General features: G+C 56.5%; 56 protein-coding genes and 1 riboswitch (1 of these 57 running past the window's edge). Of the genes, 25 read left to right on the top strand and 31 right to left on the bottom strand.

Annotation, left to right across the window (positions count from 1 at the left end):
* Nucleotides 1-146 precede the first annotated feature (146 nt).
* Nucleotides 147-1,688, bottom strand: a complete 1,542-nt coding sequence (locus J4G14_01710) for a YihY/virulence factor BrkB family protein (protein MCE2456518.1) — start codon at nt 1,686-1,688, stop codon at nt 147-149.
* Between the two features lie 462 nt (nt 1,689-2,150).
* On the opposite strand from J4G14_01710, the gene J4G14_01715 reads away from it, so the two are divergent.
* Nucleotides 2,151-2,564 (top strand): CoA-binding protein, encoded by a 414-nt coding sequence (locus J4G14_01715; protein ID MCE2456519.1) that lies wholly within the window; start codon nt 2,151-2,153, stop codon nt 2,562-2,564.
* On the opposite strand, the gene J4G14_01720 is transcribed toward J4G14_01715, so the two are convergent.
* Nucleotides 2,561-2,935 carry a hypothetical protein gene (locus tag J4G14_01720; GenBank protein ID MCE2456520.1) on the bottom strand — a complete coding sequence of 125 codons (375 nt, stop codon included), beginning with the start codon at nt 2,933-2,935 and terminating at the stop codon, nt 2,561-2,563. The genes J4G14_01715 and J4G14_01720 overlap by 4 nt on opposite strands.
* Before the next feature lie 7 nt (nt 2,936-2,942).
* Complete coding sequence (locus J4G14_01725; GenBank protein MCE2456521.1) at nt 2,943-3,752, bottom strand: enoyl-CoA hydratase/isomerase family protein; 810 nt, start codon at nt 3,750-3,752, stop codon at nt 2,943-2,945.
* 106 nt (nt 3,753-3,858) lie between these two features.
* Between J4G14_01725 and thiL the strand changes: the two genes are divergently transcribed.
* The 3 genes from thiL to J4G14_01740 are packed head-to-tail and all read left to right on the top strand — an operon-like array spanning nt 3,859 to nt 6,809.
* Nucleotides 3,859-4,893, top strand: coding sequence for a thiamine-phosphate kinase (gene thiL / locus J4G14_01730; protein MCE2456522.1), 1,035 nt, complete (start codon nt 3,859-3,861; stop codon nt 4,891-4,893).
* On the top strand, nt 4,886-5,182 hold the full coding sequence (locus tag J4G14_01735) for a hypothetical protein (GenBank protein ID MCE2456523.1): 297 nt from the start codon (nt 4,886-4,888) through the stop codon (nt 5,180-5,182). Before thiL ends, J4G14_01735 begins: the two co-directional genes overlap by 8 nt.
* Before the next feature lie 34 nt (nt 5,183-5,216).
* Nucleotides 5,217-6,809, top strand: a complete 1,593-nt coding sequence (locus tag J4G14_01740) for an AMP-binding protein (GenBank protein MCE2456524.1) — start codon at nt 5,217-5,219, stop codon at nt 6,807-6,809.
* Here J4G14_01740 and J4G14_01745 read toward each other — a convergent pair.
* Nucleotides 6,804-7,946 (bottom strand): beta-lactamase family protein, encoded by a 1,143-nt coding sequence (locus J4G14_01745; GenBank protein MCE2456525.1) that lies wholly within the window; start codon nt 7,944-7,946, stop codon nt 6,804-6,806. The genes J4G14_01740 and J4G14_01745 overlap by 6 nt on opposite strands.
* 84 nt (nt 7,947-8,030) lie before the next feature.
* On the opposite strand from J4G14_01745, the gene J4G14_01750 reads away from it, so the two are divergent.
* Both J4G14_01750 and J4G14_01755 read left to right on the top strand, forming a co-directional pair.
* A complete protein-coding gene (locus J4G14_01750; GenBank protein ID MCE2456526.1) occupies nt 8,031-9,383 on the top strand; it encodes a nicotinate phosphoribosyltransferase in 1,353 nt (450 codons plus the stop codon).
* A gap of 63 nt (nt 9,384-9,446) precedes the next feature.
* The gene (locus tag J4G14_01755) at nt 9,447-10,004 is read left to right on the top strand and encodes a carboxymuconolactone decarboxylase family protein (GenBank protein MCE2456527.1); all 558 of its coding nucleotides are present in this window, start codon (nt 9,447-9,449) and stop codon (nt 10,002-10,004) included.
* Between the two features lie 5 nt (nt 10,005-10,009).
* On the opposite strand, the gene J4G14_01760 is transcribed toward J4G14_01755, so the two are convergent.
* From J4G14_01760 to tenA, 4 genes are all read right to left on the bottom strand, one after another.
* The gene (locus J4G14_01760; protein ID MCE2456528.1) at nt 10,010-11,203 is read right to left on the bottom strand and encodes a CoA transferase; all 1,194 of its coding nucleotides are present in this window, start codon (nt 11,201-11,203) and stop codon (nt 10,010-10,012) included.
* Nucleotides 11,204-11,218: 15 nt separating this feature from the next.
* Complete coding sequence (locus J4G14_01765; GenBank protein ID MCE2456529.1) at nt 11,219-13,723, bottom strand: CoA transferase; 2,505 nt, start codon at nt 13,721-13,723, stop codon at nt 11,219-11,221.
* 67 nt (nt 13,724-13,790) lie between these two features.
* Nucleotides 13,791-15,299 carry an MFS transporter gene (locus J4G14_01770; GenBank protein MCE2456530.1) on the bottom strand — a complete coding sequence of 503 codons (1,509 nt, stop codon included), beginning with the start codon at nt 15,297-15,299 and terminating at the stop codon, nt 13,791-13,793.
* 16 nt (nt 15,300-15,315) lie between these two features.
* The gene (tenA, locus tag J4G14_01775; GenBank protein MCE2456531.1) at nt 15,316-15,990 is read right to left on the bottom strand and encodes a thiaminase II; all 675 of its coding nucleotides are present in this window, start codon (nt 15,988-15,990) and stop codon (nt 15,316-15,318) included.
* A 118-nt stretch (nt 15,991-16,108) separates the two neighbouring features.
* On the opposite strand from tenA, the gene glpK reads away from it, so the two are divergent.
* Complete coding sequence (glpK, locus tag J4G14_01780) at nt 16,109-17,608, top strand: glycerol kinase GlpK (GenBank protein ID MCE2456532.1); 1,500 nt, start codon at nt 16,109-16,111, stop codon at nt 17,606-17,608.
* A gap of 11 nt (nt 17,609-17,619) precedes the next feature.
* Here the strand turns inward: glpK and J4G14_01785 are convergent, their stop codons facing one another.
* The gene (locus tag J4G14_01785) at nt 17,620-18,435 is read right to left on the bottom strand and encodes an MBL fold metallo-hydrolase (protein ID MCE2456533.1); all 816 of its coding nucleotides are present in this window, start codon (nt 18,433-18,435) and stop codon (nt 17,620-17,622) included.
* Nucleotides 18,436-18,551: 116 nt separating this feature from the next.
* Here J4G14_01785 and J4G14_01790 point away from each other — a divergent pair, with 116 nt between their 5' ends.
* A complete protein-coding gene (locus tag J4G14_01790; GenBank protein MCE2456534.1) occupies nt 18,552-19,952 on the top strand; it encodes a sigma 54-interacting transcriptional regulator in 1,401 nt (466 codons plus the stop codon).
* Nucleotides 19,953-19,961: 9 nt separating this feature from the next.
* Here the strand turns inward: J4G14_01790 and J4G14_01795 are convergent, their stop codons facing one another.
* Nucleotides 19,962-20,684, bottom strand: coding sequence for an endonuclease III (locus J4G14_01795; protein ID MCE2456535.1), 723 nt, complete (start codon nt 20,682-20,684; stop codon nt 19,962-19,964).
* Nucleotides 20,685-20,932: 248 nt separating this feature from the next.
* Between J4G14_01795 and J4G14_01800 the strand changes: the two genes are divergently transcribed.
* The 3 genes from J4G14_01800 (at nt 20,933) to ggt (ending at nt 24,599) form a co-directional block, all read left to right on the top strand.
* Complete coding sequence (locus J4G14_01800; GenBank protein ID MCE2456536.1) at nt 20,933-21,856, top strand: HEAT repeat domain-containing protein; 924 nt, start codon at nt 20,933-20,935, stop codon at nt 21,854-21,856.
* A gap of 81 nt (nt 21,857-21,937) precedes the next feature.
* Nucleotides 21,938-22,921, top strand: coding sequence for an NAD(+)/NADH kinase (locus J4G14_01805; GenBank protein ID MCE2456537.1), 984 nt, complete (start codon nt 21,938-21,940; stop codon nt 22,919-22,921).
* An 85-nt stretch (nt 22,922-23,006) separates the two neighbouring features.
* Nucleotides 23,007-24,599 (top strand): gamma-glutamyltransferase, encoded by a 1,593-nt coding sequence (ggt, locus tag J4G14_01810; protein ID MCE2456538.1) that lies wholly within the window; start codon nt 23,007-23,009, stop codon nt 24,597-24,599.
* A 242-nt stretch (nt 24,600-24,841) separates the two neighbouring features.
* Here the strand turns inward: ggt and J4G14_01815 are convergent, their stop codons facing one another.
* Genes J4G14_01815 through J4G14_01830 form a run of 4 tightly spaced genes read right to left on the bottom strand, consistent with a single transcriptional unit; the run spans nt 24,842 to nt 28,540 of the window.
* Complete coding sequence (locus J4G14_01815) at nt 24,842-25,354, bottom strand: tetratricopeptide repeat protein (protein MCE2456539.1); 513 nt, start codon at nt 25,352-25,354, stop codon at nt 24,842-24,844.
* A gap of 3 nt (nt 25,355-25,357) precedes the next feature.
* Nucleotides 25,358-25,831, bottom strand: coding sequence for an EVE domain-containing protein (locus J4G14_01820; GenBank protein ID MCE2456540.1), 474 nt, complete (start codon nt 25,829-25,831; stop codon nt 25,358-25,360).
* Nucleotides 25,832-25,859: 28 nt separating this feature from the next.
* On the bottom strand, nt 25,860-26,306 hold the full coding sequence (locus J4G14_01825) for a response regulator (GenBank protein ID MCE2456541.1): 447 nt from the start codon (nt 26,304-26,306) through the stop codon (nt 25,860-25,862).
* 2 nt (nt 26,307-26,308) lie between these two features.
* A complete protein-coding gene (locus J4G14_01830) occupies nt 26,309-28,540 on the bottom strand; it encodes a GAF domain-containing protein (protein ID MCE2456542.1) in 2,232 nt (743 codons plus the stop codon).
* A gap of 305 nt (nt 28,541-28,845) precedes the next feature.
* Between J4G14_01830 and J4G14_01835 the strand changes: the two genes are divergently transcribed.
* Nucleotides 28,846-29,586, top strand: a complete 741-nt coding sequence (locus J4G14_01835; protein MCE2456543.1) for a cytidylate kinase-like family protein — start codon at nt 28,846-28,848, stop codon at nt 29,584-29,586.
* A gap of 31 nt (nt 29,587-29,617) precedes the next feature.
* Here the strand turns inward: J4G14_01835 and J4G14_01840 are convergent, their stop codons facing one another.
* From J4G14_01840 to J4G14_01850, 3 genes are all read right to left on the bottom strand, one after another.
* Nucleotides 29,618-30,337, bottom strand: coding sequence for an ABC transporter ATP-binding protein (locus tag J4G14_01840; GenBank protein ID MCE2456544.1), 720 nt, complete (start codon nt 30,335-30,337; stop codon nt 29,618-29,620).
* A gap of 125 nt (nt 30,338-30,462) precedes the next feature.
* Nucleotides 30,463-31,464 carry an iron ABC transporter permease gene (locus J4G14_01845; protein ID MCE2456545.1) on the bottom strand — a complete coding sequence of 334 codons (1,002 nt, stop codon included), beginning with the start codon at nt 31,462-31,464 and terminating at the stop codon, nt 30,463-30,465.
* A 110-nt stretch (nt 31,465-31,574) separates the two neighbouring features.
* A complete protein-coding gene (locus tag J4G14_01850; protein MCE2456546.1) occupies nt 31,575-32,465 on the bottom strand; it encodes an ABC transporter substrate-binding protein in 891 nt (296 codons plus the stop codon).
* Nucleotides 32,466-32,819: 354 nt separating this feature from the next.
* Nucleotides 32,820-32,956: riboswitch (cobalamin riboswitch) on the bottom strand.
* A gap of 421 nt (nt 32,957-33,377) precedes the next feature.
* Here J4G14_01850 and gyrB point away from each other — a divergent pair.
* Nucleotides 33,378-35,324: a DNA topoisomerase (ATP-hydrolyzing) subunit B gene (gene gyrB, locus J4G14_01855; protein ID MCE2456547.1), complete on the top strand. Its 1,947-nt coding sequence runs from the start codon at nt 33,378-33,380 to the stop codon at nt 35,322-35,324.
* A 33-nt stretch (nt 35,325-35,357) separates the two neighbouring features.
* Here the strand turns inward: gyrB and J4G14_01860 are convergent, their stop codons facing one another.
* Complete coding sequence (locus J4G14_01860; protein MCE2456548.1) at nt 35,358-36,263, bottom strand: cysteine synthase family protein; 906 nt, start codon at nt 36,261-36,263, stop codon at nt 35,358-35,360.
* A 206-nt stretch (nt 36,264-36,469) separates the two neighbouring features.
* Between J4G14_01860 and ligA the strand changes: the two genes are divergently transcribed.
* Nucleotides 36,470-38,518 (top strand): NAD-dependent DNA ligase LigA, encoded by a 2,049-nt coding sequence (gene ligA / locus J4G14_01865; GenBank protein MCE2456549.1) that lies wholly within the window; start codon nt 36,470-36,472, stop codon nt 38,516-38,518.
* On the opposite strand, the gene J4G14_01870 is transcribed toward ligA, so the two are convergent.
* From J4G14_01870 to J4G14_01880, 3 genes are read right to left on the bottom strand one after another with little or no spacing between them, the layout of a single operon-like run.
* A complete protein-coding gene (locus J4G14_01870; protein MCE2456550.1) occupies nt 38,477-39,427 on the bottom strand; it encodes an LLM class flavin-dependent oxidoreductase in 951 nt (316 codons plus the stop codon). The genes ligA and J4G14_01870 overlap by 42 nt on opposite strands.
* Nucleotides 39,424-40,068 (bottom strand): 2-phospho-L-lactate guanylyltransferase, encoded by a 645-nt coding sequence (cofC, locus tag J4G14_01875; GenBank protein MCE2456551.1) that lies wholly within the window; start codon nt 40,066-40,068, stop codon nt 39,424-39,426. The genes J4G14_01870 and cofC overlap by 4 nt, the downstream gene beginning before the upstream one ends.
* Nucleotides 40,058-40,999: a 2-phospho-L-lactate transferase gene (locus J4G14_01880; GenBank protein MCE2456552.1), complete on the bottom strand. Its 942-nt coding sequence runs from the start codon at nt 40,997-40,999 to the stop codon at nt 40,058-40,060. Before J4G14_01880 ends, cofC begins: the two co-directional genes overlap by 11 nt.
* Nucleotides 41,000-41,135: 136 nt before the next feature.
* On the opposite strand from J4G14_01880, the gene J4G14_01885 reads away from it, so the two are divergent.
* Both J4G14_01885 and J4G14_01890 read left to right on the top strand, forming a co-directional pair.
* Entirely contained in the window at nt 41,136-42,341 is a 1,206-nt protein-coding gene (locus J4G14_01885; GenBank protein ID MCE2456553.1) for a DNA replication/repair protein RecF, read from the top strand.
* 25 nt (nt 42,342-42,366) lie between these two features.
* Nucleotides 42,367-43,137: an NAD-dependent deacylase gene (locus J4G14_01890; GenBank protein ID MCE2456554.1), complete on the top strand. Its 771-nt coding sequence runs from the start codon at nt 42,367-42,369 to the stop codon at nt 43,135-43,137.
* A gap of 25 nt (nt 43,138-43,162) precedes the next feature.
* Here the strand turns inward: J4G14_01890 and J4G14_01895 are convergent, their stop codons facing one another.
* The 6 genes from J4G14_01895 to J4G14_01920 form a co-directional block, all read right to left on the bottom strand.
* Nucleotides 43,163-44,044: a WD40 repeat domain-containing protein gene (locus tag J4G14_01895; protein MCE2456555.1), complete on the bottom strand. Its 882-nt coding sequence runs from the start codon at nt 44,042-44,044 to the stop codon at nt 43,163-43,165.
* Nucleotides 44,045-44,075: 31 nt separating this feature from the next.
* Nucleotides 44,076-44,486, bottom strand: coding sequence for a class I SAM-dependent methyltransferase (locus J4G14_01900; GenBank protein ID MCE2456556.1), 411 nt, complete (start codon nt 44,484-44,486; stop codon nt 44,076-44,078).
* Between the two features lie 300 nt (nt 44,487-44,786).
* Entirely contained in the window at nt 44,787-45,071 is a 285-nt protein-coding gene (locus tag J4G14_01905) for a hypothetical protein (protein ID MCE2456557.1), read from the bottom strand.
* Between the two features lie 9 nt (nt 45,072-45,080).
* Complete coding sequence (locus J4G14_01910; protein ID MCE2456558.1) at nt 45,081-45,521, bottom strand: hypothetical protein; 441 nt, start codon at nt 45,519-45,521, stop codon at nt 45,081-45,083.
* Between the two features lie 25 nt (nt 45,522-45,546).
* Nucleotides 45,547-46,539: an electron transfer flavoprotein subunit alpha/FixB family protein gene (locus tag J4G14_01915; protein ID MCE2456559.1), complete on the bottom strand. Its 993-nt coding sequence runs from the start codon at nt 46,537-46,539 to the stop codon at nt 45,547-45,549.
* A gap of 39 nt (nt 46,540-46,578) precedes the next feature.
* A complete protein-coding gene (locus J4G14_01920) occupies nt 46,579-47,376 on the bottom strand; it encodes an electron transfer flavoprotein subunit beta/FixA family protein (GenBank protein ID MCE2456560.1) in 798 nt (265 codons plus the stop codon).
* 683 nt (nt 47,377-48,059) lie between these two features.
* On the opposite strand from J4G14_01920, the gene J4G14_01925 reads away from it, so the two are divergent.
* The 3 genes from J4G14_01925 to J4G14_01935 all read left to right on the top strand — a co-directional run bounded on the left by J4G14_01925 (nt 48,060) and on the right by J4G14_01935 (nt 49,852).
* Complete coding sequence (locus tag J4G14_01925) at nt 48,060-48,494, top strand: hypothetical protein (protein ID MCE2456561.1); 435 nt, start codon at nt 48,060-48,062, stop codon at nt 48,492-48,494.
* Between the two features lie 97 nt (nt 48,495-48,591).
* Complete coding sequence (locus J4G14_01930) at nt 48,592-49,482, top strand: methylenetetrahydrofolate reductase (protein ID MCE2456562.1); 891 nt, start codon at nt 48,592-48,594, stop codon at nt 49,480-49,482.
* A 226-nt stretch (nt 49,483-49,708) separates the two neighbouring features.
* A complete protein-coding gene (locus J4G14_01935; GenBank protein MCE2456563.1) occupies nt 49,709-49,852 on the top strand; it encodes a hypothetical protein in 144 nt (47 codons plus the stop codon).
* A 59-nt stretch (nt 49,853-49,911) separates the two neighbouring features.
* Here the strand turns inward: J4G14_01935 and lipA are convergent, their stop codons facing one another.
* On the bottom strand, nt 49,912-50,790 hold the full coding sequence (gene lipA / locus J4G14_01940) for a lipoyl synthase (protein ID MCE2456564.1): 879 nt from the start codon (nt 50,788-50,790) through the stop codon (nt 49,912-49,914).
* A gap of 112 nt (nt 50,791-50,902) precedes the next feature.
* A complete protein-coding gene (locus J4G14_01945; protein MCE2456565.1) occupies nt 50,903-51,346 on the bottom strand; it encodes a nucleoside deaminase in 444 nt (147 codons plus the stop codon).
* A 167-nt stretch (nt 51,347-51,513) separates the two neighbouring features.
* Between J4G14_01945 and J4G14_01950 the strand changes: the two genes are divergently transcribed.
* Nucleotides 51,514-51,903: a hypothetical protein gene (locus J4G14_01950; protein ID MCE2456566.1), complete on the top strand. Its 390-nt coding sequence runs from the start codon at nt 51,514-51,516 to the stop codon at nt 51,901-51,903.
* A gap of 6 nt (nt 51,904-51,909) precedes the next feature.
* Here J4G14_01950 and J4G14_01955 read toward each other — a convergent pair whose 3' ends face one another.
* Complete coding sequence (locus J4G14_01955; GenBank protein ID MCE2456567.1) at nt 51,910-53,196, bottom strand: hypothetical protein; 1,287 nt, start codon at nt 53,194-53,196, stop codon at nt 51,910-51,912.
* 77 nt (nt 53,197-53,273) lie between these two features.
* Between J4G14_01955 and J4G14_01960 the strand changes: the two genes are divergently transcribed.
* Genes J4G14_01960 through tatC form a run of 4 tightly spaced genes read left to right on the top strand, consistent with a single transcriptional unit; the run spans nt 53,274 to nt 56,322 of the window.
* Entirely contained in the window at nt 53,274-54,533 is a 1,260-nt protein-coding gene (locus tag J4G14_01960) for a class I SAM-dependent RNA methyltransferase (protein MCE2456568.1), read from the top strand.
* Nucleotides 54,534-54,551: 18 nt separating this feature from the next.
* The gene (locus tag J4G14_01965) at nt 54,552-55,217 is read left to right on the top strand and encodes a Maf-like protein (GenBank protein MCE2456569.1); all 666 of its coding nucleotides are present in this window, start codon (nt 54,552-54,554) and stop codon (nt 55,215-55,217) included.
* Nucleotides 55,214-55,570 carry a twin-arginine translocase TatA/TatE family subunit gene (locus J4G14_01970; GenBank protein ID MCE2456570.1) on the top strand — a complete coding sequence of 119 codons (357 nt, stop codon included), beginning with the start codon at nt 55,214-55,216 and terminating at the stop codon, nt 55,568-55,570. The genes J4G14_01965 and J4G14_01970 overlap by 4 nt, the downstream gene beginning before the upstream one ends.
* Nucleotides 55,567-56,322, top strand: coding sequence for a twin-arginine translocase subunit TatC (gene tatC / locus J4G14_01975; GenBank protein ID MCE2456571.1), 756 nt, complete (start codon nt 55,567-55,569; stop codon nt 56,320-56,322). Before J4G14_01970 ends, tatC begins: the two co-directional genes overlap by 4 nt.
* 76 nt (nt 56,323-56,398) lie before the next feature.
* On the opposite strand, the gene tatA is transcribed toward tatC, so the two are convergent.
* Nucleotides 56,399-56,599 (bottom strand): twin-arginine translocase TatA/TatE family subunit, encoded by a 201-nt coding sequence (gene tatA, locus J4G14_01980; protein MCE2456572.1) that lies wholly within the window; start codon nt 56,597-56,599, stop codon nt 56,399-56,401.
* Between the two features lie 148 nt (nt 56,600-56,747).
* Between tatA and J4G14_01985 the strand changes: the two genes are divergently transcribed.
* On the top strand, nt 56,748-57,446 hold the 5' portion of the coding sequence (locus J4G14_01985) for a trypsin-like peptidase domain-containing protein (GenBank protein MCE2456573.1). It continues 450 nt past the right edge of the window; the window shows 699 of its 1,149 coding nt (coding positions 1-699); its start codon is at nt 56,748-56,750; its stop codon lies beyond the right edge, outside the window.

Below are 57,446 nucleotides of genomic sequence, written 5' to 3' on the forward strand. Positions count from 1 at the left end.
TAGGTGGGCTATTTTTCAACCGCCCTCAGGGCGCGATCGAGCCGCCTACCCGGTACACTTTACGACCGCCGTCTACAGTCGGCGTATCGTCTGGCGTTCCTGTCCATGACAGGTGAGTCAGGGATTCTCCTCAGAGATACATCACCCTACGGCCTCAGGTTGGACGCTTCCTTCGTCAAGGCTGCGCCGTAGAGAAAAGTCACGCCGGCTACATGTGACCAGACCAAGAGAAGTATTACAGATGATACGGAGCCATAGAGCAAACTACGTTGACTGGCGATATTGGCGAACCAGAAGAAGGAGTACTTGGCTAGCTCAAAGATGATGACGGTTACAATCCCTCCAAATGTTGCATCGCTCCAGGCAACCTCTCTGTTGGGAAGGTACCGGTACACTACGATAAAGACTATCGCCGCTATTAAGAATGGTGTGAGGACTGACGCAACCTTAGCGACAAGGAAAAGGAACTCGTCAAGTGGGACGCCAACCGTTGGTAGATCTTCCAGCACGTTGAGAGAGACCTGCAGGACAATCGTCAGGCCAACCGATGTTAGAAAGAGCAGAACACCAAGAAAAACTATCCCAAACGTTGACACCGTTACGTCGATCATCCGACGCGGATCGCAATCAAATACCCGGTTTACACCACGGTTTGCAGCCATGAATAGGCCCTGGGCCCCGAACAGCATGGCGCCAATCGCGATCAAACTTGCGAATAGTCGTGCTTCGAAGAGATGGTCAATTGCCTCTTCAAGAAAGTCCTTAGAACTTGGAAAGTAGAAGACGACTACTTCCGCAACGGTCGACCTTATAACGGATGCCTCGATGAAGCTGGACAGGCCTACGATCACCAGCGCGACCAGTGGGAACAGTGCAAGCAGCATGTAGTACGCCAGGGCTGCGCCAGTATCCAGTCCATTCAACGATAACAGCGTTTTGACGGCCCGCCACATTGCGACCCCTCTCCAGGAGTGGGGCCGGTCCCTCATCTCGTCTGACAGCTCGGACAGCGCGTCTGTAATTGAGTCCCTGATTGTAGGCGTTAGCCTGCTAATCGGGGCGTCTATCACAGCCATGATTTCGATACGAACGGCGTCACCGGTCTCGGTTCCCAGTTTGTAGGCGGCCTCGACGCAGCCCTGGGCTGACCCCATGACGGCATCGGTGGATGTCACACCATAGGTTCGCGAAGCCCTGATGACCTCTCGGACGATTGTTCTTGCGACCCAGGTTGGGTCTTCTCCTGATTGAGCGCCACTTGTAAGCAACGAAGAGGCCGTATCCCGTGTCGACTGAAACATATCCCCGGACGTCGCTACAACGCCAATTACGACTCCATGGATCGCTGGCGCGACAACGTCCTGGAATTCGCCCCCTAGTTCCCTTACGGCTTCGACGACACCAGCTGAAGCTTGAGCACTGATATCTTCAGGGTGTACACCGACAGAGGCAGCGCCCAGGATGGCGCCCTCGACAGCCCGCTGGCTCACCTCGGGCATGCTGCCACCCATTTCGGTTGAGCTCCTGACGGCAGCCGAGACAACGTCCTTTACGACGGGCCTGCCAACCCTCGCGACCCTGCCAGTGCTCTCTACGACGCCAATGACTGCGTCTCGTACGAAGCCCGTGGCCTCGCCGGTGATCTCGTCTGTGGCTCGTATCGCGCCATTGACAGCATCTACTGCCACGCTACTCGCGCCGCGGCGGGTGCGATGGAAAACGGATCCTAGACCGAAGAGGCCGGACCGTTTCCGAGGTGAGGGTTCCAGCGTAGGAGGTTGAGGCTCTACGCTGGAGATATCGCTATTTCGATCGCGCGCCAAAAATGGCTCCAAGTTTGTGCGCCTTGTTGAGTATGACATTACGTACGGGTTTGCGCAATGAGCAACTCTGCACGGTGGTGGAATTCACTGTATATAATATCCGAAAGTCATGGCGAATTCCCACGTAGGCGGGGTCTGGCACAAGTGATGCCCCAACCCTCTATCAGATTGCGGCGGTTCCAATTCACACGTCTTCATCAATTCTAAATGACGTGAGGCATGTGGGTTCCATTAAGCACACTTTCGACAGTCCCAGTCAGCGCTATTCCGATGCGTTCCACTGTGTTAACGTCCCAATATATACATAACACACCCCGGGAGCTGGCAATGACTGACGAGATCGACCGAATACTGAGAGAGAGCGAGACGGTGGCCGTGGTGGGGATGTCGCCAAGGCCTGACAGGCCCAGCCACTACGTAGCAAAATACCTCCTTGAGAACGGCTACGACATCATTCCAGTCAATCCAGAGGTCGACGAGGTCTTGGGACTTAAGAGCTATCCCGACCTGAGGTCAATCCCCAGGCATGTCGACCTGGTCGACATCTTCCGACGCTCCAGCCAGGTGCCTCCAATCGTCGACGAGGCAATAGAGATCGGTTCCCAGTTCATCTGGATGCAGGATGGCGTGATTCACGAGGAATCAGCCGCTAAGGCCCGCGAGGCTGGCGCGACGGTCGTAATGGACAATTGCACTCTTCGGGAGCACAGTCGCAGGTTTGGCACTTCCCAGAGTGGTTAGCTGACCAGGACGGACTCCTCGTACAGTTCAAACCGCTGGCGAATCATGTCGCAGGCGAGCTGGAGGCCCTCAAACACCTGCTCCGCGGAGACGTCTGCTGCGAACGCTCCGACAATCGCATCTTCGGTATGGTGCGCACTGATCCTTGCCCTGTATAGCCAGCGTGTGTAGCCTCTGACCCAGTCGGCTAGCACTGGGGAGACCTGCGACTGAAATGCCAGCCTGTCTCCTGAACCTGACGCTTGGGCGACCAGCGTGAATCCAGGTCCGCTGCTCGGGTCGCCAGACTCATTGACTTCGATGTTGAACTCAATTCCTGCCCCATCGAATGGTAGTCGCAGACAGAGGTTTAGGTTTACTTGCTCGGTCATCACTCGATCACTCCAATAGGGATGCTTGCTGTTCAGTAGGCGTGATAGGCAGGTTTTTGGCAGGGTTTATGGGTCTCCGCTCAATGAATGCCAGCCGGCGCTCCTCAGACTCCTCTGTTTCAGGGTAATCGGACGCGTAACGCTCTGTTGGGCTAGGCTGAGCTTCCAGGTACTCTGCCGACTCGTTGAAGGTGATCTTCTGAAGTTGAAGGATCACAGGGCTGTTGTTCTTGATCAGGTTGCAGTACCTGATGGTCTCGTCCCGCAGTTGCTCGTGTGGCACTACGGAGTTGGCCAGCCCCATCTCAAGGGCCTGCTGAGCAGAATACTGCTGAGTGAGCATCCAAATCTCCCTCGCACGTTTCTGCCCTACAACGTGAGCCAAATATCCCACGCCTGCCCCGGATGCTGGGCTCCCCACCCTGGGGCCCGTCTGCCCGAATATGCTCCTCGTGGACGCGACTGTGAAGTCGCACGTATAGGCGAGAATGTTCCCAGACCCGATTGCATACCCATCCACCATGGCGATGACCGGTTTGGGTATATGCTTCACGAGTTCCATGAACAGACCCTCGTCCGTGCCCGAGTATTCAGGGCTCGTCCGGTCCTCCCCCTGGTCCCTTCCTGAACAGAAAGCGTTGGGCCCTGAGCCTGATATGACCACCACACGGACTGACTGGTCATTGCCAGCGTCCTTCAGGGCCACTCCCATCTCATCAGTAGTTCTCCCCCTGATCGCGTTGTAGACTTCCGGACGATTGATCGTAAGCCAGGCTATTCCATCGTCCTTCTCGTAGATGATGTCGGTGAATTTCAATCTTGAACCTCCTTGGACTGTGAGCCCGAACCATACTATCCCAATCCAGACTTCCTGAGAACGGCCCTTGTTGTTAGCCTGGTCAACGCCAAACTATAATCGGCCCATGTTTGTCCGTGACCTTGGGGAGTTCGACCTTATAGACCGCCTTGAGTCGTCGATAAGGTTCAGGAACGATGCGCAAGTTGATCTGCTGCGCAATCTTGGAATTCGAGTGGAGGTCGGCATCGGCGACGATGCGGCAGCCTGGTCTTATCCAGAGTCCAAGGTCGTAGGAACAACTGACGCCATGGTTGAGGACATTCACTTCATCGTTGGCAGAATGCCCTGGCGCGAGCTCGGCTGGAAGGCCCTGGCTTCGAATCTCAGCGACGTCGGTGCTATGGGCTGTTCACCTGCCTTCGCCCTGGTGACGCTTGGGCTCAGAGGGGATCTGCCTGTTGACGGCCTAATCGAAATGTACGGTGGCATGATGGATGTCCTGGAGCTAACAGGAGGAGCGCTGATCGGAGGCGACGTCGTACGCTCCGACACTTTCTTCGTCAGCGTCTCTCTCGAAGGGTTTGCTGAGGCCGGAGCCAATGTTCTCAGACGGAACTGTGCCCAGGCAAGCGACGAAATCGCTGTTACCGGTCATCTGGGATCCTCGGCAGGCGGACTTCGACTCATCCTGGAAGACGGGCTTCGAGATAGAATCGACCCTGCAACGAGCCGGCATCTGGCCACGGCTCACAATCGACCTACGCCAAGAGTCGCGGAGGGTCTTGCTCTCAGGAAGCTCGGTGTAAGGTGCGCCATGGACATAAGTGACGGTCTGACTGCGGACCTGACCAAGGTATGTGTCGCGAGCGGGTTAGGTGCTCGAATAGAGACAGGCAGAATTCCTGCCGATTTGCACTTGAAGTCTGCATTCCCTTTGGACTGGCTGCAGTTGGCCCTGGGGGGAGGAGAGGACTACGAGCTTGTGTTCTGCGCTCCAAGTGCCACGATGGACAGGGTCACCAATGAACTGGGTTCGATCGTCAGCGTAATCGGTAGAATGGTGGGCGACAACCCCAGGGTTACCGTAGTTTCGGACGATGGGACTGAAGTCATCGTGGGGTCAGCAGGATGGGACCACTTTTCGAGTCAAAATGGATAGAGCCACTGTCTGGATAGAGACCGAGTCGAAGTACCGTCCGACAGAGATTATGGGCGATCTTCGGATAGTTGCGGAAACGCTATACTTCCCTATGCGCCTGGTTGGCTTTTGGGACGAGGCCGCTGACACTCATATGTGCCCTGAAACAGAACTTGCGCGGCCGTGCCCGCACAATGTCCCTGAAGACGATCCCTCATTCGTGCCATACACACGCTCGATGGAGCGATTGAAGCAGGCAGTAGTCGAGGTCGTTTTTCCTCATGCCAACGTTCGCATGTTTCTGAGCTGATTGAGACCGCGCTATCAAGACACAGGAGACTGAAATGACGTCACCAACTCAACTTAGAAGCTCCCTCGTCCCCTATGACAAATTCCCCCTCCAGGATCTGCTGAACAGGGCCATCAACAGGGTTCCAGGCAATGTAGCGGTCATTGACGGTGACAATACGTACACCTACTCCCAACTAGGTGAGTATTCCGACAGACTTGCTTCGGCCCTGGTTGGACTGGGTGTAAAGCCGGGTGACCGCGTTGCAATTCTGGCTCCCAACTGTGTGGAATTCGTGATCTCCTTCTACGGCATCGTCAAGGCTGGAGCAATCGTCACCACCGTCAACTCAGGCTACCGTGAGAGGGAGATCGCTCATCAGCTGAACGACAGTGGAGCCGAAACGCTCATTGTTCATCCGGTCCTCAAACCGATGTCTGACGCCGCCCGCAGTGAAACACCTGCTTTGGCTCGCGAGATTGTGATGGAGCCAGACTCATCCGATCCCAACTCATTCTGGGGCATACTCGAGAACGCCTCTCCCGTTCCTCCATCGATACCTGCCGATCCAGTCAACGATGTTGCCGTGCTTCCCTATTCCTCAGGGACGACAGGCCTGTCTAAGGGCGTGATGCTCACTCACTTCAACCTCGTGTCCAACGTCCAGCAGTTCCTGAACCGTAAGGACGAGACATCTGTCATTGGGGCCAATGATGTGCTGCTCACACACTTGCCGCTGTTCCACATCTACGGAATGAACGTCCTGATGAATAGCGCCATAGGTGCTGGCTGCGCTCAGGTGATGATGGGTCGGTTCGACATGGACGAGTTTTTGGGCCTCATGTCTCGCCATCGGGTCTCAGTGCTGTTTACTGTCCCACCGGTGGGACTTGGGCTAACCCAATATCCTGGTGTCGCGGATCACGATCTCTCCTCAGTCAGGGTGGGCTTCTTCGGAGCAGCACCTCTGTCAGCAGAGATGCAACTGCGCATCCAGGATGTAATGGGATTCCCGATCATCCAGGGATACGGAATGACCGAGGCATCCCCGGTTACCCATGCAGACTTCCTCGAGCCACACCTGACCAGACACGGTTCTATCGGACCCGCCCTGCCTGATACGGAGCAGAAGGTCGTCGATGTAGAAACCGGCGAGACTGAATTGCCTCCCAATGAAGCGGGCGAGCTAATGGTCCGTGGGCCCCAGGTAATGAAGGGCTACTACAACAATCCACAGGCGACCCGCGAAACTCTCACTGAAGATGGCTGGCTGCACACCGGCGACATCGTCAGAATGGACCCCGACGGCTACGTCTGGGTACTCGACCGACTCAAGGAACTGATCAAGTACAAGGGCTTCCAGGTCCCGCCCGCTGAGCTAGAGGGCGTGCTCCTTGAGCACCCAGGAATTGCAGACGCAGCGGTCATAGGCAAGGATGACCTGGAGTCGGGCGAGATTCCAAAGGCGTTCGTGGTCACCACACCCGGCACTGAGATCTCTGCCGAGGATGTCATGAGCTTCGTCGCCGAACGCGTCGCGACATTCAAGCACGTACGTGAGGTCGAGTTTATCGACGCAGTGCCGAAAAACCCTTCGGGCAAGATCCTGCGAAGGAACCTGGTCGAACTCGAACGCAGCCGTTCATAGCTCCACGATGCTCGAGTGCACGATGTTGGATACTTGATCCAGCCGCGCGCTGTGCCACGGCTCGGGCGCCATGCAGTTGGTCAGGTAGCTAAACGACACGCCCGACTCTGGGTCGGCCCAAGAGTAGGACGTTCCGGCCCCGCCGTGCCCATAAGTGGCTGGCGAGGCAAGCGTCCCGAGTCCCCTGATGGTGGGCGTGAGCCCTCTGACGTGAGGACCCATACCTCGGTGCATTGGCATACCCATGTTCTCGTCGACGCGGTCGCCAGTGTGATTACGTGCCGCGAACTGGATCGTCCTCGGAGCCAAGACCCTGTTGCCGTCCAGTACGCCACCTGCAAGCAGCATCTGGTAAAACGTGGCGAGGCCTGTCGCAGTGCCATAGCCCCCACCGCCGGGTACGCCTGCCGCACGCCAAGCCCGGGTATTTCGCGCTGACTTCACCATGGAATCATCCTTGTACTCGTGAATGTCTGCGCAGCGACTGTCGGCTTTCTCACTCACCCCTACGAAGATCTGGTCATCCAGTCCGATGGGTTCCAGCAGTGTAGACCGGATGTGGTCGCGATAGTCCCTTCCGGTTATTGCCTCTATGACAACCGCCGCAACCCAGTGGGCGGCCAGTCCGTGGTAGTGGACCTTTGAGCCTGGTGTCCACTCCAGTCTGAAGTCTGAAACTACACTTCTCAGCATTTCGTGGTCGTCCCAAGCCTCTTCAGGCACTTCGGCAGACGGAAACCCTCCCTGGTGCGAAATTACCTCGAAGAGGGTAATGTCCCCTTTGCCGTTGGCAGCAAACTCGGGAACATGGTCGCTGATCTTGTCTGCGAATCGTAGCTCTCCAGATTCGACGAGCTGCCACAGTGCGGCAGTGACAATGACCTTGGTTTGCGAGAACATCAGCCAAAGAGTGTCCTCTTCAGCCAGTTCATCAGCGGGACCGACCTTCGAACGTCCGAAAGTCCTGCTCTTCACCAACCTTCCGTTCCTTGCTACTGCTATCTGTGCACCCGGATACCGCCCTTCAGAGATGTGCATCCCGATCAGCCGGTCAAGTCTGGATAGTCGCTCAGAGTCCAGCCCAGCGGACTCGGGACTTGCAGTTGGCAATATGGGCCTTAGAGTCGTGGTTGCCATTTCGAATCTCCTTGAATGGTTGACCTCGTCTTTCGGCAATTCTACACTTCGCGTCAATCGAAGGAGACAGAGCATTTGGTCGACATGTCCGTCCCCGGCAGTATAGATCCACTTTACGTAGATCTATACGAGTTGACTATGGCCCAGGCGTATCTGCAGAGCGGCCAGATCGGACATGCCACGTTCAGCCTGTACTTCCGTAACTTCCCACAAAACAGGACCTACTACGTATTCTGTGGCCTGGAGTCGGTTATCAGCTACCTGGAGAATCTCAAGTTCTCGGAGTCAGACCTGGAAGTATTGGAAGAGTTGGGCCTGTTCGATGGCATTCTGCTCGACTACCTGTCGTCTTTTGAATTCACTGGCTCTGTTCGGGCGATGAGGGAGGGAGAAGTCTTTTTCCCCAACGAACCTGTTATTGAGGTATCAGGGCCAATAATAGAGTGCCAGATCGCAGAGACATTTCTCATAAACCAGGTCAACCTGGAGTCCATGCTGGCAACCAAGGCTGCGCGAGTGGTGGAGGCTGCTGACGGACGACAGGTTGTAGACTTTGCATCACGTCGCACCCATGGACTTGACGCAGGACTGAAGCTGGCCCGTGCCTCTTACATCGCTGGGTTCGACGGCACCAGTAATGTTCGCGCCGCGTCAGATTACGCCATACCAGCGGTGGGCACGATGGCACACTCGTACATATCCACGTTCGACTCAGAGGTCACCGCATTCAGCAACTACGCCGAGTCGTTTCCAGACTCGAGCACATTCCTGGTTGACACATACGATACGCTCGAAGGCGTTCGCAGCGCGATCCAAGTCGCGCAGAAGATGCACGCACTAGGCAGCAACCTGAGAGCCATAAGGCTGGATAGCGGTGACATGGCCACGCTATCCCAACAGGCACGTGAGATGTTGGATGAGGCCGGCCTGCAGAACGTTCGCATTCTTGCAAGCAGCGGTTTGGACGAATATTCAGTATCAGACCTAGTGAGCTCCGGGGCACGCATTGACGGGTTCGGTGTTGGGACACGGGTCGGCGCATCTGCCGATGCACCGTTCACGGACTTCGTCTACAAGCTAGTCGAATACGAAGGCAGGCCGATGATTAAGCTAAGCGAGGGCAAGGTGTCGCTACCGGGTCCCAAGCAGGTCTTCAGGATGTACGATGGCGAGGGTATGTTCGATCACGACGTGATTACTCATGCTAACCTGACTACAGACAAGCAAGAGTCGCGCCAACTTCTTTACGAGGTGATGGAAAACGGTCGGCCGAAGGCCGCCCTTCCCGACCTTAATGCCATCCGTCAGTATCACAGAGGACAAGTCCAAAGACTCCCGCCTGCACTACTTGGCCCGACATCGGATGCAACCTATCGTGTTGAGATATCAGAACAACTCAACGCGCTGTCCGAGCAGTTGGAAAGCGGCGGGCGGTAACGACTTCAATTCGACCGCTGGTAATTACCATCTAAGATAATAACAAGAAAGCGAGACTAATCAATGGCCAGATTACCCTACGTCAACCGAGACATGCTGACAGGCACGGCAGTCGACACATACGACCGGATAGCCGAAACTCGGGGGTCCATCGAACCTGACACGCCCATGCCAAACTCGTTCCGTGTGCTGCTCAACAACCCTGAAGCCGCAGCCGCAGTCGGACAATTAGGGGAGTACCTGCGCCTCAACTCGTCGTTGGATCCAGTAGTCCGTGAGATTGCTATCCTCTCAGTCGCCCAACAGACTGGGAGCGGGTATGAATGGGCGCATCACGAGCCAGTGGCGCGAGCCGTCGGAGTCAGGCCAGTTGTTATCGAGGGCATTCACTCAGGTCGCGCACCGATGGGACTGCCGGCTAAAGAAGGTGTTTTCGCCCAAGCTGCCAAGGAGCTTGTGGACGGAGGTAACCTCACGGAACACACCTTCCAGGCCATAGAACATCTGCTGGGCCCTTCTGGGGTCGTGGACTTCATAGTCCTGGTCGGCTACTACGCCATGCTCGCGACTGCACTTCGAGCATTGGGCGTCGACGTCGAAGAGGAACTTGGTTCGGACTGAATGCCCTATTCTGCAGCCCCGGAATCCCGCATCCCTGCTACCTGCTCCTGTGAGTATCCGAGCTCCCCGAGAATCTCGCTTGTATGCTGACCAACGGTTGAACCGAGGTACCTTACTGAGCCCGGTGTATCGGACAGCTTCGGTCCGATACCGACCTGCCTGACCGTCACCCCATCAATCTCTCCGGCCTCCAACACCATTTCCCGGTGCAGGTTCTGAGCGTCCGTAACGACCTCGTCGAGCGAGCTGACCTTCGCAACCGCGATGTTGTCTACCACTGAGAGCAGTTCCCACCACTCGTCGCGGTCCTTTCCGGCAAACACTGACGCTAGCTCAGACTTCACAAACTCCGACCTGTCGCCATCGAACTGCCCTTCTATGAGGTCTTCCCTGCCAAGTGTTCGACATAGGGTCGACCAGAACCACGGTTCAATACAGCCAACGCTGATGTACCGTCCGTCTCTGCACCTGTACACGTTGTAGTAAGGTGCGCCGCCGTTCAGTCCCATCTCCCCTCTGGCTGGAACAACTCCCGTCCCAAAGTACTCAGATAGCAGCGAAGCCAGCATGTAAGTCACGCCGTCGGACATCGCGATGTCCACATACTGTCCCTTCCCCGTATGTTGACGAGCCATCAGTGCCGCGAGGATGGCCATAGCCGCATGTAGTCCCCCGCCCGCGTAGTCGGCGATGATGTTGTATGGGATAACAGGCGGTCCACTGTCGGTTCCGATGACTCCAAGCGCTCCGCCAACAGAGATGTAGTTGATGTCGTGCCCGACCATGTTCGAATATGGTCCGTCCTGCCCATAACCTGATAGCGAACAGTAGACCAGTCTCGGGTTGATCTCACTAAGGGCCCCGTAGTCGCAACCCAACCTGGAGACTACGCCTGGCCTGAACCCCTCAACAAAGACATCGGCATCGGTGACGAGACGATGGAGTACCTCTTGTGCATCCGGATGCTTGAGGTTGAGGGCAATGCTCCTTTTGTTGCGATTCAGTGCATTGAACGCCGCACGGCGCCTTACTCCAGCCTCGTCGGTGTCGCCGGCCCGCTCGCGTGCCATTCTGCCACCGCCGGGCTCCTCGACCCTAATGACATCGGCGCCAAGGTCACCAAGGGCCATCGTGCAGAACGGCCCTGGAGCCATCCTGGACAGGTCGACCACCTTGATTCCATCCAACGCACCTGGCATTTGATTCTCCTGACGTCAGGACTGTTCGAGGACACCACGCTCCAGCAAGGCGTCAACCGCGGGGTTATCCAAACCAAGAACCTCCCCGAGTATCTCGGAGTTATGCTGGCCGACTAGCGCCTGTGGCATTCTTAACGCACCCGGTGTCTTGGACAGGTGATAGGACAGTCCGTCGTAAGGCATGGGGCCGCACTCCGCGTGCTCCAGCCACTGGAAGAATCCCCTATGTGCAATCTGCGGGTCTTCCCAAAGGTCAGCCTGGCTCTGAACGACACCTGCAGGTACTCCAGCATCCTGCAACTGGACCATCAGCTCACGCGCGGATTTGTCCCGTGTCCACTCGCTGATGAGTCTGTCGATTAGTTCGCCCCGGTCGCGCCTTGCCTCAGCCGTCGAGAAGCGGGGATCTTCTGCCAGCTCCCCCCTGCCCATCTGCACACACAGGGTACGCCACTGGGTGTCGGTTGTGACCGCGATCGCTATCCACTGTTCTCCCTGTCCAGTGTGGCGGCGTTCACGGTCTGCACATCGGTAAACATTGTGTGGTGCCGATGCGTCGTCCTCGTTCCCGCGCCGATTCAACACTGTCCCGTTGGTCAGGTAGTCCATGATGGCAGGCGCGAGAAAGTGCGTCGCGCACTCATACTGTGAGAGGTCCAGGTGCTGACCCTTGCTTGAGCGCCTTCTGAATTCCAGCGCTGCAACCAGGGCCACTGCTGCGTTAGGTGGGTTGACGAAGTCCGAGTAAGCTCCGTAGGGACCGGCCGGTTCGCGGTCCGGCCACCCTGTGATGTGGTAGAACCCTGCCATAGCCCCTGCAAGCTGACCGAAACCGGCGAAGCTCGAGTGCGGACCGGTCTGTCCCTGTTGGCAGGTGCTGAGGTAGATCACGTCTGGCAATATATGCCGGACATCATCGTAGGCCAGACCCCATCCAGCCATCACTCTCGGCGTGAAGCTCTCGGCGATAATGTCTGGCTTCCACTCTTTGATCAGATCGTTGACCAGTTCCCTACCTTCCGGCAGAGCGAGGTTGAGTCCCAACCCTCTCTTGCTCGAGTTGTAGTTAGCCGAGAACTGGCTTCGATTGATTCCAGGCTCTCCGTCCTTGAATGGTGCGCCACCTCGCAGGACGTCTGGCCTGGTCACGGATTCAACTCGGATTACATCGGCCCCGAAATCGGCAAGATGCTTTATCGTTATCGGCCCAACACCCACCCAAGTGAAGTCAAGCACCTTGATTCCGTCGAAGGGCATCGCGGAGTCTGGATATTTGGCGCTACTAGTGGTCTTATTGGGACCGCGTTCCGGCCTTGCTTCTGAGAGCACCTCGTCGTTGTGTTCACCCAGTCTTGGAGCCGGGCGCCTTATCCGGATCGGGCTCGCGCCAAACTTGATAAACGGTCCCAAGTGAGTCAGGTCCCGCCCCAGGACGGGATACTCCACATCACACCAGAACTCTCTCGCCTCTAGTTGCTCGCTCTTGGCTATGTCCTCGACTGTATTGCAGGGGGCGAGCAGCATCCCAAGTTCAATTGCCCTGAGGAAGAGATCGAGTTTCGTCTTCGTGGCTACAAACGACTCGAACTCACCCTGGATAGCTTCAAACTCAGCCATGCTCTCCGGGTCACTCGCGTTCACACTTAAGAAATTCCACTGCTCCCAGTCGATGCCAAGTAGCCACCCCGGCGCGACCCCTTCTTCGGCCATCCAGATGGTGAGGCCCGAAAGGGTCCTCGGAGCTGCCACCAGGCTCACATGACCGTCAAGACACGCATAAACGTGCCGGACGGCTAGCTGTCCCCTCGAACGGAATGCCCCATCACGTTCCATGTTTACACCGTGGAGAGGTGGAAAAGGGGTGGCATTCATGAGCGTCCAGATTACCGCCGTCTGCATGGAGACATCGACGTGCTGACCCTTGCCGGTCTTCTGCCTATTCCAGAATGCAGCCATCGTGCCTGCTGCCGCGTGCGCCCCGGCATGAAGTTCTGCCTGAGGAGCGCTAACTCGAACTGGGGGGCGGTCCGCGTCTCCGCAGAGGTACTGCATGCCGCCCATAGACCAAGCCACAAGGTCTGGAGCTTCGAATTGTGCGTAGGGACCGGTTTGTCCGTATGGCGTAATCGACGTGTAGACAAGCCCGGGATTGACGACCTCGAGGTCAGCGTAGCTCAAACCCCTGGACGCCAGATCTCCAGGCATGAACGACTCGATCAGGATGTCAGCCCCACTAGCAAGAGCCTTGAACTTTTCGCGTCCGTCGAGTGAGTCCAAGTCTAGTGTCACTCCGCGCTTGTTGACGCAATACGCTGCCCAGAAGAGGCTGCTATCAGGCCCAGCCTGACCGTCGACAAATGGCCCAACTGACCTAGTGGCACTTCCAGAAGGGGGCTCGATCTTGATCACATCGGCCCCCAGGTCCGCCAGCACCTTTCCGCACCAGTTGAAACCACCTTCCGCGAGGTCGAGAACCCTGTAAGGTGTCAGTGGCTGCAGATCGACGTCTGACTGGAGCATTGCGGATTCCTACGGAGGTTGGGGTGCACTCAGCGTATTTGAGGGCAATGAGACTGTCAATCAGAGGTTAGTCTGCCGCCTGTCTGACTGAAGCCTTGTCGGAAGTGGGAGCTGCTTGAACCTCAGGAGTCTCCGACTCTGGCTGGTATTGCTGGCCCTTGAAGGCGGAGGCAACTACGCCGGCCAGCACCACGACCGCCATAATCGAGTATGCGACCCTAAGTCCTGATGTGAATGCACCGAGCAGTCCCTCGCTGCCTTCGGCCGTGACACCTGCAAGAGTCGGCTCGTATCCAAGCGTACCCATCGTGGCTGTCACGATTGCCGTGGCAATCGCGATGCTGCAAAGGTTGCCCGAATTGCGTACGAGGTTGAGGAACCCCGAAATAACTCCGAACTTGCTCGGTTCAACAGCACTGAGTATTGATGAATTATTCGGCGCATTGAAGAGGCCGATGCCGGTGCTCTGCATGATCATACCCGCCATCGCGAGCCAGAATGGAGAGGTCGGTTGGAGAGTCGAGAGGATCAGCAGCCCACCTGCCGACACCAGCAACCCCCCCATGGTAAACCACCGCCAGCCGAACCTGTCTGAAAGGCGTCCGCTGAGAGGCCCCGTGATAATCATCCCAATTGCGCCGGGCACGATGATGAGCCCAACCTGCCCTGGCGAGAGCCCCAGTACAGCCTGCAGATAAAAGGGCATGAGGAATCGTACCGACTGCATTCCAAGGAAATTCAGGTAACTCGCAAGAACTCCGAGAGCAAACAGCCGCCTCTTGAACAGGCGGATGTCCATCATTGGGGAGGAACTGCGAAGTTCCTGCACCACGAACGCGACCAGTAGTGTGGCCGATCCAACGAGTAGTGCCACGACAAGCGGATGACTATACCCAATCGAAGGTGCCCACGTCATCCCATTGAGGAATGCAATCAAGGCTCCAACGGACAACGCCGCGCCAATCCAGTCGTATTGAATTTTTGTGCCCCTGGTCTGCCCGACTCTCGATGAGTCAATCATCACCATAGCGGCAATGGTGGCCACCGTCGCCAGGAGTGCCGTACCGAAGAACACCCATTGCCATCCCAGGACTTCTACGATGAAGCCGCCGATCGCGGGCCCGGCCACCCCTCCCGCGCCTACCATGCTCATCTGAAGTCCCAGGGCCTTGCCCCTCTCCTGAGGAGGAAAGCTCGCGACGATCATCGCCATCGAAGTGCCCTGAGTCATGGCGGCCCCCGCGCCCTGCGCGATCCTTATGGCGATCAGAGAGGTCATATTCGGGGCCATGCCGGCAATGCAGGCGGCAACTATGAATATCACGAACCCAACAACGTATATTCTCTTCCGGCCTGCTATGTCCGCGAAGCGACCCATTGGCAGGAGGAGGGCGCTGATAGTGAGCGTGTATCCGATCAGCACCCACTGGGTCGTAGGAAGGGCAGTCTCGAAGTGATTCGAAATACTTGGGAGCGCGACAGCAACACTACCCATGTCAGACACCGACGTAAACAGACCGATCGCCAGGGCCAGGAATGCCCAGTACCGGTAGTTCTCGCCTCGGAACATGGCCATAAGGCCTTGTCCCCGCCTAGCTAGAGACAGGCCAGCCCTCCATTCGCCAGGCGGCGTCCCAGAACATGTACTCGTACTGGCTGCTCACCATGAAAGCGCGTTCCATGGCTGCAAGTTCTGCGGGGCCGACCCCATCGGCGTGCCGGTCGACGAAGCCGCGAAGCCAGATGGCCAGTTCCTCGAATTCCGGAGCGTTGTATGTTTCGATCCATCGCCCGTAGAGAGGCTGATTATCTGGAAGGCCTTGGGCGTACAGCTTCTGACCGATCTCACAGTATCCCCACGAGCATGGCAGGATCACGGAGGCGACCTCGCCGACTGTCCCATTGTAGGCTGTGTTGATCATGTGCCGCGTGTACGCCCATGTCGTCGGAGAGGGTTCAGTTGCCAGGAGTTCCTCTTCAGTGATCCCGAAGTCCGCGCAGAAACTGACGTGAAGGGACATTTCTGTGTTCAATGTCTCGTGAATCAGGGTAGCGAACCAGCCCATGTCACTCATCTGCGGCGCCTTGGCAACCCCAAGCGAGATGGCGCGGCAAAAGTCGATCAGGAACACGTAGTCTTGCTGCATGTAGTACTTGAAACTGTCGAGGGACAGGGACCCGTCGCCGATACCCGTGACGAAGGGATGACTCTGCTCACGCTCCCAAATGGGTGCTGCGCGGCTCCTGAGTTCGTCTGAGAATCCCATCAACCTTTCCCCTCTTAAATCGGCGATCGTACGAGACAGTCGCCCAATGAGTCTGACACCCCATTATGGTATATCGTACCCCTTGACACAACCTGACCGTCGTGGCTTAGTGATACATATGGTTGACACTGGTTACATAATTGCTATCGACCAGGGCACAACTGGCACAACTGCCATGTTGATCGACTCAACGGGCGCCCCATTGTGGACGACCGGTAGGGACATTCGACAGATCTACCCACGGCCCGGCTGGGTCGAACACAGCCCCGTCGAGCTATTCGAGTCGTGCCTTGAGACCATAGATGAACTTCTCGAAATAGCGGAGCTGCATCCACGATCCATTGCCGGCCTGGGTATCACCAATCAGCGAGAGACCCTGGTCATGTGGGACCGTCGAACGGGCGAACCAGTTTCCAACGCCATCGTCTGGCAGTGCCGTCGTACCGCTCAACTCTGCGACTCCCTGAAGTCACAAGGCTACGGGGACGTAGTCCGCCAAAAGACTGGGCTGCCCATCGACGCATACTTCACGGGAACAAAGATACGATGGCTCCTTGACGAAATCCCCGATGGGCAACGGCGGGCTGCCAGTGGAGACCTGGCCTGTGGCACGGTCGACTCCTGGCTGATTTGGAACTTTACCAACAAACTGGTCCACGCCACTGATGTCACAAATGCCGGCAGAACGATGCTGTTCAACATCGATACACTCGACTGGGACGATGACCTGCTGGCGATGCTCGATATCCCGAAGGCAGTCCTGCCAGAGGTGAGATCGTCAAGCGAGGTGTACGGACATGTCGCTGGCGACCTGTCCTATGGTCAGCCAGTGCCCATTGCTGGCGTTGCGGGAGACCAGCACGCCTCCCTCTTCGGGCAGTGCTGTTTCGCGCCCGGTTCTACGAAGAACACTTATGGGACCGGTTGCTTCGCTCTCACGAACACCGGGACTGAACGCGTCGACTCTAGCTCAGGACTCTTGACCACAATAGGCTGGGGAATAGGCGGCGAGGTCAATTACGCATTGGAGGGTAGCGTCTTCTCTGCCGGAGCTACCATTCAATGGCTGCGGGATGGGTTAGGTCTTATGGAGACGTCCGCAGAGTCCGAATCCTTGGCGGCAGAGGTAGAAGACAATGGCGGCGTGTACCTTGTGCCCGCGTTCTCTGGCCTGGGGGCCCCATACTGGGATATGTACGCGCGCGGCACCATCGTTGGGTTGACCAGGGGGACAACAAGGTCACACATCTCCCGGGCTGCGCTGGAGTCGATTGCCTACCAGACCCACGATATACTCGACCTGATGCAGAAGGAAGGGGGTACTGCCATCTCTTCCCTTCGCGTGGACGGTGGCGCAACTGACAATAACCTCCTGATGCAATTCCAGGCAGACATCCTAGGCGTCCCGATCCAGCGGTCTGCGATAAAAGAGACCACTGCCCTGGGAGCCGGATACCTGGCAGGTCTTGCAGTCGGGACCTGGAACAGCTCCGAAGAGCTTGAAGCCCTGTGGGAGGCGGATGCGACCTTCCATCCAGCTATGGACGAGAGTCAGCGAGAGGCCCATTACTCCGACTGGCAGCGCGCTGTGGAAAGGTCTAGGAACTGGGCGTCCTGAGCGCCCTGGACCTACTCTCCAGCCATATGCTGGATGTATCGCTCCGCTGACCGGAGAACAGCCTCTTTGGCGCCAGACATTACATTCCTCCCCCACCAGCCTCCGTAGATGCGATCGAACTCGAATGGTGCGACAGCGTCGAGAATCGCGTCAACCTTTGCCTCCGACATCGGAATCAGGTTCGGGTAGCTCGTCATGAAGCTCACGAATCGCCTGTCAGGCACCACCGTTATACTGTCTCCTACAAACAGCGCTCCCGCGCCGTCTGCTCCGTCAGCCCAGTGCAGCACGGCGCTGCCGTCGAAATGCCCTCCACACTGAATGAGCGTCACACCAGGAACAAGCTCCAGTGGTTCTCCATCCCAGTATTCGATAGCTGGGTCTGGACGCATGACATGCTCGCGGTCTGCTTCGGGGATTATGATTGGAGCACCACCAAAAGCCCGGCTGTACTCAACATTGCTGTCATAGAAGTGAGGGTGCGAAAAGCAAATGTAGTCGATTCCGCCGGCAGCATTTATCGCTGCAATGGCGGAGTCATCCAAAAGGCTGACGCAGTCGTACAACACATTGCCATGCGGTGTCTGGACGAGCAGCGCTCTCTGTCCGATGGTGAAGGAGGGTGAAATGCCGATGCCAATAAGATTGGGCTCCTCCTCTCGGACGTCGTTTCGATATCCATCCCGGATAAGCTCGTCCATGGTTGTCCACTGCTGCCCGTCCCATCCCACGTATTGTCTAGGGTCCAGGCAGATCGGACATTCGCCAGGAGGCTCTGATGATTCAGCAAACTGCACACCACAGGTCTTGCAGATATAGTTGGGCATCAGTCTCCTCCTCTAGGTTCAGCACGCGACATCCGGGATGGCAGGGTGTCACGTACGGCGCTGGTGATATACCTTGTACACTATATCAATCACAACACGATCAGGAGAGTTGAAAAATGGGGGCAGCCTCCCGTCCTGAAACTATTGGCGACCTTCGTGCTTCCGGCTACCAGGTATTAACTGTGAAGCAAGAGCTCAGACGTAACCTGATTCGCAAGATCCAGGCGAATGAAGAGCTGTTCCCTGGGATAGTTGGGTTCCACGAGTCGGTCATTCCACAGTTGGAGAATGCGATTCTTGCCGGACAGGACATTATCCTTCTCGGGGAACGCGGTCAGGCCAAGTCCAGGCTCATCCGACACATGGTCGAACTACTGGATGAGGCTATACCCAGCATCGAGGGCTGTGAATTAAACGACAACCCCTTTGACCCGATCTGCCCGGAGTGCAAGGAAAAGATCGCCGAGTCCGGTGACGATGTGCAGGTCGCCTGGGTCTCCCGGGAAGACAGGTACGCCGAAAAGCTGGCAACACCTGACATCACCGTCGCAGATCTCATTGGCGAGATCGACCCGATCAAGGTGGCGGAGGGACGGTACCTGTCTGACGAACTCGCAATTCACTATGGCCTGATCCCACGCACAAACAGGGGAATATTCAGCATCAATGAACTTCCCGACCTCTCTGAGAGGATTCAGGTCAGCCTCTTCAACCTAATGCAGGAGCGCGATGTCCAGATCAAGGGATACCGCATCATGCTCCCAATCGATGTGATGCTCGTATCCAGCGCCAACCCCGAGGACTACACCAATCGCGGTCGTATCATCACGCCGCTAAAGGACCGTTACGGCGCTCAAATCAGGACCCACTATCCTCGCGACATCGAAGAAGAGATTCAAATCATGGAGCAGGAGCACACCAGGTTCGACGATGTTGACGATGTTGTTGTTGTCCCGCAGTACATGAAGGAAGTGATCGCGGAGATTACCAGCCTCGCAAGGCGGAGCCCTGAAGTAAACCAGCGTTCAGGCGTCAGTCTCCGGGTTTCGATTGCCAACTACGAAACCGTCATCGGCAGCGCGTTCAAGAGAAGCCTCAGACTTCAGGAAACAGCCAGCCCAAGAGTTAGCGACCTACCGGCCATAGTCGCCTCCACGAACGGCAAAGTAGAAATGGAAAGCGTCGAAGAGGGCCGCGAGTTCAAGGTTGTGGACGGACTCGTCAAGAAGGCCGTACAGAACATGTTCAGCCGGTACTTTACGGCTCGTGACTTCGAAGCCGTCTTGACCAGGTTCGATGAGGGACTGACTATCCAGGCCGGAACCGACATTCCTTCCCAATCCTACGTGGACAGTCTCCCACAGATGGCAGACATGAAGGAGATGATCGCGAAGATCGAGGAGTCCAACGATCCCTCGGCGATTGCCTCGGCTATGGAGTTCGTGCTCGAGGGTCTGTACCTGAACAGGCGTCTAAACAGAGACCAGACAGCAGGTCACATAGTCTTTTCTGCATAGATTCTGGATCTAGGAGCGTCCCGCAGCGGACTTCCTTCGTGGTCGTCGCTTCTTGCGAGTTCCGGTGATCTTGCCGTTCGAAGGGCAGCCCCAGGCAAGGACGCACTCTGTGCATCTTGGTCGTTGAGCCTTGCACACCTGACGGCCATGTTTGATCAGGTACATGTGAAAGGCGAACACGTCCTCAGGCTCGACCATAGGCTCCAGGATGTCATGCGCCTTATCCGCTGAGATCTTCTTGCCGATTAGACCGAGTCGCTGTGATACACGATAGATGTGCGTGTCTACTGGCATCGCGGGCATACCGAGTGAGAAGCACAAGATAATCGCCGCAGTCTTCGGGCCCACTCCGGGAAGGTCCTTGAGCCACGCCTTCGCATCGTCCAGTGGCATCTCACCGAGAAATGAGAGGTCGAAGGACCCTACGTCATCCCTAACTATGTTGAGAACCTGCTTGATACGAACGGACTTCTGTTTGGACAGGCCCCCTGACCTTATAGCTACCTCGATCTCATCTTCTGGCGCATCGGCTATTGACTCCAGCGTGCCGAACACACTCATGAGGTTCAGAAAGGCCCTCTCGGAGTTGATGTCCGAAGTGTGCTGCGACAGAATTGTGTAGACCAACTCCTCTGCAGGGTTGTACCTCGGCACCCATTCCTCTGGCCCATATTCCCCGCCTAGCTGCGACATGACATCTGCGGCTTTCACCCTTGGGCGTCGGGCTGCCATTGACGACCTCCTGCTGGTCTTGCCAAATGTGTTGGGTGATCAGATTATACTTCAATGACTCGACAGCCCGAATTTTCTACTTGACAGCGGTTCTGGTGCTCCATTAATTTCAGACGCGGCCTGTGGTTCTAAAGACTCAGTTCCCTGGACGGACAGCCTCCTTCCATGGACATCACTTGCACTATGCTCGCTGGTCGCGTTCTCGGCCCGTAATGCCGCACCTATGTGCGAGCTTGGGAGTGAATCATATGACCCTTGACCTAGTGGTAGACGACCTAGGCAACCCTGACGGTCCCATCAGACATACAGACCTAGCCCAGCTATCCGGGCTTACCAGAGCCAGGGTGCCGGAAGTCATGTCATCTTTCGCAAAGGCACCAGAGGAGCGCAGGCGCGAGCTTGTCGATCGCATGATCGAGCTGGCGGAAGACAATATCGAGCTGGACTTCACGGCCGTGCTGCGCGCCTGTCTTCGGGACAGAGACGCCCAAGTCCGGGCGAGGGCAGCACAAGGCCTCTGGGACTCTGAGGACCGGACGCTCGTTCGCCCACTCATCGACCTTCTCCTAAAAGACGAGGCCCCTGCGGTTCGTGAGGCGGCGGCGACGGCCCTGGCTAAGTTTGCTGAACTAGCCAGCGAAGGCAGGCTTGTGAAGAGAGACGTTCAGAGGATAGGCGACGCTCTCCTAACAGTGGTCGGGCGAGAAGACGAACATGTTGGCACTCAGTGCAGAGCAATTGAGGCATTGGCCCCGCTGGACTCGGCTCAGGTCCACTCAATCATAGAAGAGGCCTATGCCGGTTCTGATGTCAGGCTCAGGCAGAGCGCGATTTTCGCAATGGGTAGAAGCTCGGACTCCAGATGGCTGCCAACAGTCATCAAGGAGATGAGAAACCCCGATGCCGCGCTCAGGTACGAGGCGGCGACCGCGTGCGGATTCCTGGGTGAAGATGACACCCTGCCCTATCTGATCAGCCTTCTCAACGATGAAGACAGTCAGGTGCAGCTCGCTGCCGTCAGGTCCCTGGGAGCTATTGGCGGTGACCTGGCTCGAAGAGCGCTTATGCAGGCGATGAGAAGAGGTGATGACGCGATTGAGGAGGCAGCCGAAGAAGCGCTGGCGTTGATTGACTTCGACGACGATCCATTAGGGTTCCGCTTTGAAGGATGAACCATCTGTCGTCGGACACACACTGAAGCGACGTGACGCGTCTCCCTTTTCCTTTGACCAGTTGCCGCTGGGGCGTGAGTGGTGAGCACTGTAGGCATAATCGCCAATCCCGCGGCAGGCAAGGACATTCGTCGAATCGTTGCCCAGGGCAGGTTCGTGCCCAATCATGAGAAGGTCAACATCCTCAAGCGGGCCCTGGTTGGGATGGACGCCGTTGGCGTTGAACGTGTTCTATTCCTTCCCGACAGTGGTGGACTCGGCAGGAGCGCCCTGCAGGGCATGGAGCTTGCGCTAACTCCTGACTTCGTAGAAATGACCGTCTTTCATGCCGAGAGGGATTCCTCAGGCGCCGCGAGAATCATGCGCGAAGTTGGAGTGGACTGCATAATCACCCTGGGAGGTGACGGCACGAATAGAGCCATTGCAACGGAGTGCGGTGACATTCCGCTGGTCCCTATCTCCACAGGTACCAACAATGTGTTCCCCACGATGCTGGAGGGAACGATTGCTGGCATGGCCGCTGGAGTTGTCGCCACAGGTCAGGCTGACCCCGAACGTGCGTCGATTCACCATAGCCGCCTTGAAGTCTACGTGGATGGCGAATACCGCGACATGGCTCTCGTCGATGTAGCTGTGTCTACCGAGCGATTCGTGGGGGCAAGGGCGATCTGGGATATGTCCACTCTTCACCAGCTCTTCCTCACGCGGGCAAGCGTTACCAGCATTGGCCTATCCGCCATTGGCGCGCAGCTCAGGCAAATTGAGCCGGACTCGCCAGAAGGCCTTTACATGCGTCTCGGCCCTGGAGGCGATACAGTGCTCGCACCTGTGGCACCAGGAGCCGTTACCAGTGTGGACGTTACGGAGTGGTTTGCTATTACACCTGATGGACCAGGAGTCGAGGTCGACCTTCGCCCAGCTACCATTGCACTTGATGGTGAGAGAACGTTTAGCCTGTCCCCTAGTTCGAAAGTAGAAGTCAGACTCGGACTCAACGGTCCCCGGGTAGTCAATCCTGAGCGTGCCCTGGCACTTGCGGCTCAGACGAGGGACCACCATCGTTAAGGTCAGGATTCTGGTTCTCGCCTCTTTAACTTGACCTGATTCTTCGTCAGTTGCCGATAAAGCCACTCACAGCGGGATAGACAGCATGAACTTCAACTCACGTCGCTCTAATGTGCGATCTACAAATGGGATGGTCGCCACCACTCAGCCACTCGCTGCCGCCGCTGGCGTTAAGGTACTGATGAACGGTGGCAATGCGGTGGATGCTGCTGTTACCACGGCGGCTGTGCTGAATGTCGTCGAGCCCCATTCCACTGGTATTGGAGGCGACCTTTTCGCTCTTGTCTGGACAGCGAAGGACAGGAGTGTTCAGGCGCTGAATGCCTGCGGTCGGTCTCCATCTGGTGCGTCTCTCGAAGAACTCAGGAGTAAGGGATACCAGAGCATTCCTGATCAGAGCCCGTTCTCCGTGACTGTCCCAGGGACAGTAAACGGATGGGAGACTCTGCTGGACCGATACGGAAATACGTCACTAAATGATGCACTTCAGCCTGCGATTGAGCATGCAGAGCGTGGCTTTCCAGTGTCAGAGATCATCAGCGACCACTGGCAGGTCGGTGGTCCTCGGCTGGCAGCCGGACCCGCGGGTGGCGAGCTCTTGCTGAATGGCTCATCCCCTGCTGCCGGCGACATTATGAAGATCCCGACTCTTGGCGAGTCTCTTCGTTCTGTCGCAGAGGGAGGGAGCGACGCCTTCTACCGGGGTCCGCTGAGCGCCAGGATCGCCGACTTCGTACAATCCATGGGAGGATGGCTCTCGACTGGCGACATGGCAGCCCATGAATCGACGTGGGTCGACCCCATTAGCTCAACCTACCGGGGCTTCGAGTGCTGGCAATGCCCTCCTCCCTCTCAGGGCGTCAATGCCCTGCTCGCATTGAATATAGCCGAGGGTTTCGACCTGAGCAAAATGGGCTTTCAGACCGCCGACACATACCATGCTTTAATAGAAAGCATGCGATTGGCATTTGCTGACTCGCTCCATTATGTGACCGATCCGCACTCTATGCCCGTAGCGCCACAGGACTTACTTTCTAAGGATTACGCATCGGAAAGACGCTCTCTCATTTCATCTGAAAGAGCACTTCCCTTGGTGGCGCACGGATCGCCGCCGGTGCATCACAACACCGTCTACGTGTCCGCTGTGGACGGCGATGGCAACGCGTGCTCGCTGATCAACAGCGTGTTCATGTCTTTCGGCAGTGCGCTGATCGTGCCTGGCACGGGGATTGCCCTCCATAACAGGGGCGCATCATTCTCGCTGGATCCTGAACATCCGAACCGGTTGGAACCGAACAAGCTGCCGTACCACACTCTGATTCCAGGTATGGTGACTCGCAACGGCGAACTGGTAGCCAGCTACGGTGTCATGGGCGCCATGCAGCAGGCTCAGGGACACCTGCAAACGCTTGTGAATATGATCGACTTCGGACTTGAGCCTCAGCAGGCGCTAGACGCACCGCGCTTCAGCGTCCGACTTGGTGAGGGTGTCGCAATTGAGGAGAGGGTCGACCCTGCAATAGCTCGGGACTTATCGGACAGAGGTCACAGAATCCTCGTATCTCCGCCGCACGGAATCATCTTTGGCAGTGGACAGGTCATCACCAGGAATGCGGAAACAGGAGTCCTAACTGGCGGGAGTGAACCGAGAGCGGACGGCTTCGCAATGGGTTGGTAACCCTTGACGCTTGCTAGGTCTATCAACGTGCCAACGATTAGTTCTCCCCGCAAAAATGGGTACGACCCGCATCTACTGGGGGGTGAGATGCGGGCCGTACGTGAAGTCGAGGAGTTGACCTGGCCCCTCGTCGTTGGTTGACTTGATCGTGTTCTAACTTTAGAACAGAACGCATAAGCGAGTCAAGGCCGTTTCGAACGAATATTCCACGAATTTGGGCCGAATCGCGAAAAGCCAGCCAATCAGCTTCGGAGTTGTCGTACCCTGGTGTAGTCTGCCTCGGCCTCAGCGCGCCTACCAAGTGCCCATAGAGTCAGTCCCCTCTGGCTGATTGCAAACCAGAAGTCGGGGTCTATGTCGATCGCCCTTCCAAAGTTCTCCACCGCCAGGTTCAAATCGCCTCTGTCAGCAAGTACGACGCCCCGATTCGTGAAAGCGTCACGGTAGCCAGGGTCCAGTTCAATCGCTTTGTCGTATGCTTCTATTGCGGCGTCAAACTGCTCCATGTAGCGGAGCGCCAGACCAAGGTTATTGAAGTAGACAGAATTGGTGGGATCCAACTCAATTGCTGAGGAGTAGTCTCTGGAGGCCTCAGCAAATTGCCCAGCGTCGAGATAGGCGTTTCCGCGAAGGAAGTACTCGTTAGCCGGACTCTCAGAGCGGCTGATTTCGTCTGTCAGGTGAAGAACGACCTGATGTAAGTAGTCCCTGTCACTCGTGCCGCTCAGGTTGGGATCACCTTGCCACGAGTACAAAGCCTATTCGCTCATGCCCAGGGTCAGGATGACCTTCCACTCCCTATTGGTCACAGGTTGGACTGATAACCGGGAGTTCTTGACCAGCACCATTTCCCCCAGGTCAGGGTGGGCCTTGATCTCCTGAAGCGTTACTGGGTTTCGGAACTTTGTCTCACCCTTGATGTCCACCATGAACCAGACTGGGTTGTCAGGCGTACTCTTGGGATCAGGATGCTCAGAATCGGGGTCCCAGGCAGTGTGGTCTGGATATCCGGACTTCACGATGGTCGCGTAACCGACCACAGCGGTGGGTTTGGCATTGGAGTGATAGAAGAGGACTCCATCCCCCACATTCATCTCATCGCGCATCGTGTTTCGGGCCGCATAGTTGCGAACGCCGTCCCACTCTGCTGTCCGGTCATCCTCACCAAGAAGGTCATCGAATGAATAGGCCGACGGCTCGGACTTCATCAACCAGAATCTTCGGCCGGGCATAGTTTCACCTCAGTGCGTGCGAAATCTGCTAACCACTGGGCAAGGTCGAAACATTAATCCAGTAGTCGAGCACGCTCTGTATCATTACGTTGAATCTAATTCTGTCGATTGGTTTATTCACATAGCTGTTCGCGCGAAGTCCGTAGGAATAGAGAAGATCCTGCTGCGCTGTGGACGTTGTAAGCACCACTACCGGAATCATCCCCAGGCTCTCATCAGCCTTTACTTCAGCCAGAACTTCACGTCCGTCCATGCCCGGCAGATTCAGGTCGAGCAGGATCAGGTCAGGGCGAGGCGCATCCTCGTACTCCCCTTCCTGGAGCAGAAACTCCATAGCCTCTTCGCCATCTTCTGCAAGATGCAACTGATACTGGAACTTCGTCTCGCTGATTGCCTCTTGCGTAAGACGAGCATCAGCGGGATTGTCTTCTACCAGCAGTATCTGTACAGGTCTAATATCGCTGCCCAGTGTCATCGTTAAATCTCCTGTGAGGGAATAGTGAAGTGGAAGGTTGAACCCTCACCTACTTCCGACTCCACCCAGATCGTCCCACCGTGGCGTTCCACAATTTTTGAGCACATAGCAAGCCCGATACCTGTCCCTGGGTACTTGCTCCGCTTATGCGCCCGCTTGAACATACCAAATATACGGTCCTGGTAACGTGGCCTGATCCCAATACCGTTATCCGAAACAGACAGATGCCAATCCTTGTCGTTTCGTTGGCATGATACGTGAATCTTGGGAGTTTCGTCATCCTTCCTGAACTTGATCGCGTTAGCTATCAGGTTCTCCAGTAGCTGAGCAATCTGTACTGGATCGCCGTCGAACTCAGGGAGTTGGTCGTGTGTAACCTCTGCCGAAGTCTCCTCAATCGACACCCCCAGGTCTGCCAGTGCATTTGATAGTGCCCTGTTGCAGTCCACTTGCTCAAACGGGTTGCCGTCGGACTCGACCCTGGAGTACTCCAACAGATCGTTAATCAGGTTTCTCATCCTGTGAACGGCATCGACGGTATATTCGATGAACTCCAGCCCGTCCTCGTCGATTCGATCTCGGTATCGCTCTTCCAGCAGGTTCACATACCCGGATATGACTCGTAGAGGCTCCTGCAGGTCATGAGACGCGATGTAAGCGAACTGTTCGAGTTCTGCATTGGATCGCGTTAACTCCTCAGCCTGTTCCTGCAGGACTCTATCTGCCTCCACAGTGTCTGTGTGCAGTTGGGCGTTGGCAATCGCGCCCGCGACTTGTGCCCCGATGAGTTCGGCCACTTCAACGTCGTGATGGGTATAGATGTCCTCGCTTAGAGACCTGAAGTTCAGAGCCGCTATCACTCGGTCGTTATAGACCAGCGGAACGCTAAGGAACGACCTGATTCCACTCTCATACTCGGGTCCAAGGCCCGGGAAACGACCCAGCATGGCCTCCCGCGAACCGGGATGGAACACAGTGGCACGCCGGTTCCTTATGACCTCCCCAGTGAAGGTGCCGGCAATTCTTGTCGTCTCGCTCACGGCGCGACCGGGGACCGGTACACCGATGACGTACGCTGTCATGAACTCTCCAATGTCCTCCCTGATCAGGTTGATCGAGATGCGATCAAATGGGATGAGGTGAAGCGTCTGGTCCGCGAAGAGGTCGTACACCTCTTCAATCTCCAGGGACGATGAGATGACTCGCCCAATTTCTGCAAGAGCGGCGTTCTGCTGAGCTAGCCGCTGTGCAGCGGCGGCGGCAGAGGCGTTTTCCCTGAAGAGCCGCGAATTTGCGATTGCTGGCGCAATCTGGGCAACGACCTTTCTCATCAGGTCTAGGTGGTGCTCCTCGTATGCATTGTCCTTCAGGGACCGCATGTTCAGTACGCCCAGTACTTCATTCTGGAACCTTATAGGTGCAGCTATGACCGACTTTAGGCCGGAACGGACTCTCCGGGGAAATCGCTCCGTCAATTCGTCCAGATTGCCCTGCAGAACTATCGCGTCACCTCGCTCGATGGCTTCGCCAATCATGGTCCCTTCTAACGGGACAGTACTGCCACGCTCTCTTCCGGCTGCGAACACACCAAAAACGTACTCATTAACGAAGGTCTGGGTCTCATGGTCCACAAGGCTGATCGCAATCCGGTCAAATGGAATCAATCGCCTCAGCTGCTGCGCAAAACCCTCATAAACGTCGTTGATGTCCAGCGACGAGGTGATGATACGGCCGACTTCGGCAAGCAGCGCGTTCTCTCTCGCCAGCAGCTCGGCCTGTGAAGACGCCATCTCCAGCGCCTCAAGAAGGTTCTTCTGTTCGGTGACGTCGTCGATGTACACGCTGATCTGTGGGTAGTCTGGAGTCAGCACTACCTTCTGGCTGTATACCCTATCGTCGATGTTTGTCTCCCGAGTCAGAGACTCCAGACCCCCTCTCTGCATCCGCTGCGCCAACTGCTCCACTCCACTGAGGAGCGGGTGACCGAATCCAAGGGATTCAAGGTCAGGGAACATGTCTCGGGCCGCGTGGTTCCGGTAGGAAACCGTACCATCGAACTCGATCTCGACGACGGCGCTGGGGTCGTGGTCAACCAGTGAAGCTAGTCTGGCGAGAACGCCGGAAACATGCTGCTGTGTGCGACCAAGATCCTCAAGCTCTTCTATACGCCTGTTGGCAAGTGCAAGCTGCTCTTCCAGTGATAGAGAGGTTTCTCCAGCTACTTGGTTCACCACGGGAAATGCCTCCACAAGAATCTTTGGTCTTCTTTCGAACGTCGCCTGAAGTTATTGGGCTCCACCCTACCCCTCGCCGGCGAGCGTACCCGACGTACCCCGGTTCACCCCTAGCCGCAATCCGTTCGCATTCGATATGATGAATATGCTTGGAGAGTCCCTTAACTTATGGCGCTTAGAGTCCAAGGTAGTGGGTGTTCCGAGTGAGGAAACGGGCTGATTCTTCAGCATTATGACTACTCCAATTGAACTGGCGCAAGCCACGACAATTCGACTGAAAATTCAAAGCCAGTGCGAGGACTGACATGGCCGTAATAGCGACCGGTGGCCTATCTGGAGGCGGAGGACGATTCCTTGGGCCGGAGCTGTCCAGGCGCATAGACGCCGACTACGTTGACAGGCTCATTCTATCTAACGTTTCCAGGGAGTTGCAGGCTACGGTCGAGGCACTTGACCAGCGGGAGCAGCGCCCTCCAACTCGTGCGGAGCGATTCTCCCGTCTTATCCAGAGGATCATGGAGCGTACCGCCTACACTGGTGGGGGACCTGACCCCTACTTCGGGACCGTATATCCCGAGTTTCTCATCTCCGAGTACGACGAGTTGCCCACCCTGATAGCAACGCGCGGCCACGAGATTGATGACGACGCATACATAGGCGCGATTCGCACGGTCATCGAAGACCTCGCGTCAGGTGGAAATGTGGTCATAGTCGGAAGGGGCGCTCACGTCATCCTGCAGGATAATCCCGATGTACTCCGCGTGGGCCTTATCGCCACCTTCGAGGACAGGGTAGAACGCGTAATGGTCCGCGAACGTATGACCCAATCGGAAGCTGAACTCTCGATCCAGGCCAGGGACGCAGCCAGGCTTCAGTACTTCCAGAGATTCTTTAATATCGATACCCCCGACGCAGCAGAGTTTTATCACCTGGTGATAAACACTAGTGAGATGAACCTCGACGCCGCGACCGACATTATCATCAGGGCATCCGAAGAGCTCGAGATGGGAAGGCTCTCGCGACACGCCTTCCGGGTTGAGCCATAGGCTCCATCTGACGCTCGAACCCATGCTTTACTTACTCCAGAAGCGTGCGGAGTGAGTTGACAACTATCGGCCTTCCGGTCTCCGGGTGGTCAATCACCGTGACGTAGGCGCCGTACACTTCCCTGATGCGTTCGGCCGTCAGCACTTCGTGAGGCGTCCCGAACGCCACAAATCGACCTCCCGACATGAGGGCAATCTTGTCGCAGAACTGGGAGGCAAGTGTTAGGTCGTGAACAGCCGTGACAACCGTTCGTCCGCCGATGGACAGGTTGCGGAGCATCTGCATGATCGACGGCTGGTAGGCCAGGTCTAGGTTGGCCGTCGGCTCGTCTAGCAGCAGTACCGGAGTCTGCTGAGCCAGGGCCATCGCGATCGCCACCCGCTGTCTCTCACCTCCAGAAAGCTGGTCCACTGGTCTGTCGAGCAGCTCCTGTGTGTCGGTGACCGACATCGCCTCCAGAGCGATCGCCAAGTCTTCCTCAGTTTCCCATGAGAGGAGTCCGAGGTGTGGGTTGCGTCCCATGAGCACTACCTCTAGCGCCTTTGCTCCCGCGGGAAGTTCGGGAGCCTGGGGAACGACAGCCACCAACCGTGCGCGAGCCTTGGACGACAACTGCGAGATATCACTCCCCTCGACGCAAACTGTGCCGTCGCTCGGGCGAATTGCCCCAGCAATCAACTTCATCAGCGTAGACTTGCCAACACCATTGGGCCCGCCGATGCCTATCATATTCCCATGAGCGAGGTCCAAGTCTACTCCGGTCAGGACCGAACGTCTTCCATAGCCAGCCCACGCCCCTTTAATCGAGATGGCGGATTGACCGGTCTCGCTGGGGCCAATTTCGCGAGCTGCAGTGGATGTTTGACTTGGAGAGATCAAACTTCACTCGTCCGTCTTCGCATGAGGATAAACAGGAAGAAAGGAGCCCCGCAGAAGGCGGTAACAACCCCAACAGGAAGTTCTCCCGGGCTGACTATAGTTCGTGCAACCAGGTCTGCCAGAACTAGAAATGTCCCGCCCACAAGGCCGCTCATGGGAATAATGAACCTGTAGTCGACACCCCAGAGAATGCGTACGACATGAGGTGCTACAAGCCCCACAAACCCTATCAACCCACTGAAGGAGACAGCGGCTGCCGTTGCCAGGGTTGCGGCAACGATAAGAGCGATCTTCACCCTCTCGACATCAACCCCCAGCATTGAGGCGTGCTCCTCGCTGAGCTGCACCACATTTAGTATTCTTGCGAATCCCAGCAGCACGCACACACTGGGCCCCAAATACAGCAACACGACGAGACTGTCGCTCCATTCAGCGGCAATGAAGCTGCCCATGAGCCAGCTCAACACGGGCCTGAGGTCCGGGTCGCTGCGTATCATAAGCAGACTTGTCACTGAGGCTGCCAGTGCTGAGATTGCCACTCCAGCCAGGATAAGCGTCGTGAGGGGCGTGCCCTGAACGCGCCTCGCAACCGTGTATGCGATAGCAACCGAGGTGATGCCTCCACCGAACGCGGCTATTGGCAAGATTCCAACTCCGGCGAGATAGAGTGGGATGCCCGTCAGAAGCACTATCGTAGCCGCAAGTCCCGCCCCGGACGCTACACCCACCAGGTACGGGTCAGCAAGTGGGTTCTTGAACAGCCCTTGGTAAGCTGCCCCAGACATCGCCAGTCCCGCACCCACGATAAGTGCCAGGGCAACGCGCGGAAGTCTCAATTGCCACAGGATTGTGTTCCACGAGTCCGGATGGCCTGATTCGCCTACGCCTGGAAGTCGCGCTCCAAGCATCTCGATGATCGCGTTCAGAGGTATGTATACCGAGCCCTGGCTGGCAGCAACCATGGCGGCCAATAGAGCGACTGCCAGCCCTGCCACCAGCCTCCGCCAGGGATATCGGAGTCCCACGACCCTTGAGGCAACGGCGCTGACTCTGGTGCTGTCAACCTCTCCGACTGCCATCTCCCTACTTCACACCCCTCCCCGCCTTGCTACTCGAAGATTCCTGGGTAGACCAGACGGGCCATCTCTTCAACTCCCTCGATGAACCTGGGTCCCTGGATCGACAACGCATCTGTACTGAGTGTCAGTAATGTCCCATGCCTGACTGCGCGAACGGACTCGAATGCCGGTTCACCAGTGAAGCCTTCAGGGTCAGACGTGAAGATGATTGTCGGGTCACGTTCCACAATCACCTCGGGGCTAATCTGGGCATACCCCTCGATGTCGTGGGCGACGTTCTCAAGCTTCAGTAGATCGAAGACTTCCTGCATCATCGTGCCCTGGCCAGGAGCCCAGAATCCGCCCACATCCTGCAGCACGGTCGGTCCAGCACCAATAGGTTCCATAGTTTCTCGAATGGCAGCGACCCTTGCCTCGAAGTCTCTGGCCACTAGCTCGGCTTCATTTGGGTTCCCGACTATCTTGCCCCACGTTCGAATGTGGTCGGCGATCTTCTCGAAATCGTCAGTCAGCGAAGGGATGTAGAGTACCTTGAGTCCCGCCCGCTCCAGGTCCTGCACGAACCGGTCGAAGAAGACAAAGACGAGGTCGGGTTCCAGCGCGACTGTCGCCTCGATGTCCATGTTGAAGGCATCGCCTACCCGTGGGATGTCGGCAGCTTCAGGAGGGTAACTGACGTACTGGTGAGTCCCGACGATCCGCTCGCCCTCTCCTATGGCGAATAGGATTTCTACAATCGCAGAGTCAAAAGCGACTATCCTCTCGGGAGGCTGATCGAACGTAATCTCGCGTCCGTCCCCAGACTTCACTGAAACTGGGTATACGGCGGGTATTGGAGTCGGTTCTTCCACCCTGAGTCTTGAAGGGGGAGTCTCAGCGCGCTTTGGTAGTGTGCCAACTTCAAAGACCCCGATTGCCATGTCAGGGACCCTCGTCGGTGCCGGCGCTGGGGGGTGAGGCTGTGCCGGCTCAGTCGACGGAGCGGTCTGTGGCGCGAGAGCCGGTTGTGCTGGTGCTGCGAGTGCTGGAACTTCCGGCGCTGGCGGCGCGCCAGGCTCATTCGTTGCACAAGCGATCATGCCGATCCAGACAAGGAGCAGGCCTAAAAGGGATATGGTGAGTCTTTGCAATTTCAACTCCATCAGTTGAAGTAGCCGACCATGCCGTACACAGGGGTGACACAGTGTCCGTTCTTGATAAAGAAAAGACCCTGCTTCCAGGAAGGAGCAGGGTCAGTCGCGGCTCTGCGGGCCGATTTCGTACCTTTCCTCGAAGGCCAAGTTGTCGACGGGAGTAGTGGACCGGGCTCGCTTCGCACTTCAGCGAAGCCTACCGTTGCGGGACAGCGCTGGACTTCGACCAGCTTCCTCTCTTAGGCCCTTTGACGGGCGCTCCCGCCGTCTCTGATTCTGTTTGACAGGTTCAACACGCAATATGCGTTGGCTAATGATGAACGCACACAACTCCCCTGTCAAGAAATCGGCGACTGGACGCTTGGATGCTTCGCAAGTCGGCAGTAAGACTACACAGGTTTCAGCACCTGTCGGGGTACCCTCTGCACCTGCAAATCACGTTTGAGGAACGCGTCAGCCCGATTGAGTATACGTTCGAAAAATGATACAATTGTCCTACTGCTATTTGTACGGAAAACGTCGCATCCAAACGGCTGGCTTGGCTCTCGACTGAAGCATTTGCAACTACGTTGAGAGGGCCGTTAACCCGACTACCTATAGGCATGAACTGTGCCAGTTGGAAGCTGCGGATGCTCCATTCGAGGATTCCAGTCTCAGACTGGGCCGCGTAGCGCTACTCAACCTCTACAGGAGTTTTGTATGGCAACCAGACCGGACGACCTTGGCCAGTACACCGCGACCGACATTCAGGTCCTCGAGGGCATGGAGGCCGTACGTCGCCGGCCAGGAATGTACATCGGCAGCACCGACCAACGCGGCCTGCATCACCTGATTATCGAGATCGTCGACAATGCTGTCGACGAGTTCATGGCTGGTTTCTGCGAAAGCGTTGAGATTACGCTGCATGAAGACGGCTCGGTCACGGTTGTGGACGACGGCAGGGGCATCCCTGTAGACAAGCACCCCACCACAGGGCTATCCGGTGTCGAGACGGTGATGACCACGCTCCACGCTGGAGGCAAGTTCGGCGGCAAGGCATACCAGGTATCAGGTGGCCTGCATGGTGTTGGAGCCTCGGTAGTAAACGCTCTCTCCGAATACCTCAATGTAGAAGTGTACCGCTCTAACAGGGTCTATTATCAGCCATTCTCGCGCGGAATTCGACAGGAGGATCTACGCTACCGGAGGGCGAGTCCCGATGAGAGGGAAAAGTCAGGGACAGCCGTCACTTTCCTCCCCGACAGGCAGATATTCCACGAGTATGAGTATGACTTCAACGTGCTTGCTCAGCGCTTCAAGGAGATGGCCTATCTGAACAAGGGACTCCGAATTAGATTCAGGAGTCACTACCACGCTGACAGATGGCCCAATAACGAGGTCACCTACTATTTCGACGGTGGCATTTCCAGCTTCGTTTCCAACCTGAACCAGACGCGGGAAGTGCTGCATCAGAAGCCAATTTACGTGGAGAAGCAGCTTGAGGCCGGCACAATCGTCGAAGCTGCTCTGCAATACAACGACAGCTTCAACGAGTTCGTCTACTCGTTCGCAAACTGTGTTAATACACACGACGGGGGATCACACATCACCGGCTTCCGCTCTGCACTGACCAGAGTGATGAACGACTACGGACGCAAGCAGAACATAATCAAAGAATCTGAACCCAATCTGGCCGGTGAAGAAACGCGCGAGGGACTGACTGCCGTCATCAGCGTCAAGCTAACCGATCCGCAGTTCGAGGGACAGACCAAGGGCAAGCTCGGCAATCCAGAAGTCCGAACGCAGGTAGAGAGCGTCGTTGCTGAGGCTGTCCAGTACTATCTTGAGGACAATCCGACCGATGCGAAGCGCATCATAGAAAAGTGTCTGACAGCTCAGCGCGCGCGGGAGGCAGCCAGAAAGGCACGCGACCTCATCATTCGCAAGAATGCGATGGACGGCGGAGGTCTGCCGGGCAAGCTCGCCGACTGCGCTGAGAAGAATCCAGAATTCTGCGAGATCTACCTGGTTGAGGGCGACTCAGCAGGCGGTACCGCCAAGGGCGGAAGAGACCGCAGGACTCAGGCCATACTCCCTCTTTGGGGAAAGATCCTGAATGTCGAGAAGGCACGAGCCGACAAGATGCTCAGCCACGACGGCATCCGCTCCATGATCACTGCGATTGGCGCCGGCTTGGATGACGATCTCGACGTGACGAAGCTACGGTACCACCGCATCATCATCATGACCGATGCTGACGTAGACGGTTCCCACATCAGGACGCTTATCCTGACGTTCTTCTTCCGACACATGCGCGAGTTGATCGAGCGGGGTCATGTCTACATCGCTCAGCCGCCCCTGTACAAGATTACGGCCGGACGCGATTCTCACTACGCATACAGTGAGGGCGAGCGCGAGGGTGTGATGATTCAACTGAAGAACAGGCGGAATGTCCACCTGCAGAGGTACAAGGGTCTGGGCGAGATGAACGCTGAGCAGCTCTGGGAGACCACCATGGATCCTGAGCGCAGGACTCTTCTCCAGGTCACCATCGAGGATGCCGCAGGCGCGGATGAGGTCTTCTCAACCCTGATGGGAGATGTCGTCGCTCCCAGACGCAACTTCATTCAGACTCACGCTCTGGAAGTGAAGAACCTCGACGTCTAATCCGGCAGAACGGAATTAGGTTTGGACGGTAGCTTAGCGCTGGTCCCACATGCCGGTGCTGAAGTATCGCTCGCCGATGTCATTGAAGATCGTAACGACCGATCCTTCTCCGGCCCTTTTTGCCGTCTTGAGTGCTCCAAGCATGTAGGCGCCCGAACTCTGTCCAGCAAACAGGCCCCTGGCTGACAGCTCGAGCGAAACGGTCCTCGCCTCGTCCACGTCTATCGGCAGCATCTCGTCGACCACAGTCTGGTCGAACGTGTTAGGAATGATGTGACCCTCGCCGAGAGGCTTCAATCCTTCGACACCAGGCCATTCCGGCGGGTTGATGCCGACGATATGAATGTCCCGATTATGCTCCTTCAGCCTCCGCCCTACCCCGCTGATAGTGCCTCCAGTGCCGACCCCAGCGACGAAGTGAGTGATCTGCGGTACCTGTTTCAGGATCTCCTCGGCGGTTGTGTCGTAGTGAGCCTGGGGATTGTTCATGTTGGAGTACTGGTCGCACCAGAAGTACCGGTCGGGATCGCTCTCGTAGCGACGCTTGACCTCATAGAGCGTTTCATCATAACCGAGCATTGGATCAGTAGCGATGATTTCCGCGCCGTGAGCAATGAGTCGTTTCTTCCTCTCTTCACTGGCGTTCTCTGGCATGACGAGCGCGACCCTATAGCCAAGGACCGCTCCAATCATGGCGTACGCAATCCCAGCGTTACCAGAGGTGGCGTCAAGAATCGTCTTGTCCCTTGTGAGGTTCCCCGCCAGTATGGCCTCGACCAGCATTCTCAACACCGGCCTGTCCTTGATTGATCCCCCAGGGTTGAGGTGCTCGTACTTGGCAAACACCCGGGCATCCCCAGTGTCATAGTCAAGAGCGACCTGTGCCGTCGGCGTATTGCCGATGGCCTTCAACGGAGGGTACTGCTCAATGAAGTCCAGAAACTCCTTGGAAGGAGCCAATGTCTTACCTCTCAGTTTTCGTTCGTGTGCTCGATCGCCATGTGCTGTACACGTGAGCGTATGGAGTATATCCAGTTGGCAGTTTTCTTTCCAGCAAGAGACCCGAAATTGGCTTAAAATCTGCCCAGGTCGTGCACTATGTTAGACGTACTCACTCCACCTGCCCAGTTGCACCAGGAGCAACAATGACATCTGTACACACAGACGTTCAGTACAGGCTCGCTCACCTCAGGGAGCAGATCAACCGCCACGACTATCTCTACTACGTGCAGTCAAGTCCCGAGGTGTCAGACGCGGAATACGACGTGCTAATGCGTGAGCTCCGCGCCGTTGAAAGTGAGCACCCTGACCTCGTTACTCCGGATTCACCTACTCAGCGCGTATCGGGTGTCCCCGCAGAGGGTTTCAGCGAGGTCACTCATAGGTTGCCGATGCTGAGTCTCGGCAACGCCTTCGATGAAGAGGAACTGGCCGCCTGGCACTCGCGTGTAGCTGAGCAGCTTGAGGTCGAACAGTTCGACATGGTGTGCGAGCTGAAGTTCGACGGTCTGGCGGTCTCGCTGACCTACGAGAAAGGCGTGCTGACTCGTGGCGCCACCAGGGGAAACGGTCTAGTCGGAGAGGACGTAACAGCTAATCTCCGGACGATCCGAAGCATACCGCTAAGACTTAACTCGTCGGACGTACCCTCCGTTCTGGAAGTACGCGGTGAGGTAGTTTTCCCGAAGTCCAAATTCAACGAATTCAACCGATTTCGTGAATCCCAGGGGCTGCCAACTTATGTAAACCCACGAAATACAGCGTCTGGTTCGCTCAGGCAGCTAGACCCTCAGATGACCGCTGAACGTCCGCTCGACATCTTCGTCTACTCAGTCGGTTACAGGGAGGGCGGCGGCGTCCCTGACAACCAACATGACACTCTCAACTACCTGGCCGACCTTGGTTTCAAGGTCAATGAGTACAACAGGCGGTTCACAACAGTCCGCGATGTCGTGGACTGGTACGAGCGCTGGCGCGACGATTTCCACGACCTGGACTATGGCTGCGATGGCCTCGTCGTCAAGGTCAACCGGTTCGACTACCAACGTCACCTCGGAGATGTAGGACGTGAGCCGAGATGGGCCATCGCCTACAAGTTCCCCGCTGAACAGGCGATAACAACCTTGCAGGACGTCAAATTCAATGTGGGACGCACAGGTACAATCAATCCCTATGCAGTCCTGGAGCCGGTATACGTGAGCGGGGTAACGGTAAAGCAGGCCACTCTTCACAACGAGGACTTCATTACCTCGCGCGATCTGCGAATCGGCGACCGGGTAGTCGTCGAGCGGGCCGGGGAGGTAATCCCGCAGGTAGTACGGTCCCTTACCGAGCTGAGGACAGGTGATGAACTCAAGGTAACGATGCCATCGGAGTGTCCAAACTGTGAACAACCTGTAGTTCGCCGCGACGGCGAGGCAATGTCCTACTGCACTAATGCCTCGTGCCCTGCCCAACTGACTCGCATGATAGAGCACTTTGTGAGCAGGGGCGCAATGGACATCGAGGGCTTGGGTGTCAAACAGGGTGAAGCCCTGATCTCCGCCGGGCTTCTTAAGGACGTTGCCGACATCTACTCCCTGCATGAGCATCGAGACGACCTCGTCGGTATGGAGAGAATGGCAGAAAAGAGCGTCAGCAATCTGCTTGAGGCAATCGACAGGAGCAGGAGCCAGCCACTGGCCCGCGTCCTGGTCGCACTTGGTATCCCATTCGTCGGAGGGGAGGTCGCTGGTGTCCTGGCGAGACACTTCCGAAGTATGGATGCCATACACGAGGCATCCGAGGACGTGCTGGTCTCCATTAACGGCATTGGGCCCAAGATCGCTGAATCGGTCCATGGCTACTTCACACAGGAGACCAACGCATCTGTCGTGGATAAACTCCAGCGCGGTGGCGTAAACATGACCGAGGAAGTATCTGAGAGTTCCGGCGATGCCAATTTGGATGGCCTGCGGTTCGTCGTGACCGGGAGACTTCTGAACTACTCGCGCTCAGAAATACAGGACAGGATCAAAGACCTCGGAGGCGCGGTTTCTGGTTCGATTAGCAAGCGTACCGACTACCTCGTGGCCGGTGAGGGCGGCGGCTCCAAGCTGGCTGACGCTCACAAGCTGGAAGTAGATGTACTCAACGAGGAAGAATTCGAGCGGCTACTTGAACTCGGGCGCGATCTCTTCGAGGAACAGAGATAACTGCCGCTCCTGGTCGAACGAAGCAAACCTGACGATCATCGTTTCCGCGCCAGCAGCCTCATAGCGCCGTATGCGGTCGGAGATCAGTTCTGACGGACCGTAAGGCCCCCACCTATCACCCCACATGTTCATTCCGTAGTACATGTTCAGAAACCTGTCGGCCTCTGCCGCACTCTCGTCAGCATCAGTCCCGATGTTTACCGTCATGTAGAACGACCGCTCCAGATCGTCCCCTTGTCTTCCTGATTCTTCAGCATGGTGGCTGACCCTGGAGACTACTATCGAGTACTCGTCGGGATAGTCGGATATCGAGATTACTCCAGATCCAAGACGTGCGACTCTTTCGAATTGCCGCTCACGGCCAGTGCGCCAATGTGCCGCAACGAGAAAAGGCACGCCACCCTTCTGCGGCGATACCGGAGCTATGCTCACATCATTGAATTCGAAGTGCTTTCCCGAGAAATACAGGGGCTCACCGGTAGTAAGGCTCCTGACCACATGCACGACCTCTTCGAACCGTGTGGATCGCGTCTTCGAATCGACACCTGCGTTATGCCACTCACTTTGCTGGGCATCGTTGAATGCGCCACCCACGCCGGATCCGAGAACGAGCCTACCGCCTGAGATGAAGTCCAATGTCGCCGCCTGATGCGCGAGGTGAACAGGATGCCTAAGCGCCGGCAACAGGACAGCTGTCCCTAACCTTACCCGATCTGTGTGTGACGCCACGGCGGTCAGTGTGGTGAGTGGTTCCAGTCGAGGCTTGGCCGTCAGGCTGTCTCCGACCCAGACTGAGTCAAGGCCTGCGCGTTCCGCTGTCTGCGCCAGATCGATTACCTGGCGGAACGCCTCAGGCTTACCTCCTTCCATCACCAGGCGGCGGGTTGGCAAGAGTATTCCAAATCTCAACGTTCAGCAACTCCGTCGGGCTTCACAAAACTCCGAATGTACGATGGCAGACTGTCCAGGCACTGGCGAAGGTCGGTGACTGTATCGACGTCCAACTCAAACCCAGGCGTCCAGAACTCCCTGAACTCTATGTTCAGGTCCATTGCCTGTCCCCTGTGCTTCCTGTGGCTTTCACTTCCCAGCTTTGGTGTGAACTCCAGATCTGCGGGGACTACGAGGGCATTTGTGCCACCGTCGTGAGCAGGACAGATGGTTATCCCGTTAGTGTGTGACACGAGCTCTACAAGGCCCAGGACATCCGAGTCGGTCAGCAGTGGCAGATCACCCGGGATGTAGGCGGCAGCTCCGCCAGCGTCCCAAACACGCTTGAACGCACCATTCACCGCAAGGTTGAGGTCGTTGTACCTGTCGGGACTCCAGGTCGCGTTATGGTCTTCAGCGATCGCCTGAACTCTCTCGTCTCCTCCAACAACAACTGTCCCAGAAACCCTGGAATCACGTAGTGTCCCGAGCACCGATGCCAGCATCACGGCACTGAGTTCAGCGCGCTCTTCGCTGTCGAGGTGGTCGCTGAGCCGTGTCTTCGACTCGGAGAGAGGCTTCATGGGCACGACAACAGTGACAGATGCCTCATGGGGCATGTGCCACCCCTGCAACTTCCAGGATTACACGAGCCAGTTCGATCTTGTCCTGTTCTGTGTTCATGATCGTGTCCACAACAACAGGCACCATCCCAAGGGACCTGATGTCATCAGCATGGTGCCGATCAATGTTATCCAGTACAAACACGTCGCAGATTCCTGAATAGCGTTTGGCGACCCCAACGCATGACACATCTTCACCGAGTTCCCCCAGCAACTTTGCTGCCGGCCCCCTTAGCGCCTTGCCGCCTACAATGGGGCTGACCGCAATGGTTACCCCGCCGAAGCTTTTGATTGCCGTTTCTACTCCCGGCACGGAGAGGATTGGAGCCATGCTCAGCAGCGGATTCGACGGGCAGTACACCAGCACGCTTCTTTCCTGAAGGGCCTCGCTGAACGCCCGCGCCATAGACGCATTGTCTGAACCTTCGTACATCAATTCACTGACAACGGGTTCGCAACTGTGCTTGACGAAGTACGTTTGGAAGGCAAGGACACCCATATCGGTCACGACCTTAGTCCTGACTCTGTCGTTGGTCATGGGAGCGACTGGGTGACTTACACCGAGCGACCGGAACAGCTGAGTCGTAACTTCGGACAACGTCTTTCCCTGCCGAAGCATGTTCGTCCTCACGATGTGAGTCGCCATGTCTCGGTCTCCGAGACCGAACCATGTGTCCTCCCCGAGCTTGCTCAGGTGTTCCAGTGTGGCAAACGTCTCGCCGGTTATACCCCACCCGGTGTAGGGATTAGCCAGACCGGCCAGCGTGTACATGACCGTGTCCAGATCGGGAGAGACATGCAGTCCATAGAACTCCTCATCGTCTCCAGTATTGACAATTATTTGTAGGTCATCCGGGTCGAGAATTCTAGCTAGTCCAAGACACAGCTTCGCACCACCTACGCCACCAGCAAGTGCCAACACACTCATCCTACCGTTATCTCCCCTAAAGCGAGTTCACCGGGCGGGCAGACCCGAAAATCAACGATACTCTAACATGGCTTCTGAGGTCGAACCAAACCATCCCATATACCCTGTGCTAGAATCGTCACGTGTACTCTCGTGACTGAGAGGCAGTCACATCCGCATTTCCCAGCTCAACCTCACCAACTTCCGCAACTACGCGACCGAAGAGTTGCATCTCGACGCGGGCATCGTGTTGCTTCAGGGCCCTAACGGACACGGGAAGTCCAACCTGATCGAGGCGATCCACATGCTGTCGGTCGCACGGTCGACCAGAGCCTCCGGCGACGCCGAACTGATCAACACCGAGGCGCTAAAGCGGTTCCCCATACACGCACAGGTTCTTGGACTAGTTGACCGCGCGGCCGGGCAGGTGCGTCTCCAGATAGATCTCAGCTCAACTGCTACTGGACCAAATGCCCGGGGGGCTTCTACCGACGGCCCGAACCCCAGGCCTACAAGGGCGCAAAAGACACTCCAGGTGAACGGTGTGAAGCGTCGCTCAAACGACTTCGTGGGCGTCCTGAAGGCCGTGCAATTCTCTCCAGAGGACGTCGATCTCAGCACGGGCCCCCCTCAGGTCCGCAGACGATTCCTGGACATGCTGATCTCGCAGTTATCACACTCGTACTTGGCCGACTGGCAGGAGTACAGCAGGGTCTTGAGACAGCGAAACCACTTGCTGAGAGCAATCCGGGAGGGTACATCGAATCGGTCTGAGCTTGAATTCTGGGATGTACGCTTCGCCGTGAGCGCCGGTAGAATCGTGGCGCAGAGGTTTCAGACGCTCGACAAGCTGGGCAGGTTCGCCAATGAGATTCATGCCCAACTCAGCGCCTCAGAGGAACCGCTCACGCTAACCTATCGACCTTCTTCGGATGTAGAGTCCTCCCTGGACGCCCGAGAAGTCGCAAACGCACTCCTCGAAGACTTGAGAGCGACTGTCGCCCGGGAGATTGCTGCGGGCCACAGCCTCATCGGACCACATAGGGACGACTTGTCAGCTTCGATTGGGGACATGGACGTAGTTGGATTCGCATCTCGCGGTCAGGCGAGGACAGTGGTACTCGCCATGAAACTTGCAGAGGCGCGCCTGATATCCGAGTCGATAGGCGATGAGCCTGTGATCCTGCTTGACGACGTGATGTCGGAACTTGACCCCGGTCGCCAGCGTCACGTTCTCGACTTCACGTCGCGATATGAGCAGGTCATAGTCACGACCGCTGAACCTGGGCTGGCTGAACAACTCGGCATTGGCACCGACCGTAGGGTATTTGTCGAGTCTGGTAAACTGACTTCCGCTACGTGACAGCGATTGCTTGAGAGGTACGTAATTGAACAGCGATGAGAAGTCGATCGATGCTGCCGCAGAGATAATCAGCAATTCAAGCTATGTTGTCGCCCTTGTTGGGGCCGGGCTGTCAGCGGAGAGCGGTATCCCCACCTTTAGAGGATCGGGTGGACTGTGGACGCGCATCGGAGAACCAAGCTGGAACGGCTACCAGGAGCTCCTGCGTGATCCCGTTGGATGGTGGAAGGACCAGCTAAACCCGGAGTCCGACCCGGCCAGGACAGAGTTCCGTGCCGCAATCGACGCCGCCCAGCCGAACCCTGGCCATCAGGCCCTGGCCGACCTCGAACAGATGGACATTCTCAAGATGACCATTACGCAGAACGTAGACAACCTGCACGTCCGTGCCGGCTCCACCAGGTTGATTGAAATTCATGGCAATCGCACCAAGTTACGCTGCATCGTTTGTGAAAGCCGTTGGCTGAGGGAAGAGTTCGACTACGAGGTGTTGCCGCCCATCTGTCCTGAATGTGGTGGCCTGGTTAAGGGCGATACCGTGATGTTCGGGGAACCCATCCCACATCGAGTACTCAACGCCTGCTTCGATGCTACAAACCAGAGTGACTGCATGATAGTCTGTGGCACGTCTGCCACGGTGTACCCGGCCGCGGCATTTCCGCAGGCGGTCGCTGAGCGTGGTGGCTTCGTCATCGAGGCCAACCCCAGCCCGACTCCACTCTCAGAGATCGCCGACGTGGCCCTTCGGGGGCCAGCTGGCACTACCCTACCCCAACTAGTTGACACGCTGCGCTGAGGCGCGAGAGCCAAGGGTGAAATCCTTAGTCCTCTAGTGTCCAGACCCTGAGCCTGCCATCAGCGCTCACAGCAGCAACCTTCGAACCATCCGGCGAAGAAGCCACTCCGTACATGCCCTTGATGCCTGTCTCATCCTGGGCGACGACCTCAAAGGTCTTTCCGTCCAGTACTCGAACGCCGCCAGCAACGGAACAAAACAAAAGCTCGGTGCCCCGAACAGTTGCGACCGAATTTGGTCCGGCACCTTGCATCTGACCAGACGACACGGTCTCATAGTCGTCCGAGCCTAGCAAGACCAACTCCCCCTCATACGTGGTGCACAGTAACTGACCATCTGACTTGAAAAGGCATCCGGTGGCTGCCTGTCCGGGCACCTCAATCTCCCTGATAACCTTCCGTGATTCGACGTCCCAGATCTTAACAATGTTGCCGATTCCGGATGTGGCCAATTCGTCTCCACTCGGGGTAAAGCTGACGCACGTTACATTTCGGGGATGAGACACGATGACATCGAGGCTATCCGATCCCTTTGACCAAAACCCTATGCGCCCATCGTAAGACGCGGTAACCCCTGTTTCTCCGCTGGGATCAAAGGAAGAAGCAGCAATCGTATTGCGATGACCGGAAAGCCTGACCACTTCTTCACCACTCGCCCAGTCCCATACTATCGCTGTCCTGTCCGTTGAACCGGTCAATACGAGTGTACCGTCCGGCGAAATGGCGGCAGAGTTCACGCTCTTGTCATGGCCCGTAAACGTCCTGAGCAGGTCGAACTCTGGCACAGACCACACTTTGGCCAGCGCATCCATACCTGTTGTCACGAGCTCGTTGCCGTCAGGCGCGAACGACACAGCCTGCGCGTGCCTGGGATGCGCCTTGAATTCGGCGATCAGATTCAGTTCCATGTTATCCCTCCGACTTGCAGTCTGGATCAGGTCAAGTTTTTTGAAACAGAGTTACGTTCCTGGACGGGAATTCAACATCCCATCCCATCTCGCGACTGACCCACAACATGGTGCGTTCCGAGTAGAACCCAATGTGGGTCGGATCTCTTTGATAGTACCAGGACGAGAATCCGGGCCGGTCCTCCAGCATTCCCGTCATTATGCCGAGGTACCCTCCCGGCACCAGCAGAGAGTCGAGGAGCTTGAACTCATGCAGTGGTAACCGTAAGTGCTCCACCGTTTCAGTACAGGTTACGAAGTCGTATCGCCGCTCCAGGACCGATTCTTCCGGGAAGAAGTAAGGATCGTAAAGACTGACCTCAAATTCGTCCTCCTGCATCATCTGGGCCAAAGCCGGACCAGGCCCACAGCCAAAGTCCAGTCCAGTGGAACCGTTAGTCAACCTGGGTCTCAGAACGTCCCATAGTCGAGATAGGAAGTTGCGATACCCACAGTCAGACGGATCGTTGTTGTGCGTCAGATAGCGTTCTATCTCTGCGCTCTCAGGTAGATGAAACTCGGGAGGGACAAAGACGAGCCCGCAGTCATCGCAGTCCCAGAATTCCCTCAAGCCATGACTGTCGTCTGATCTATGCAGGAGGTGACATGAACTGCCGTCGCAAAGTAGGCAGGCTGGAACACTCATGCATACATCGCCGACATCAGGCTATCGTGTATAGCTAACTTGGCAATAACAGTCTGGCTAGTAGACGTCGAGTGTGAACGCCTGACCGTGGGGGGTCTCCTTGAAGTCAAGGATCGAGGTCGAGAGCTGAGGGGCAAGTTCCTGCTTCAGAAGAAGTATCTTGATGCCCCTGAGCGTTACGCTCATATCGTCGCTCTTCTCTTCGTCTACAACAATGCCGAAGTCGCCCGGACCGGGCCACGCCGGCGGTATGGCGAGCCGCAGGCATCGTCCGACCCCTAGATTCCTGTAGTCGACAATGCGCTTGAGTTCGCGTTTGGCATTTCCGGTGACCGTAAGCATGGCACGCCGTTAATCGGAATCGGCAGGCCAGATGGTGTGATAGTTGCGGCCTGTAATTGCCGACACGAGCTCGTCTCGTTCCATCTGCCGTAGCTCACTGAGTGCTTCGTTGCAGGCCGTGACCGCGGAACCATCCCCAGATTGGCTGATCCTGTCGACTATCTGGTCCCAGACTCCCGACTCAACCAAGCTCTCCACGTACCTCTGCCATGGAATGAGAGTCAAGTTAGTGGGCCTTGGGAACTGCGGACGCAAACGACGAATCGACCGCATCCGGTCCTGAGGCGACCGTGCCATAGGCATCAGACGCACATATGGCCCTACAGAGTCATTGGCCCTTGTGTCCACGATCAGTGCGCGACGAAATGTCGGGAAGAAAACCGACATGACCTCCGCTTCCGATACATTCCTGATAACCTGGTCGATATCGAAGAGGAAGTTTCCTTCCATCTACATACCTCGCCTACTGAGAGAACTAGCTGTCTCTCAACTCTCTGACAGTCTCGATGAACGAGGGCAGTACTCTGTTCCAGTCCCCAACCACGCCATAGGTGGCCGACTTGAAGATGTTGGCGTCCTCGTCGCGGTTGATTGCGACTATGTTCTTGGAGGCAGAGCAGCCGGCCATATGCTGGCTCGCGCCTGAAATTCCGACGGTAATGTATAGATCAGGGGTGATTGTCTTCCCAGTGAGACCGACCTGGTGGCTGTGGTCTATCCAACCTGCATCGCAAGCCGCCCGCGACGCGCCAAGTGCGCCACCGAGTGCATCGCTCAGACTCCGAAGCTCGTCGAATGGCTCCGGTCCCCCCAGGCCCCTTCCACCGCTGATGACAATGGTCGCATCTTCCAGTCGAACTCCCTCCGCCTGCTGTGTGACGGTCTCGACCAGTCGTGCCTTTATTGCTGACTCATCCAGGCTAATGGGAAAGTCCTCTACTTCGCCGCTTCTCTCTGCGTCGGGCTCCAGGACCTCGAACACCTTGGGTCTCACGAGAACGACTTGTGTGTCATCACCGGCAAATGAGACTCGCGACAGTGCATTTCCGCCGTAGACTGGACGTGTAGCGACGACCCGACCACTGTCGCTGTCGATGGATACTTCAACGCAGTCCTGGGCAACAGCTACCCCAAGCCTGAACGCAAGACGGGGACCGACGTCCCTGCCAATCGGAGTTCTTCCTATGAGGACAATGGATGGTTGCGTCTGGGACACTACCTGTGTGAATGCTTCCAGGTGTGCATCTATCTGAGGTTCAGACAGCAGGGCGCTTTCCACGCGGTACGCTTTATCCGCACCCAATGAGATGCACTCTTCCGCTGCGTTCCCTACAGAATCGGACTGCAGCGCTACCTCGACCTCGTCGCCAGTTTCCCCTGACAGCGCCTTGGCTACCGCAATAAGCTCGCCTGTTACGCTGGCGAGTTCTCCCTGGTTCATCTCTCCGAAAACCAGAATGCCTGGCATTTTATCCGCTCCGATTTCGAGTCAAACTTGTGAGGTTTCTTAGATCAGCCTTGCTTCGCGAAGCTTCAGCGCGAGATTTCTACCTGCCTCCACCTCGTCTTCGCCCTCTATGAATTCGCACTGCTGATCACTGACAGGTACATACAAGTCCTCCAGCGACAACTTCGGCGATAGCGAGGCCTCGTCCAGGTCCAGCTCGCTGGCTGACCAGACCGTCGGCGACTTCCGTCCTGCCATCATTATACCCCTGAGTGTCGGGTACCGCGGCTCGCCCAGCTCATTGCTTACGGTCACGACTGCGGGCAAGGGTGCCTTAACTACCTCGTAGCCATCGGTCAGTGCCCGTTGCACCACAATGCCGTCGCCCTCTACGTCAATCTTCTGGGCCAGGGTGACGCAGGGAAGGCCCAGGAGTTCAGCCACGCCAAGCGGCACCATCGAGTTATCCCAGTCAGATGCCTGCCTACCACAGAGGACCAGGTCGAACTGCCCGATCTTTCTGATTGCCTCTGCCAGAGCATTCGCCGTAGCAAACGCGTCCAACTCTTCGACGGCAGGATCGTCCACCAGAATCAGGTTGTCGGCGCCCATTGAAAGCGGCTTCTTCATGACGTCCATGACGAATCCACTGCCCACGGAAACTACGGTCACGTCAGCCCCTACCGACTCTTTGAGCTGGAGAGCTGCCTCAACCGCGTTCTCGTCGAACCCATTTACGACAGGAGGAATACCAGCTGCCGGCAATACTCGCTTCGCTTCGGGATCGATCCGAAATGCCGAGGCCGGAGTCTCCGGGTCGACGACCTGTTTTGCACATACGACTATGTTCAGGGGCACTGGGGATACACCTCATTTGCAACGTGGAATTAGCTATGCACAGCATTCGGACTATAGCAAAGAAATTTGCGCTCATGCAATTTCTCCTGCCGGTATTCCTGAACTTAATTGTCCTGCTGCGGAATGTAAGAACTAAGGTATTGAAAGCTCACTTTATGAATACATAAACACCCATTTGGACTTCCATTGAACCCAAGTTAGGTGCCGTCGCATCTGTTGGGAAAGACACAGCCTGTAGAGTGCAAATGTCGCGATTTACCCGCGCTCAAGCCTTCAAAATTGCGCCCAGTTGAAAAACCGGAAACTTCCAATATTTTTCTCTATGAATTGCTGACTTACTACCTTGCGACCACCAAGGTTATGCCATTTATGATTTAAGTGACCTGGCCATACCGTCGTTGAATCTACTTTCTCCGATGTATCTCCAGATCTCTGCATGCAGAAGTGTGCGGAACGCGGGGGAGTCCGATTCGTCGGACAGCGTTTCGCCCAATCAAAACTTTTGGTCAAAGTGGTCCGTGAGGATCACGGCTGAGAATACATAGATCATCGTTCGCCCTGGTAAAGGTGCGTGCACAGATGGCCGCGGCGCAAGACCATATAAGAAACCGCTGGCGCGTCCTTAATAGGCACACACGAGTACCGGGTCGAGACCAGTACTACAGTAACGAGGAGTTTTCACTATGGTGGTCTCGTCTGCACCATCAACTAATACCAGCACACAGGCACGACATGCCGTGTGTCCCCGCTGTGAGGCATCGCTGGTCTCCAACTACTACGAACCTCAGTGTCTCCAGTGTGGTTACGTCGACTACAGCTACACGCCCCCAACCCAGATCGGAAGAAGGAACCTGATGAGCGCGGCTACTCGCTACGTCTTCAGGTACGTGGGAGACGCTCCCAAGCTTGCGGAGACCCTGGCTCACGTGCAGCTGCGGCGCCTTCGCAACCGTGTCGTGTTCGGGGTTACCTGCCCTCTCTGCGACAATGGCGTCGAAATGGAGCAGACCTCCTTGAGCGGCAAGCGAAAGGAAATCCGCGAAGAGCGGTACCGGTGCCCAGACGGCCATCGAGTGTCTCTCATACCCCGCAAAGACGGCAGCATGGGGTGGAAATAGCCGCCTCTGGCGGTAATACTGCCTAAAATAACGGCCGGGGACTTCGCGAGGTCCCCGGCCATTTTCTTTCTTGCCATGAGCTTCACGGTCTGCGAATTTGACAACTGTCACCAATGTCGTCGTCTCGTCTTCCGGTAGACCTGTCATCATTTGCGACGTGTCTCCTCCCCGCGGAGGAAGTTCTGGATCGCCCACTGAGGTCGCCGACATAGACGCCGACTTCCTGTCGGTAGCCTACAATCCCGGGCAGTCCGTACGGGTTAGCTCTGTATTCATCGCCTCCTATCTTCAGGAAGGACTCGGGAAACCAGCGGTCTTTACCCTGGCGACCCGTGATATGAACCGCATAGCGGTACAGAGCCTGTTGCTGGGCGCCCACTGGCAGGGACTGAGGAATGTCGTCGTCGTAAGAGGCGATCCCATCCAAAGCCGCGACACTGGACGTGTCACGACAGTCAGCGACTATACGACCACTTCCCTGCTGACCGACATAGTCGGAATGAACAGAGCCCTCGACTTCAGGGGACTTGCCCTGGCAGCTCCCACCCGATTCTGCGCGGGGGCGACAGTGGACTTGTCTAAGGGAGCAGACCGGGAAATTTCACTTGCGGTTCGCAAAGTCAACGCCGGTGCCGAATATCTACTCGCTCAGTCCCACTTCGGAGTCCACGACCTCGTAAACCTGCGACGTCGCATGTCACAGGGCCCCAATGTCCAAATCCCGGTATTCGCGGGGGTCCAGATACTGAGTCACGACGGAATTGACTTCGGGAATGTTCCCGACGACATTCGCAACGAGCTCGACTCTGGCAGGTCCGGGTTGGACATCGCCAGGCAACTGGTGTTCGACCTCTGGTCTGAAGGGATCTCGACCTTCTACGTTCTTCCGACTATTCTTCAAAGGGGCTTGAGAGACTACAAGGCCGCATCTGAGCTAATCGAGTACATCAGGACTCTGCCCTCTTCTCCCTTCAATGCAAGTCGTTGACTCGATTGAAGGCCCTAGATATAATTTTCGGCAAGCCAGTGTGAACGAGGTATTACCAGTGGCCACCGAAACGGGAAAGCGGTATTTCTGCGGCAAGTGCGGCGCTGAATTCGTCGTCACGAGGGGCTCCGAAGAAGGAAACATCCACTGCTGTGGCGAGCCGCTGAGCAAGAAGTAGAGGCAGCGGCAACGCTCCTCCAAACTGCGACGACAGAGGTGAACTTCGATGCCTAACCAGCTAGGGCGACGGTACCAGTGCGAGAACTGCGGCACAATGGTGTTGTGCACCAAGCCCGGCACAGGCGCTATTCTCTGCTGCCAGTCTGAAATGCCTGTGCAGCAGCCCAGAAAGCTCCCGTCTTCCGACTAGACGCCCTCTCTACTGAACTTGATGCCCTCCGCGCCTGCTTTGGCGTGGAGTTTGCTATGTCACGCGATAGGAACTCTCGTCGCTGACGCGTGCTGTTCATCGGCGTGGTATGAGCTTCTTACCAGTGGGCCTGAAGCGACGTGATCGAAGCCCAGACCTTCGCCGACCTCTCGAAGCTCATCGAACTCAGATGGTGTGTACCATTTGACCAGCGGTGTGTGTTTCGCAGAAGGACGCAGGTACTGACCTATAGTCAGTAGATTGCAGTCGACCGATCGCAGGTCCTCCATCGTCTCTACGATTTCGTCCCACGTTTCGCCCAAACCCACCATCATGCCTGACTTCGTGACTGCCTCACTGTTGATCTCACGAGTCCGTCGAAGCAGTTCAAGTGACTGGTCGTAGTCGCCCCTGGGCCTGACCCTGCTGAATACACGCCTCACTGTCTCGATGTTATGGTTGAGCGTGTCCGGCCTCGAGTCCATCACCGTCTCGAGTGCATCCCAGTTGCCTTCGAAGTCTGGGATCAGCAACTCCACTCGGCACTCCGGCATACTCTTGTGGATCTGCCTCACGCACTGGGCGAAGATGAACGCGCCTCCGTCGGGCAGATCATCCCTGTTGACGGACGTTATTACCGCGTAGTTCAGCCCCATCCTTTCGACCGTCTCGGCAAGACGCCCCGGCTCTTCGAGATCAAGACCGACCGGCGTACCGGTTGTTACAGCACAGTATGCACAGGCCCTCGTGCAGATATCGCCGAGGATCATAAAGGTCGCGGTTCCCCGCTCCCAGCACTCCCCGATGTTCGGGCAGTGGGCCTCTTCGCAGACCGTGTGAAGCTGCTCTGACCTGAGCATGTCCTGAAGACGCAGGTAGTTGGGACCACCCGGCATCCTTACCTTGAACCACTCTGGAAGACGACGCTGCGCCGGCATTACTACCCCCTAATGGGTGGCTGTTACAAGTACTCGCCGAAGAGTCTTCGTGCTGTACCTTCTCATTCGATTGTAAGAACTGGCAGCCCGTTCAGCAAGAGTTCAGACTGGCTTACTTGCCAATGTCGCTATTCCAATGCTGAGGATTCGACTCGATGAACCCTCCCAGCATCTGCTTGGCGTCTTCAAGATCAAGGTCAGTCACCTCAATCCCGTGCCGTAACATCAGGTCGTAACCGTTAGACTCTCCGAAGTTCTCTGATTCCGCTACCACAACCCTGGAGATGCCAAACTGCACGATTGCCCCTGCGCACATGTGGCATGGCATAAGCGTCGAATACATTGTCATGCCGCGAAAGTCCTGGATTGTCTTTCCGGCGTTGTAAAGGCAATTGATCTCGGCATGCATCACGCAGGCGGAATCCTGGATTCTTCTATTTCGACCCGTCGCAGCCATACTGCCGTCATTGTCGACCAGGACCGCTCCGATGGGAATGCCGCCCTCGGCCAGTCCGGCCTGGGCCTCATCCAGTGCGGCCTTCATGAATTCGTCCAAGTGGTTGCCTCCTGTTCATACTGATCGCAGATAAGTGTAGCTGATGCAGTCCACCATTACTTCCCGTAGGGCGGCATCCGGCTTGGGCTGCCCGGGCTGGTTCAGTGCTGACCACTGCCATGTGCTACGCTACTCGGACCTGTTCCTGAGGCTTCATTTGTATCCGCATGGAGGGCTGGCATTTGAGTACACGTGAAATCACAATCACAGCGGGCTCTGCGAGCATTGGAGCTGCTCTGAACGACTCTGCCATTGCTACCCGGGTATGGGATGCGTTGCCAATCGAGGCATCGGCGAGCACGTGGGGAGACGAGATCTACTTTGGCATCCCCGTCGAGGGAACTGAAGAACCTGATCACGAAGTGGTCGAACTTGGGGATCTAGGTTACTGGCCTCCTGGCAGTGCTTTCTGCATGTTCTTCGGACCGACACCAATGAGCAGGGGCGACGAGATTCGTCCTGCCAGCGCAGTCAATATCATCGGAAGCATGAGTGGTGACCTGGAATCCCTGAAGTCCGTTCCATCCGGCGCACCGGTTATTGTTGAGCGGGCCTGAGAGAGGTCATTCGAGAGTAGTTCCGCTTTCCTCCCGCTTCTCGGACTGTTTGGGGAGGACGACCTTCATTTCGGTGTATAGTCCGAGCTCGGACTCCGCTTCGATGTTACCTCCGTGTTCTCTGATTACGTCAAAGGCCAGACTCAACCCCAGTCCGGTGTTTCTCCCGCCTTCCTTCGTTGTAAAGAATGGATTGAACATCCGCTCCATGGTCTCTGGAGTCATTCCAACTCCATTGTCCCTTACAGTCATGACCACGGCTTCTTCAGTTATCAATGTACCGACGCTCAACTCAGGTATATAGTCTTTACCATGATTGTTGGCCTTGTCAGCCATGGCCTGGCACGCGTTGGTCACTATGTTCGCAACTACCCTTGCAATGTCCTCGGGTACGGCAACAACCTCTTCCATAGAATCGTCGAGTTCAAGATAGACCTCCGCACTGAAACCTGGGTCCTGAGCTTGCACCGAGCGGTGTGCCAAATTAGTCTGCTCGACCACCAGCGAGTTCAGGTCCAGCGGCCTGAATCCGCCTCCGGTACCCCTGTCAAGCATAAGCATGGCGGAAACGATTCCATTTGCTCGGTCACTATGGTGGACCACCCTATCCATGTTGTCGACGAGGTCCTTGATCAGCTCCTCAGCCTCTTCCCTGTCAGTCACACTCGAACCCTCTATCATTTCGCTAAGTTCCAACCCAATGTCCTTGGACAAGACGGCAAAGTTGCGAATGAACTGAAGAGGGTTGCGTATCTCGTGGGCCACCCCAGAGGATAGCTCCCCGAGTTCGGCCAACTTCTGCTGGCTGATGATCTGGTCTTGACTGCGATGAAGCTCTTCTAATGCCTCCTCCAGATCTTCATTCTTCTGGCTGAGTTCGTCCGAGAGTTGCTGCACCCTGTCGAGTTGCATTGCTCTAATAGAGTTCAATCGCAGGGTCTCTAAGGCGAGGCAGGCCTTGGATACCTCGTCCCGTCCCCATGGTTTCACACGGTACTCGAAGTCGCCCATTCCCAGCCGCCGGATCCAGACCTCTACTGCAACGGTCCTTAGACCAACCAGCACAACCAGGGCGGCCATGGCAAGGGCTGAGATTAAACACATCGCAGCCGTGATGATCAGGCCTAATTCACCAATGAGAACAGCCTGCACATTGATGGCGGCGAGTAAGCCAAGAACTGTCAGCACCAGCAGGATGTGCTGCACTGAGTAGCGCCTGATCGAATACTTGGACATCCCAAAAGGATCGTTGAAGTCCTGCGATTCCTCGAACGAGAAACTTCGTTCTTCCATATTTCCCTCCGCGTTTACCGGACAGCCACAACCCCTATGTTATATTGAATGCCATTGGCATTACCGCCGGCATGACTATGTTAACGAAAGAACCCAGCAAACAGACCACGCGCTCACGAAAGACGCGTCTGGAACCCGAACCCGAGTTCGTCGAATTAGTCCTTGGCGAAGTCGACGAGTTGGGCGACACAACGGCGTATTTCGAGGGCGAGTTCATCAACGTCGCTGGAGGAATGCCCGGCGAACGCGTCATCGCCAGGATCTATCGCTACCGTCGGCGCCGTAAACAAAGAGTCTCGGGGATTGTCGATACGGTCCTGAAGCCGTCGTCCAACCGCGTAACACCAAAGTGCGGCTACAACGGCCGCTGTTCCGGCTGTCAGTGGCAACACGTTTCCTACCCTGCCCAGCTTGAGCTCAAGCGCAATAGAATCGTTAACGAATTCGCCAAGCACGAGTCGTTGCAAAGTGTCCATGTTGCCGAAACACTGCCCGCGCCTTCAGAGTTCTACTACCGAAATCACGCACGTTTCACGATTCGACGCGGAGGCCAACTCGGCTTCTCCAACAGGATCACTCGCCACTTCGTGAGAATAGACCACTGCATGTTGATGGCGCCGACAATCAACGAGAAGGTCACCGAGTTCCAGGACCGCGCTGCAGAGACCACCAACATGTCCGTCCGTGTCGGCGTTAACACCGGAGACTTTCTGGTCCAGCCGACTTTCCAGAATCCCGATATAAGGATCCCTTCCGGTCAGACACATTACACGGAGCGCATGGGTGGTACAGATCTTCGCATCGCTTCACCCTCTTTCTTCCAGGTCAATACGGAGCAGGCCCAGAACCTGATCAACATAGTCCGTAGTCAGCTCGATCTCCGATCCGATCAGGTGCTGATCGACGCCTATGCTGGAGTGGGAGTATTTGCGATACTGCTCGCCCCGTATGTGGGCAGGGCCATTGCCATCGAGGAATCGGCCTCAGCGGTGGCGGATGGTAAGTCAAATGCAGCTGAAACGGAAAACGTTGAGTTCGTTCAATTGAAGACCGAGGAAGCCCTGGCTGATCTTGTCGACATCAGTGGCCTTGAGAAAGTGCCTGACGCAGTAATTTTGGATCCCCCGCGCGTCGGCTGCCATCCGGAGGCCCTCGAGTCGCTCCTCAAGTTGGGTCCAGACCGCATTGCCTACGTTTCGTGTGATCCGCCTTCATTGGCGCGCGATTTGGATATCCTGTCGCGTGGCTGCTACCTTGTGTCCGAAGTACAGCCTGTGGACATGTTCCCGCAGACATATCACGTAGAGTCCGTCACCACACTCACGCGTGCGACGTAGTTCCGGCGGTTCCTAGAGTTGCCAGACGCACCCAAAGTCACACTACTGTCGTCCTCTGCCAGGAGGCGGGAGATCGTCAGCAACAGCTTTTCTGATGCCGCCATTGAAGACTCAAGAGGCGAAGAACCCAGACCCTCCGAGGCGGAGGCTGCAGAAGATTACGTAGTGAGATCGGCAGTCGCCAAGCTCGGAGGCCCGCCAGGGCCAGGAGAAGATGGCCTGCTTGTTAGTGCGGATACTGTCGTCGTGCTCGAGGGGGAGATACTTGGAAAGCCCTCGTCCAAGGAGGAAGCCCGCTCGATGCTCAACAGACTCAGCGATGCCTGGCACCAGGTCATTACGGGAGTAGCTGTTCAAAAAGCCCGCACCGGCGAAGTGTTCACCAGCTCGGAGACTTCCTCAGTGAAGACGCGACCCTTTTCTGCCGCTGAAGTCGAGGAGTATATCTCCAGCCCGGAACCATACGACAAGGCTGGTGGGTATGCTGTCCAGGATGACGTGTTTCGACCGGTGGTTATGACGGAAGGGTGCTATCTAAACATAGTGGGACTTCCACTCTGTTCAGTGCTTACTCTTATGCGGCGCCACGACCCGGCGGTCGAATTGCGGGACTTGAGGAGCATCCCCTACTATGACAGGTGCAACGACTGCAAGCTGCCCGGCGTAGCGGAGGGTCTGCCGTGAACATCTTGGGAATGGGACCTCTTGAGATCCTCCTTATCGCCCTAGTCGCCTTCATCTTCCTGGGACCTGAGCGTATGTCAGATGCGGCACGACTCCTTGGCAAGGCGATCAGGGAGGGTCGCAATATCGCTTCAACCATCCCCCGAGTGGTGGTCGAGGATGACGACATCAAGGTCGTCGAACGTGGCCGGTCAACCAGCCTAATCAATGACAGCCCTGGACCCAAGTCGAAACTTGAGGAGGAACCTCAGGCACCCGAAGACGATGATGGTCCTGTCCCCTTCTCCAGAAGTGGCCCACCACCCGCAAGGCCGGATGCCGCAGACTCTCGTCCGGACGCTCCCTCACAATGAACGAAGAAGGTGCAGTTCCCCTCAGAAGCCACCTGGTCGAGCTTAGGAAACGGCTTACCTATGCCGCCATATCTGTTCTGGTTACGACCGCCGTCGCCTTCGTGTTCCACGAACAGGTCCTGATCCTCCTGATGGAGCCCGCGCAACAGTTCGTTGACACACCCAACGGCAAGCCCATCTTTACCGAACTCACTGAGATCATCTCGGTTGCTGCCAAAACGTCTCTGCTGGTCGGGCTCTTCGTATCCCTACCGTTCGTGCTCTACCAGATCGTCATGTTCGTCGCCCCGGGTCTTAAGCCTAAAGAGCGTAAGTACCTTTACGTGTTGATGCCCGCGAGTCTACTGGCATTTGTAGTTGGTGCAGCCTTCGGCTACAGGGTGCTATTTCCGCCGATGGTCAACTTCCTGCTTAACTTCGGCTCTGATGTTGCCACTCCCCTCATCAGCATCCGCAGCTACATCAACCTAATGCTGACCCTGCTGTTCTGGATGGGCCTGATTTTCGAGATTCCCGTTGTCACATTCTTCCTGGCCAAGATCGGCCTTGTGACGCCTGAGATGCTCGCACGCAACAGGCGATATGCCATTGTGGCTGCCTTTATCCTGGGAGCTGTCATCACCCCGACCTTCGACCCCATAAACCAGGCCTTCGTAGCCATTCCGATCATCGTGCTCTACGAGGCCAGCGTCTGGCTCGCCAAGCTGGCGGTACGCGGGAGAAGAAGGTCAGCGGCACTGAATCCCGAGTAACCCCACAGATAGCATCAGGGCCGCCCCTAGTTGGGACGGCCCTGTTTAATGAACCTGGGTTGTTGGGTCTGCCGATCTAGGACGGCTTCTGCCCGTTGCTGTCTCTGGAATCGGTTGTAGCAACGGCGCCTGGCTCGTCCTCAGCGGTTGCCTTCCGAAATTCCTTGATTGACCTACCCAGCGCACCGCCGATATCTGTCAGCCTACCGACGCCGAAGATAATCAATACTATGAACAGTACGATTATCAACTCCATCGGGCCTATCCTGAAAGGCATCGCAGACTCCTTATTGAGAACTAAGCGACTCTGACTACATGATAGCGACGCCGGAATTGGCGGTCAATTCGGCCACGCGTTTATAGAACACAGGTATACTGGATGTAGCAGCCGACAATTCTCCTCAACTAGCGAGGCATTTAGTAGAGTGTCGACCTACTTCGAACGGCAGCAACTGCCACCGGACCCCGAACCTTCACCCAAGAGGTCAGCCACAAGGCGAGCAATCGCAGTGGTGCTTGGAGCGGTTGCCGTAGGGTTTGCCCTTGGCATGTTCGCGGCCATTCAGTTCGGCTGGACTTCGGACGATGTTCCCAGCCTCTTCAGTGAAGCGCAGGTCTCACGCATTTTCGAAAGTGCCAGCCCGGCTGTAGTAGAGATCGAGGCGGTGCGCAGGATTGGCAATCTCCAGCTCGACATTCCGTTCTGGGGTTCAGGATTCCTTGTGGATGACGAGGGCCACATCGTAACGAACTACCACGTCGTGGCTGGCGGCGACGAGTATGTTGTCAGACTCTCCAACGGCACAGAGGTGCCCGCAGATCGGCTGGGTGTCAGCCAGGCAGATGACCTGGCCGTCCTGAAGGTCAGTCCCTCATACATCGAGGACATTTCCCCCCTGTCACTCGGCGACTCGTCCAAGGTGGCTCCAGGCCAGTTGGCCATCGCGATTGGCAGCCCATTCAGGGAATTCAACTCTGTGGGAGTCGGCGTTGTAAGTGGCATCGATCGAGGGCACAGCAGCATTCTTCACCGGCCGATCCCGGACATGATCCAGACAGACGTACCCTTGAACCCCGGCAATTCCGGTGGTCCTCTCCTAAACGCCGATGGAGAGGTGATAGGA

The organism is Dehalococcoidia bacterium (assembly GCA_021295915.1).
GTDB lineage: Bacteria > Chloroflexota > Dehalococcoidia > Lucifugimonadales > UBA1123 > VXRN01.

Coding starts and splice junctions, on each gene's coding strand:
- J4G14_01800 (MCE2456536.1), top strand. CDS start 20,933: ATGACCCTTGACCTAGTGGTAGACGACCTAGGCAACCCTGACGGTCCC.
- J4G14_01880 (MCE2456552.1), bottom strand. CDS start 40,999: ATGAGTGTGTTGGCACTTGCTGGTGGCGTAGGTGGTGCGAAGCTGTGT.
- J4G14_01740 (MCE2456524.1), top strand. CDS start 5,217: ATGACGTCACCAACTCAACTTAGAAGCTCCCTCGTCCCCTATGACAAA.
- J4G14_01770 (MCE2456530.1), bottom strand. CDS start 15,299: ATGGCCATGTTCCGAGGCGAGAACTACCGGTACTGGGCATTCCTGGCC.
- J4G14_01755 (MCE2456527.1), top strand. CDS start 9,447: ATGGCCAGATTACCCTACGTCAACCGAGACATGCTGACAGGCACGGCA.
- lipA (MCE2456564.1), bottom strand. CDS start 50,790: ATGCCGGCGCAGCGTCGTCTTCCAGAGTGGTTCAAGGTAAGGATGCCG.
- J4G14_01935 (MCE2456563.1), top strand. CDS start 49,709: ATGCCTAACCAGCTAGGGCGACGGTACCAGTGCGAGAACTGCGGCACA.
- J4G14_01910 (MCE2456558.1), bottom strand. CDS start 45,521: ATGGAAGGAAACTTCCTCTTCGATATCGACCAGGTTATCAGGAATGTA.
- cofC (MCE2456551.1), bottom strand. CDS start 40,068: ATGCCCCATGAGGCATCTGTCACTGTTGTCGTGCCCATGAAGCCTCTC.
- J4G14_01785 (MCE2456533.1), bottom strand. CDS start 18,435: ATGCCCAACTATATCTGCAAGACCTGTGGTGTGCAGTTTGCTGAATCA.
- J4G14_01795 (MCE2456535.1), bottom strand. CDS start 20,684: ATGGCAGCCCGACGCCCAAGGGTGAAAGCCGCAGATGTCATGTCGCAG.
- J4G14_01850 (MCE2456546.1), bottom strand. CDS start 32,465: ATGGCAATCGGGGTCTTTGAAGTTGGCACACTACCAAAGCGCGCTGAG.
- tatC (MCE2456571.1), top strand. CDS start 55,567: ATGAACGAAGAAGGTGCAGTTCCCCTCAGAAGCCACCTGGTCGAGCTT.
- J4G14_01915 (MCE2456559.1), bottom strand. CDS start 46,539: ATGCCAGGCATTCTGGTTTTCGGAGAGATGAACCAGGGAGAACTCGCC.
- J4G14_01925 (MCE2456561.1), top strand. CDS start 48,060: ATGGTGGTCTCGTCTGCACCATCAACTAATACCAGCACACAGGCACGA.
- J4G14_01760 (MCE2456528.1), bottom strand. CDS start 11,203: ATGCCAGGTGCGTTGGATGGAATCAAGGTGGTCGACCTGTCCAGGATG.
- J4G14_01895 (MCE2456555.1), bottom strand. CDS start 44,044: ATGGAACTGAATCTGATCGCCGAATTCAAGGCGCATCCCAGGCACGCG.
- J4G14_01745 (MCE2456525.1), bottom strand. CDS start 7,946: ATGGCAACCACGACTCTAAGGCCCATATTGCCAACTGCAAGTCCCGAG.
- J4G14_01950 (MCE2456566.1), top strand. CDS start 51,514: ATGGAGGGCTGGCATTTGAGTACACGTGAAATCACAATCACAGCGGGC.
- J4G14_01720 (MCE2456520.1), bottom strand. CDS start 2,935: ATGACCGAGCAAGTAAACCTAAACCTCTGTCTGCGACTACCATTCGAT.
- J4G14_01960 (MCE2456568.1), top strand. CDS start 53,274: ATGTTAACGAAAGAACCCAGCAAACAGACCACGCGCTCACGAAAGACG.
- J4G14_01735 (MCE2456523.1), top strand. CDS start 4,886: ATGGATAGAGCCACTGTCTGGATAGAGACCGAGTCGAAGTACCGTCCG.
- J4G14_01825 (MCE2456541.1), bottom strand. CDS start 26,306: ATGACACTGGGCAGCGATATTAGACCTGTACAGATACTGCTGGTAGAA.
- gyrB (MCE2456547.1), top strand. CDS start 33,378: ATGGCAACCAGACCGGACGACCTTGGCCAGTACACCGCGACCGACATT.
- J4G14_01790 (MCE2456534.1), top strand. CDS start 18,552: ATGGGGGCAGCCTCCCGTCCTGAAACTATTGGCGACCTTCGTGCTTCC.
- ligA (MCE2456549.1), top strand. CDS start 36,470: ATGACATCTGTACACACAGACGTTCAGTACAGGCTCGCTCACCTCAGG.
- J4G14_01715 (MCE2456519.1), top strand. CDS start 2,151: ATGACTGACGAGATCGACCGAATACTGAGAGAGAGCGAGACGGTGGCC.
- J4G14_01820 (MCE2456540.1), bottom strand. CDS start 25,831: ATGCCCGGCCGAAGATTCTGGTTGATGAAGTCCGAGCCGTCGGCCTAT.
- glpK (MCE2456532.1), top strand. CDS start 16,109: ATGGTTGACACTGGTTACATAATTGCTATCGACCAGGGCACAACTGGC.
- ggt (MCE2456538.1), top strand. CDS start 23,007: ATGAACTTCAACTCACGTCGCTCTAATGTGCGATCTACAAATGGGATG.
- J4G14_01835 (MCE2456543.1), top strand. CDS start 28,846: ATGGCCGTAATAGCGACCGGTGGCCTATCTGGAGGCGGAGGACGATTC.
- tenA (MCE2456531.1), bottom strand. CDS start 15,990: ATGGGATTCTCAGACGAACTCAGGAGCCGCGCAGCACCCATTTGGGAG.
- J4G14_01765 (MCE2456529.1), bottom strand. CDS start 13,723: ATGCTCCAGTCAGACGTCGATCTGCAGCCACTGACACCTTACAGGGTT.
- J4G14_01955 (MCE2456567.1), bottom strand. CDS start 53,196: ATGGAAGAACGAAGTTTCTCGTTCGAGGAATCGCAGGACTTCAACGAT.
- J4G14_01750 (MCE2456526.1), top strand. CDS start 8,031: ATGTCCGTCCCCGGCAGTATAGATCCACTTTACGTAGATCTATACGAG.
- thiL (MCE2456522.1), top strand. CDS start 3,859: ATGTTTGTCCGTGACCTTGGGGAGTTCGACCTTATAGACCGCCTTGAG.
- tatA (MCE2456572.1), bottom strand. CDS start 56,599: ATGCCTTTCAGGATAGGCCCGATGGAGTTGATAATCGTACTGTTCATA.
- J4G14_01905 (MCE2456557.1), bottom strand. CDS start 45,071: ATGCTTACGGTCACCGGAAATGCCAAACGCGAACTCAAGCGCATTGTC.